Source organism: Clostridium sp. BIOML-A1, from assembly GCF_009874105.1.
GTDB lineage: Bacteria > Bacillota > Clostridia > Lachnospirales > Lachnospiraceae > Coprococcus.
Genome location: NZ_WWTL01000007.1, coordinates 115,344 through 163,895, shown reverse-complemented (window position 1 = coordinate 163,895; position 48,552 = coordinate 115,344). Strand labels below are relative to the sequence as shown.

Annotated in this window: 42 protein-coding genes and 1 other annotated feature (1 of these 43 cut by a window edge); all 42 genes read left to right on the top strand. The window is 41.0% G+C overall.

The features are described 5' to 3' along the window. Nucleotides 1-210: 210 nt before the first annotated feature. Entirely contained in the window at nucleotides 211-447 is a 237-nt protein-coding gene (locus GT641_RS07585) for a hypothetical protein (RefSeq protein WP_161117212.1), read from the top strand. 143 nt (nucleotides 448-590) lie between these two features. Beyond that, on the top strand, nucleotides 591-3,020 hold the full coding sequence (locus GT641_RS07580) for an ABC transporter permease (protein ID WP_161117211.1): 2,430 nt from the start codon (nucleotides 591-593) through the stop codon (nucleotides 3,018-3,020). A gap of 62 nt (nucleotides 3,021-3,082) precedes the next feature. Then, nucleotides 3,083-5,545 (top strand): ABC transporter permease, encoded by a 2,463-nt coding sequence (locus GT641_RS07575; RefSeq protein WP_161117210.1) that lies wholly within the window; start codon nucleotides 3,083-3,085, stop codon nucleotides 5,543-5,545. 147 nt (nucleotides 5,546-5,692) lie between these two features. Further along, nucleotides 5,693-6,370, top strand: coding sequence for an ABC transporter ATP-binding protein (locus GT641_RS07570; protein WP_008402588.1), 678 nt, complete (start codon nucleotides 5,693-5,695; stop codon nucleotides 6,368-6,370). Between the two features lie 2 nt (nucleotides 6,371-6,372). Beyond that, on the top strand, nucleotides 6,373-7,293 hold the full coding sequence (locus GT641_RS07565) for a hypothetical protein (protein ID WP_243143714.1): 921 nt from the start codon (nucleotides 6,373-6,375) through the stop codon (nucleotides 7,291-7,293). After that, a complete protein-coding gene (locus GT641_RS07560; RefSeq protein WP_161117209.1) occupies nucleotides 7,294-8,577 on the top strand; it encodes an FtsX-like permease family protein in 1,284 nt (427 codons plus the stop codon). It begins immediately after the preceding gene. A 118-nt stretch (nucleotides 8,578-8,695) separates the two neighbouring features. Then, entirely contained in the window at nucleotides 8,696-8,929 is a 234-nt protein-coding gene (acpP, locus tag GT641_RS07555) for an acyl carrier protein (RefSeq protein WP_008402591.1), read from the top strand. A 333-nt stretch (nucleotides 8,930-9,262) separates the two neighbouring features. Further along, on the top strand, nucleotides 9,263-10,186 hold the full coding sequence (gene fabD / locus GT641_RS07550) for an ACP S-malonyltransferase (protein ID WP_008402593.1): 924 nt from the start codon (nucleotides 9,263-9,265) through the stop codon (nucleotides 10,184-10,186). Next, entirely contained in the window at nucleotides 10,179-10,919 is a 741-nt protein-coding gene (gene fabG, locus GT641_RS07545) for a 3-oxoacyl-[acyl-carrier-protein] reductase (protein ID WP_161117208.1), read from the top strand. The genes fabD and fabG overlap by 8 nt, the downstream gene beginning before the upstream one ends. A 238-nt stretch (nucleotides 10,920-11,157) precedes the next feature. Continuing rightward, nucleotides 11,158-11,448 (top strand): type II toxin-antitoxin system RelB/DinJ family antitoxin, encoded by a 291-nt coding sequence (locus GT641_RS07540; RefSeq protein ID WP_021944606.1) that lies wholly within the window; start codon nucleotides 11,158-11,160, stop codon nucleotides 11,446-11,448. Beyond that, complete coding sequence (locus GT641_RS07535; protein WP_161117207.1) at nucleotides 11,438-11,752, top strand: type II toxin-antitoxin system RelE/ParE family toxin; 315 nt, start codon at nucleotides 11,438-11,440, stop codon at nucleotides 11,750-11,752. The genes GT641_RS07540 and GT641_RS07535 overlap by 11 nt, the downstream gene beginning before the upstream one ends. Nucleotides 11,753-12,120: 368 nt before the next feature. Next, complete coding sequence (locus GT641_RS07530) at nucleotides 12,121-13,188, top strand: hypothetical protein (protein WP_161117206.1); 1,068 nt, start codon at nucleotides 12,121-12,123, stop codon at nucleotides 13,186-13,188. A gap of 35 nt (nucleotides 13,189-13,223) precedes the next feature. Continuing rightward, nucleotides 13,224-15,443 (top strand): ABC transporter substrate-binding protein, encoded by a 2,220-nt coding sequence (locus GT641_RS07525; RefSeq protein ID WP_161117205.1) that lies wholly within the window; start codon nucleotides 13,224-13,226, stop codon nucleotides 15,441-15,443. A 3-nt stretch (nucleotides 15,444-15,446) separates the two neighbouring features. Continuing rightward, nucleotides 15,447-17,342 (top strand): fibronectin type III domain-containing protein, encoded by a 1,896-nt coding sequence (locus tag GT641_RS07520; protein ID WP_161117204.1) that lies wholly within the window; start codon nucleotides 15,447-15,449, stop codon nucleotides 17,340-17,342. A gap of 75 nt (nucleotides 17,343-17,417) precedes the next feature. Then, nucleotides 17,418-18,266: a hypothetical protein gene (locus GT641_RS07515; RefSeq protein WP_161117203.1), complete on the top strand. Its 849-nt coding sequence runs from the start codon at nucleotides 17,418-17,420 to the stop codon at nucleotides 18,264-18,266. Between the two features lie 278 nt (nucleotides 18,267-18,544). Next, entirely contained in the window at nucleotides 18,545-19,555 is a 1,011-nt protein-coding gene (locus GT641_RS07510) for a MotA/TolQ/ExbB proton channel family protein (RefSeq protein ID WP_161117202.1), read from the top strand. Nucleotides 19,556-19,558: 3 nt separating this feature from the next. Further along, the gene (locus tag GT641_RS07505) at nucleotides 19,559-20,314 is read left to right on the top strand and encodes an OmpA family protein (RefSeq protein WP_161117201.1); all 756 of its coding nucleotides are present in this window, start codon (nucleotides 19,559-19,561) and stop codon (nucleotides 20,312-20,314) included. A 207-nt stretch (nucleotides 20,315-20,521) separates the two neighbouring features. Then, nucleotides 20,522-21,757: a beta-ketoacyl-ACP synthase II gene (gene fabF, locus GT641_RS07500; protein ID WP_117785714.1), complete on the top strand. Its 1,236-nt coding sequence runs from the start codon at nucleotides 20,522-20,524 to the stop codon at nucleotides 21,755-21,757. 172 nt (nucleotides 21,758-21,929) lie between these two features. Then, nucleotides 21,930-22,067: a sequence feature (ribosomal protein L10 leader region), on the top strand. A 55-nt stretch (nucleotides 22,068-22,122) separates the two neighbouring features. Beyond that, complete coding sequence (rplJ, locus tag GT641_RS07495; RefSeq protein WP_008402032.1) at nucleotides 22,123-22,611, top strand: 50S ribosomal protein L10; 489 nt, start codon at nucleotides 22,123-22,125, stop codon at nucleotides 22,609-22,611. A gap of 84 nt (nucleotides 22,612-22,695) precedes the next feature. Continuing rightward, nucleotides 22,696-23,061, top strand: a complete 366-nt coding sequence (gene rplL / locus GT641_RS07490; protein ID WP_021944598.1) for a 50S ribosomal protein L7/L12 — start codon at nucleotides 22,696-22,698, stop codon at nucleotides 23,059-23,061. A gap of 526 nt (nucleotides 23,062-23,587) precedes the next feature. Then, nucleotides 23,588-27,427: a DNA-directed RNA polymerase subunit beta gene (locus tag GT641_RS07485; RefSeq protein ID WP_044945749.1), complete on the top strand. Its 3,840-nt coding sequence runs from the start codon at nucleotides 23,588-23,590 to the stop codon at nucleotides 27,425-27,427. Nucleotides 27,428-27,444: 17 nt separating this feature from the next. Then, nucleotides 27,445-31,203 carry a DNA-directed RNA polymerase subunit beta' gene (gene rpoC, locus GT641_RS07480; RefSeq protein WP_117785715.1) on the top strand — a complete coding sequence of 1,253 codons (3,759 nt, stop codon included), beginning with the start codon at nucleotides 27,445-27,447 and terminating at the stop codon, nucleotides 31,201-31,203. Between the two features lie 111 nt (nucleotides 31,204-31,314). Continuing rightward, on the top strand, nucleotides 31,315-31,737 hold the full coding sequence (gene rpsL / locus GT641_RS07475; protein WP_044945751.1) for a 30S ribosomal protein S12: 423 nt from the start codon (nucleotides 31,315-31,317) through the stop codon (nucleotides 31,735-31,737). Between the two features lie 189 nt (nucleotides 31,738-31,926). Then, on the top strand, nucleotides 31,927-32,397 hold the full coding sequence (gene rpsG / locus GT641_RS07470) for a 30S ribosomal protein S7 (RefSeq protein WP_044945754.1): 471 nt from the start codon (nucleotides 31,927-31,929) through the stop codon (nucleotides 32,395-32,397). 39 nt (nucleotides 32,398-32,436) lie between these two features. Next, nucleotides 32,437-34,554, top strand: coding sequence for an elongation factor G (gene fusA, locus GT641_RS07465; protein ID WP_084770701.1), 2,118 nt, complete (start codon nucleotides 32,437-32,439; stop codon nucleotides 34,552-34,554). Between the two features lie 209 nt (nucleotides 34,555-34,763). Next, on the top strand, nucleotides 34,764-35,951 hold the full coding sequence (gene tuf, locus GT641_RS07460) for an elongation factor Tu (RefSeq protein WP_119962872.1): 1,188 nt from the start codon (nucleotides 34,764-34,766) through the stop codon (nucleotides 35,949-35,951). 688 nt (nucleotides 35,952-36,639) lie between these two features. Further along, entirely contained in the window at nucleotides 36,640-37,569 is a 930-nt protein-coding gene (locus GT641_RS07455; RefSeq protein ID WP_161117200.1) for a nucleoside 2-deoxyribosyltransferase, read from the top strand. Nucleotides 37,570-37,580: 11 nt separating this feature from the next. Next, nucleotides 37,581-38,378 carry a DUF3800 domain-containing protein gene (locus GT641_RS07450; RefSeq protein WP_161117199.1) on the top strand — a complete coding sequence of 266 codons (798 nt, stop codon included), beginning with the start codon at nucleotides 37,581-37,583 and terminating at the stop codon, nucleotides 38,376-38,378. 740 nt (nucleotides 38,379-39,118) lie between these two features. Continuing rightward, nucleotides 39,119-39,301, top strand: coding sequence for a hypothetical protein (locus GT641_RS07445; RefSeq protein WP_055271913.1), 183 nt, complete (start codon nucleotides 39,119-39,121; stop codon nucleotides 39,299-39,301). Nucleotides 39,302-39,499: 198 nt separating this feature from the next. Continuing rightward, complete coding sequence (locus GT641_RS07435; protein ID WP_243143713.1) at nucleotides 39,500-40,243, top strand: MATE family efflux transporter; 744 nt, start codon at nucleotides 39,500-39,502, stop codon at nucleotides 40,241-40,243. A 128-nt stretch (nucleotides 40,244-40,371) separates the two neighbouring features. Continuing rightward, nucleotides 40,372-40,500: a cysteine-rich KTR domain-containing protein gene (locus tag GT641_RS07430; protein ID WP_080786855.1), complete on the top strand. Its 129-nt coding sequence runs from the start codon at nucleotides 40,372-40,374 to the stop codon at nucleotides 40,498-40,500. A 245-nt stretch (nucleotides 40,501-40,745) separates the two neighbouring features. Next, nucleotides 40,746-41,054, top strand: coding sequence for a hypothetical protein (locus GT641_RS07420; RefSeq protein ID WP_044921757.1), 309 nt, complete (start codon nucleotides 40,746-40,748; stop codon nucleotides 41,052-41,054). A gap of 363 nt (nucleotides 41,055-41,417) precedes the next feature. Further along, entirely contained in the window at nucleotides 41,418-42,320 is a 903-nt protein-coding gene (locus GT641_RS07415; protein ID WP_192919816.1) for an NAD-dependent epimerase/dehydratase family protein, read from the top strand. A gap of 52 nt (nucleotides 42,321-42,372) precedes the next feature. Continuing rightward, nucleotides 42,373-43,203, top strand: coding sequence for an RNA methyltransferase (locus tag GT641_RS07410; RefSeq protein ID WP_161117196.1), 831 nt, complete (start codon nucleotides 42,373-42,375; stop codon nucleotides 43,201-43,203). A gap of 301 nt (nucleotides 43,204-43,504) precedes the next feature. Beyond that, entirely contained in the window at nucleotides 43,505-43,876 is a 372-nt protein-coding gene (locus GT641_RS07405; RefSeq protein WP_008402058.1) for a CidA/LrgA family protein, read from the top strand. Further along, nucleotides 43,869-44,561, top strand: a complete 693-nt coding sequence (locus tag GT641_RS07400) for an LrgB family protein (protein WP_161117195.1) — start codon at nucleotides 43,869-43,871, stop codon at nucleotides 44,559-44,561. Before GT641_RS07405 ends, GT641_RS07400 begins: the two co-directional genes overlap by 8 nt. A 159-nt stretch (nucleotides 44,562-44,720) precedes the next feature. After that, nucleotides 44,721-45,404: an FCD domain-containing protein gene (locus GT641_RS07395; RefSeq protein WP_161117194.1), complete on the top strand. Its 684-nt coding sequence runs from the start codon at nucleotides 44,721-44,723 to the stop codon at nucleotides 45,402-45,404. A gap of 38 nt (nucleotides 45,405-45,442) precedes the next feature. After that, a complete protein-coding gene (locus tag GT641_RS07390; protein WP_161117193.1) occupies nucleotides 45,443-46,015 on the top strand; it encodes a cytidylate kinase-like family protein in 573 nt (190 codons plus the stop codon). Beyond that, entirely contained in the window at nucleotides 46,016-46,660 is a 645-nt protein-coding gene (locus GT641_RS07385; protein WP_161117192.1) for a methylated-DNA--[protein]-cysteine S-methyltransferase, read from the top strand. It abuts the gene before it with no gap. 315 nt (nucleotides 46,661-46,975) lie between these two features. Then, on the top strand, nucleotides 46,976-47,476 hold the full coding sequence (locus GT641_RS07380; protein ID WP_161117191.1) for a DNA-deoxyinosine glycosylase: 501 nt from the start codon (nucleotides 46,976-46,978) through the stop codon (nucleotides 47,474-47,476). Nucleotides 47,477-47,647: 171 nt separating this feature from the next. Further along, entirely contained in the window at nucleotides 47,648-47,896 is a 249-nt protein-coding gene (locus GT641_RS07375; protein ID WP_161117190.1) for a hypothetical protein, read from the top strand. An 80-nt stretch (nucleotides 47,897-47,976) separates the two neighbouring features. After that, a protein-coding gene (locus GT641_RS07370; RefSeq protein ID WP_161117189.1) for a TetR-like C-terminal domain-containing protein crosses the window boundary here: on the top strand, nucleotides 47,977-48,552 show its 5' portion. It continues 6 nt past the right edge of the window; the window shows 576 of its 582 coding nt (coding positions 1-576); the start codon lies at nucleotides 47,977-47,979; its stop codon lies off the right edge, out of view.

Here is a 48,552-nt window from a genome sequence, read left to right as displayed (position 1 = left end):
ATAAAACCTGTAGTTATGCAGGCGGTTTTTAATAATAAAGAAAAGTTAAGTAAATGTTTTGACTGGGAAGGATGGAGCCATTCTGATGGTATGTGGGGAGCCATAAAACGATGGGTGAAAATACTGCAGGAAGATTACGAGACGTGTTCAGAGTATGATATGGAAGATGCCTGATGAATTGAAATGATATATTAGAAAACGGAGATATTTGTGAAAGTATTTGAATTAGAAGAAAAATTGAATAAACTAGGTATTCCTAAAGATACATATTCTATTTTAAAAGGGGGTTTGCCTAACGAAAGATTATGTATAGTAAAAGAAGAGAAATGGTGTGTATATTATAGTGAAAAAGGGAGAAGATCTGGTTTAAAGAAATTTCAAACAGAAACAGAAGCATGTGAATACTTTTTTGAAAAAATAAAACGCCTGAGATATGCTGGCAAATGAATTATTTGCTTGTTACCTCTTTCTTACAATATTGTAAGAAAAGAATACACAGATATTCACGGGAATGTAAGATAGAAGTGAGAAGATAGATACAACGAAAATGTATCTATCTTTTTTTCATATATATCACGGGGAGGTAATGAATGACAGATTATAAAAAACTCGCGTTTTATTATCTGAAAGCAGGTAAAAGGCAGTGTATCGTTACGATCGTTGGGGTGATGATCACGGTAGCTGTATTATATACGGCATTGAATTTTGGATATTCGTATGTGCTTCAGACACGGCAGGAAGTGAGAAAAGAAGCAGATTATGAGATCGTTTTTCTGTCTGATGATACAGAGAAATTAGCGCAGATCGCTGCAGATGACCAGATACTTCAGGCATATAACGGGGCGTATACAGGGGAAGAATATGCCAGTGATGAAGAAAAATTTGTAGAAGTAAATTATAAAAATGCTTTATATGTGAATGTCAGACATCCTTATAAGATGGAGTCGATCATGGAGAATATGAAAGCCGATTATGGGGTGGATGCAAGATTAAATAATGAACTGGCAGTGTTATATCTTCAGGATGAAGATGGACTGATCGGTGTTCTGCTGATCCTTGTTCTGCTGATAGCATATATCTTTGCGATCTTCGCTGTCGGAATGATCAGGAATACGGTTCAGATGTTTGTCCTGCAGCAGGTGAAGGACTATGGAATCCTGCGATGCATCGGAGCAACGAAAGGACAGTTGAACCGGATCATATACAGGATAGGGGCAGGCATGGAAGTGACAGGCATTGCAGTCGGTGTACTGCTCGGAACCATCATCAGTGTGATCCTTGGTTTTTTAAAGGATGTTGATGTCGGATTCCATATCGGACCGATTATTCCGATCCTGATCGCATATCTTGGAGATCTGTATTTTGTTATGCAGGAGTGCTCAAAGCTTGTGACGAAGACATCGCCGGTCAGTGCAGTACGTGGAGAGTACCGGATCAAAAAGGAAAAGATCAAGGTACGTGGAAATGGTCTGATGGGGCGGCTGTTCGGTGTTGAAGGAGCCTACGCAAGAAAAAGTGTACTGCGGAACAGCGGACGATTTGCAAAGACAGTAACAGCCATGATGCTCAGCATAACGGCGATCATTATATGCTTAAGTACCGGAAGTATGGTTCATGATACGAAAAAGAATATTAATGATATGTATGGCAGATATCTGGAAGAAAACCAATCCCCTGCCAGCATATTTAATGATGTGGAATGGATACAGAGTGAGGATTTGCCTTCTGTCGAGGAGATCAAAGAGAATTCTTTGCATTACTATGTAACAGAAACAAAAATGGTATACAGTGCCAGAGGAAATCTGGTAGATCCTGAAACCTATTATGGCAAGTTTAACAAAGATTATGCAGAACAGACGAGTTTGGGAAGTTACATCGAAGCAATGATGCAGAGATGGAGAGAACGGAATACAAAGGAATACAGCGAGAAAGATGATGTAGAATATGAAAAGGCTGTTGACAGTCTGAATAGTTCATTTATAAGCATTGAAGGTTGTGATCAGAATGATCTGGACTATCTGTCCGAGTTTATAGAGAGTGGAACTGCGGAGCTGGATGATGATGGTATTCTGGTCGTTGGCGGAGGAAGCGTAATGGATTATTCCGGAAGCTATGATGACGGAGTGACGTTGTATGATCTGGGAAAGCATTTTGATACATATGATCTGCAGGTAGGAGATATGATCCAGCTGGTTGATTACAGGGAATATGAGAAACGATATCAGGCGGCTTATGAAAAGATGATGGCAGACAGTATTCTGGTCAGTCCTGAGGTAGATACGGGAGATACCTATATCTCAGAAGAACGGGCAACCAAAGAGGGCAGATCAACCTGGCGTGAACAGTATGTGATCGCTGAGCGTATCCGTCAGGAACTTATTGAGGAAGGATATTATCGAACCTATACAGTTCAGGGAGTTCTGGATTTTGGAGATCAGCTGCTTCCGGACTGGGGAGATATCTATATGAAAAGAGATTCCTACTTTGACCTGACCGGATATGGCGAACAGGATGTGACAGGAGTAAAGTACGCGATCGATCTTGACAGTGTGCCGGTATCCTATTTTGAAACCGGAATAGGCGATATTACAGATGTACTGTACGGATATGCTTATGCCAGAAATATAGTTCGGTATGCATTGGCGTTTGCTGCTTTTATATTTGTGTTGAGTTCGGTGAACATTATTAATACCACAGCAGGAAATCTGCATATGAGGCGAAAAGAACTGGCGCAGCTCCGGGTGATCGGAATGTCCAGAAAGAGACTGATCTATACGGTCATGTTAGAGGGCACGATGGCGACGGTCCTGTCAAATGTTCTGGGATTCTTATTTGGTTCGATTTTTACGATATATATTTATACATATCTCAGTATGTTTTTATATATAAAACAAACCATTGCCTGGTGGGCATTTGGAGTCGGGCTGGTCGCCTCCACATTGGTGATCTTTGGAAGTATCTATGCATCCCTTAAGGATCTTCCGATTGATATTGTAGATGACCTGAAGCTTGAGGAATAAAAAATCGATAATGATGAAGAGAGGCCAAAATTATCGGGGTGAAATAAAAAGGAGAGGTGAAAATGACAGACTATAAGAAACTTGCAGTATATTACCTGAAAGCAAGCAAAAAACGATGTGTGATCACGATCATCGGTGTAATGATCACAGTAATCGTGTTGTATGCGGGACTGAACATTTTCTATTCTTATATGTTGCAGCAGCAAAAGGATGTAAGAAAGGAAGCGGACTATGAGATCGTGTTCCTGACGGATGATCAGGAAACCTTATCACAGATCGCGTCGGATGATCGTGTCACACAGGCATACACAGGAAAGTATGTGGTGAGTGAGTGGGAGATGATCGATGGAACGGATGGCAAATATGTAGAAAAGGTATATGACAATGCATTGTATGTAAATACCGGACATCCTTACAGGATGGCTAAGATCATGAACGAGATGATAGAAGATTATGGGGTGGATGCAGAACTCAACTGGGATCTGTCCACCTGGTATCTGCAGGATATGGAGGAAGGATTTGACGTTATATTGATCGTGGTTCTGTTAGTTGCATATATATTTGCAGTCTTTGCAGTCGGAGTTATCAGAAATACGATCCAGATGTTCACATTAGAGCAGGTAAAGGACTATGGAATCTTACGATGTATCGGAGCGACGAAAGGACAGTTAAGCGGCATCATCTATCGGATGGGAGCCATGCTTGAGATCGCCGGACTGCTTGCCGGCATTGTGATGGGCGGAATTGTCAGCATGATCCTTGGATTTATATTTAAGATAAGCGCAGGCTTCCATATCATTCCGATGATCCCTATCCTGATCACTTATCTGGGAGATATGTATTTCGTAATGCGTGAGAATGCCAAACTGGTAACGAAGATGACACCGGTCAGTGCGGTTCGTGGCGAATACAGGATCAAGAAAGAAAAGCTTCGTCGTCATGGCGGCGGTCTGATGGGAAAGATATTTGGAATCGAAGGTGCATATGCCAGAAAGAGTGTCCTTCGAAATAAAGGAAGATTTATAAAGACAGTCACAGCTATGGTATTCAGTATATCGGCGATCGTACTGATATGCAGCTGCTGGGGACAGATTCGGAAATATTGGAAGGAAACGGGTGAAAAATATGGGGAATATCAGATCAATCTGACATCGTATTCGTCAGCTTCAACGAGCCTGGAAGAAGCACAGAGCACCTTGCCATCTGCGGAGGTATTTCGGGATCTGTCGAAGAATAACAATGTGGTAGCGTCCAAAAAGGTATATGCCTGTGTGGGGGATCTTGTAAATACGGATTCTTATACAGGAAAGATCACAGATGAATTCCGGACAAAGGTCACGATGGGATATTATTACGATCTTTATATGGATAAGTTAAATGGAACAGGAGATACATCAGAGGATAAAGATCCGGAAGTTACCAAAAGTGTAGCGGAAAGTATAGTAAACAGCACAGATGTGATCGGATGTGACGATTCTGATCTGAATGACCTTGCAAGATATCTGAAAGCAGGAACGACAGAACTATCCGAGGACGGTATTCTGGTCGTTGAGGGAGGAAGCTTTAACAGTTGGGATCTGAAAGAGGCAGATGATACGAATGATACCTTATATGATAAAGCGTATCATTTTGATACTTATCATTTCGAACTGGGTGATACGGTTCAATTAGTTGATTTTGCTTTATATCAGAAAGAATGTCTGAAAGCAAAGGAGAAGATCGATCAGGAATTTGAAAAACAGCAGAAAAAAGCAGGTACGACAGAAGATAGCGACAGTGAATACGGCACAGTAAAAAACGCAGAAGAACGGACTTCCGTGCGGCAGGAATATGTGGAATATAAGAAGATTAAAGACCGGCTGATCGCGGAGGGTCATTATAAGACCTATAAGGTAGAAGGTATTCTGGATCTTGGAACGCAGGTATTTGAAGGGGATTCTGACCGACAGATCTATATGCGGCAAGGTGATTATTTTGATCTGACCGGGTACGGAGAAAATGATATTGCCGGTATGAAATATAAGATCGATATGGATCATATATCAGTTAGTGCTGTAACAGAATTGCTGTCCTATAACGAGGATTCATTATATGGAGAGGCTATGCAGATCTGTGTATACCTGAAAAGCTTTGTTCGGTATGCAGTCGCAGCAGTACTGTTTATCTTTGTATTAAGTTCGGTAAACATCGTGAATACGACAGCCGGAAATCTGCATCTGAGACGAAAAGAATTCGCACAGCTCCGGGTGATCGGAATGTCCAGAAAGCGTCTGTTAAAAACTGTTATGTTAGAGGGTGTTATGACGACGGTCGTTGCGAATGTATTCGGCTTTATTATAGGTGTTGGCATATCATATGGATTCTTTATCTATCTTAATATGGTGATCGAGGCAGGAAAGTCCATTGCCTGGTGGGCATTTGGAGTCGGACTTGTGGCATCCGGCCTGATCATCTGCGGAAGCATCTGGCTGGGGATCAGAGATCTTCCGGCAGCAATGGTAGAAGATTTGAAGCTTGAGGAGTAAGCATGAAATGTAAGCCTGATACAGCAGATGGAAAGTTGCAACGGAGTTGCTGTATGACAAGGTTAAAAAACAGAAATGCAATAAATATGTAGATAAAAATTATAGATAGAAAGATCTGCGGGGAATGCAGAGGAAAGAGGGTAAGCTATGGAAATCGTAAAAATGGAACATGTAACAAAGATATACGGAGAAGGAAATACCAGAGTATGGGCGCTTGATGATGTGAACCTGACAGTCAATAAGGGCGAGATCGTGGCGGTTGTCGGTGCATCCGGTTCCGGTAAATCCACCCTGCTTCATGTTATGGGTGGTGTGGATACTCCAAATGAGGGAAATGTCATTGTAGACGGAAAGGATATTACAAGACTGACCGATGAGGAGATGTCGGTCTTCCGTAGAAGAAAGATCGGATTTGTATTTCAGGCATATCACCTGATCCCGGTACTGACAGTAGAGGAAAATATCAAGATGCCGATCCTGCTCGATCACAGAAAACCGGATCGTGATTACATCGATCATATCATCGAGATGTTAGGCCTGAAGGACAGACGGAAGCATCTTCCAAACCAGTTATCCGGTGGACAACAGCAGCGTGCAGCGATCGCAAGAGCACTGGCAAATCGCCCGGCATTGATCCTTGCCGATGAGCCTACCGGAGCACTTGACTCCAAGAATGGAAATGAAGTTATCACCCTGCTTCAGGATTCTGTTAAGAAGCTGGATCAGACGCTGGTACTTATCACACATAACATCGATCTGGCGAGAGAGGCAGACCGTATCGTGAGGATCACGGATGGAAAGATATCAGAAGGAGAGGAGATGTAGAGATGAAACGAATACTTACAATCTGTATGGCATGTGTACTTGGATTCCTTGCTGTATTTGGATATAAGGATACGATGGCTTCTGTATCAGCAGCAGAGCCAAAGGTTATGGTAACTGATTATAAGATCAAAGAGAATGAAGTAGTGGCAGGTGGAACCTTTACACTTGAGGTTACGATCAAGAATACTGCAGATAAAAAGATCAGTAATCTGAAAATGGCAGTTGCTTCCGAAGGAGGCGAACTGATTCCGGCATCCGGAGCCGGAACCGGATATCTGGCAGGTCTGGAAGGCGGAGAGACTTATACATTTGAGTTCCCGATGCAGGCAGCAGCCAATCTGGAAGAAAAGGCTTATAAGCTGACAGTGACAGATGAGTATGAAGACCGCTATGGCAATCCATATACCGTGACAGATACGATCTATCTGCCGGTTACGATTAAACAGCGCGGTGAGATCACCGGTGTATATGCAGAATCAGATGTGACCCTCGGAGATTCTATCGAGATCATGGGAAGTGTCAGCAATCTGGGGGCATCTACTCTTTATAATGTAAAGGCAAAGATCGATACAAGATTTACATCTGAAGGTGATGTCTATATCGGGAATATCGAACCGGGTAAGAATGGCTCGATCGATATACTTGCAAACACAACGAAGACGACAGGCACCGGCGGTGAGATGGGTAAGCTTATCGTTACATATGAAGATAAATCGGGAAATGTAACAACGCTGGAAGAGAATTTCTCGATCAGCGTAAGTGCACCTGTCTATACAGATATTGAAAAGGTAAAGGATGTACAGAAGAAGGATTACAGTAAGATGATCATAGAGATTGTTGCCGCTGTGGTTGTTGCGGCACTCATTGTTATCTGGATCATTCGCAGAAGAAAGAGGAAGAAAGAGATATTGGAGGAGTTCTAAATGGGTTGGATCAGTCATTTATGTTTGATGAATATGAAAAGACGAAAAACCAGAACCTTTCTAACCATACTTGGAGTTGTGATCGGTGTGATCTCTGTTGTGACCCTGCTTGCAGTTGGTATCGGCGTACGACAGGAAATGATCAATACCATGGTGGATAGTGAAAGTATTTGTCGGATTCAGGTGACCGGAGCAACCGGCGGCAAGCACAAAGACCGGATGATCATGGATCAGACCGTGAAAACTTTTCAGGAGCTTGAATATGTCAGTTCCGTATATCCGACCTATGAGATGTATGTGACCATCACAAATGGAAAATATTCTTATGATGGTGCGATTACCGGTATTCCACAGTCGGAGCTTGCGAAGCTTAAGTATACAAAGACGTCAAAGCAGACAACATCGAGCGTGAAGCCGGTGCTTATCATGGGAAATAAGGTTACATCCTTATTCTATAATCCGGAAACGGAGCAGACCTATGATGTGACAGAGAAGAAAAAAGCAGAGACATGGATCGGAAAAAAAGTGGATCTATCCTTTTGGGACTTGCAGGAGATGACACCGGTGAAGATAGAAGTCGGAGCGGTTATTGACAGTGGAGAAGATACATATAACAGAGACTCACAGAGCATTTACTGCGATCTGGATGTGTTAAAGAGCTTTTTAGGCAGAGTATCCAGTGGGGGGACGTTGCCAGGACAGCCGCTTGATGCAAATGGAAATCCGTACAAGGATTTTGTATATTCCGGAGCGGTTGTGACTGTTGATAATATCGATCATGTCGATTCTACCGTGAAGAAGCTTCAGGATATGGGGTATACGACGGAAAATGAGAAAGAGTATTTGGATACGATACAGAAATATCTGAAGATGGTACAGCTTTTACTGGGTGGTATCGGAGCAATCGCACTGATCGTAGCCGTGATCGGAATCAGCAATACCATGACAACATCGGTATTTGACCGGATCAATGAAATCGGCGTATTAAAGGTTCTCGGATGCGATCCGGATGAGCTGCAGCTCCTGTTCCTTACAGAAGCAGGAATCATCGGAGCAGCAGGCGGCATCATAGGAGTGCTTTTATCGTATGGGTTTAAGGGTATCGTAGATAAGATTGCTATTAAAATGTTCGATCTGGCAAAGGGAACGCAGATTGCAATGATCCCATGGGAGCTTGCAGTCGGAGCCGTTGTCGGAGCGATTCTGCTTGCGATATGTGCCGGATATTTTCCTGCGAGATTTGCATCGAAACTGCAGCCGTTAGATGCTGTCAGAAACAGATAGAAAAAAAGGAAAAAAACGGAACAGTATTTTGTTGACTTTACTGTATCCATGCGTTATATTATAATCGTCCGCGGGGCAGTGAGATAAACATTTACTATATTTAGGAGGAATTATTAATATGTTCGATAAGGTAAAAGCTATTTTCGAAGAGCAGTTAGGAGTATCACAGGATGAGATGCAGCTCGATACTAACTTCAAAGATGATTTAGGAGTAGATTCATTAGATTTATATGAGATAGTAATGAAGATGGAAGATGAATTCGACGTTGAGATCCCAGCTGAGGAGCTTGAAGACGTTGCTACATTCGAAGACGTACTTAACTATCTTAAGAGCAAAGGTGTAGAAGAATAATTCACATCAGAAGCAGACAAGAGGCAGCGAAGATGTCTACATACCAGATTTGCCCGGCGCAGGTTGGTGGATGACAGACTGGCTGCTTCTTTTAGTATACAGGGATGGGCAATTGTGATGTTTAGATATTGTGTGATGTCCAACCATCTTGACTTTCCCAACCAGAGGACGCTTCCGCTCGTTTCGTCCTGCAGCGGTACTAAGATGCCGCTTGCAGCGCCATCCAAGGACCGGCGGACTCAAATGCCTCTGTGTTGGCAAATCAAATGGTTGAACATCATCTACTCTTTGAACATCGCAATTGCCGATAAATAGAATAGACAGGTGAGAAAAATGGGTAAAACAGCAGTTATTTTCCCTGGCCAGGGTGCTCAGTATGTAGGCATGGCTAAGGATTTTTATGACAATTTTGAAGACAGTAAGGCAGTGATCGATACAGCAGACAGTGTGCTTGACATTGATCTGAAGAAGATCTGCTTTGAGGAAAATGAAGATATCAACAAGACAGAATATACACAGCCTGCTATGGTAGCAGCAGAACTTGCTATCTATGAGCATGTAAAGAATGCAGGTTTGAAGGCAGATGTATTCGCAGGTCTGTCACTTGGTGAGTACAGCGCACTTACAGCTTGTGGAGCTATGAAGCTTCCGGATGCGATCCGTACCGTAAGACAGCGTGGTATCCTGATGCAGAATGAAGTTCCGCTTGGTCAGGGTGCTATGGCAGCCGTTATCGCTACAGATGCAGAAGTGATCGCAAAGGTCTGTGAGGAGACTCCGGGCAATGTTCAGATCGCAAATTATAACTGCCCCGGACAGATCGTTATTTCTGGTGAGACAGAAGCCCTTGACAAAGCATGTGAAGCCCTTCAGGCAGCAGGAGCCAAGAGAGTGATCAAGTTAAATGTCAGCGGCCCATTCCATTCCAAGATGCTGGAACCGGCCGGTGAAAAGTTATATGCATACTTAAGAGATGTAGAGATCGCAGACGATTTCCTTCCATATGTATGTAATGCTGATGCATGTTATGTAACAGATGCTTCAGAGGTTAAGACTTTACTGATGCGTCAGGTATATTCATCTGTCAGATGGCAGCAGAGTATCGAAGCTATGATCGCAGACGGCGTAGATACATTTGTAGAGGTTGGACCTGGAAAGACTCTGTCCGGCTTTATGAGAAAGATCAACAAGGAAATGAAATGCATCAACATCGCAACGGTTGATGATCTGAAGAAATTGGAGGAACTGAATGCTTAAGGATAAGGTAGCAGTCGTAACAGGTGCCGGACGTGGTATCGGCAGAGCCATTGCAAAGACATTTGCAGGATATGGCGCAAAGGTAGTTGTCAATTATAATGGCTCAGAGGAGCGTGCAAACAGTCTCGTAGCAGAGATCAAGGAAACTGGCGGAGAAGCAGTTGCTTATAAGGCAAATGTAGCTGATTTTGCAGAAGCAGAGGGACTTATCAAGTTCGCACTGGAGCAGTATGGCAGAGTTGATATCCTCGTAAACAATGCCGGTATTACAAAAGATAATATCATGCTCGGTATGAAGGAAGAAGATTTCGATCAGGTTATCAATATCAACCTGAAGGGTGCATTTAACTGTATCAAGCATGTGTACAGACCGATGATGAAGCAGAAGTACGGCAGGATCATCAACATGTCATCCGTAGTCGGCATTGAGGGAAATGCAGGACAGATCAACTATGCTGCATCCAAAGCCGGAATCATCGGCATGACGAAGTCTGTAGCAAAGGAGCTTGGCAGCCGTGGCGTAACAGCAAATGCGATCGCGCCGGGATTCATCAAGACAGATATGACAGACGCAATGTCAGATAAGATGAAGGATGCGATGCTTGACCACATCACAGTTAAGAGACTGGGTGAGGTATCAGATATCGCTGAGACAGCAGCATTCCTTGCATCCGACAAGGCATCTTACATTACAGGACAGGTTATCCGTGTAGACGGTGGCATGAGCCTGTAAGATAGAATAGAATATAGCTTAAAGAATATAAATGCCAGATACAAAGTATATATTTGTATCTGGCATTGTTTTGTTATAGCATTTTTATTTTTCAAAATTTATCTTGCTTTTGTAATGAAATTATCATTAATATTGTTTTTTTATATTCGATATTGTAATATAAACGTATAAAAGCAATACAATATATTGACATATTAATACAAACACAATACAACAACAAGAATAAAGGAGGCACTATATGGCAAGTACAATTCAGGTTAGAGTAGACGATGAATTAAAAAGAAAATCAGATAGTTTGTTCAAGGATTTGGGAACAGATACTACGACGGCGATAAGAATCTTTTTGACACAGGCAGTAGCTGCAAATGGATTTCCATTTGAGATTAAAAGAAGTAACAACATATATCAAAGTATGTCCGAAGAAGATGTACTGAAAAGACTGGAAGATGCGAGAAAACACGCAGAGCAGGGAGCATGTATAGATGCAGATGCATTTGTGGCGGATATGAGGACAAAATATGGCATATAAGGTTTTTATGACGATTGATGCAGCAGAGGAGTTGAAGAAGATTATTCAATATTTGATTGAAAAAAAGAGAAATCCGCAGGCTGCGACAAGTTTATTAAATGACTTTGAGAATACGAAAAAGAAGTTAGAAGATGTTGCCGGAAGTTTACAATTATGTCGAAATAAAAAGTTGCGGGATTTAGGATATAGAAGAATTAATTTTGCAGGACATAAATATTTTATGTTGTATAGGATAGTTGATAATCTGGTTTATATAGATGGTATTTTCCATGATCTTCAAGACTACGAAAATAAGATATACTGAGAGCAAAATTAATTGCTTACAAGGATATTGATTTTGCGAAATATTGATAAATAAAAGATCCAGATATGGCAGAAATGCTGTATCTGGATTTTTTTTAATTCTTTAAAACTTTTTCTGCCGATGCCCTGTCTATGATAGTAGATGTTCCTATTATGAGAAAAGGGACATGCAGATAGTTATAGAAGGGAGAGAGTAAAATGAAGCAAAATATATAAAAAATGAGAAATATTTTGTGAACTATTGACAGCCGTTTTTTTTTTTATAATATTTGTGCATTTTTACAGACATCAATGAGGTTTACATAAGTATAAGGAAAAGCAATGTAACCGATAGAAGGCATAGAGTATAAGAGAAAAGGAGAGAGAAGGATGAAAATGAATAAGATGAAAGAATGCATCATGTGTCTTGTATTAGCCGCGATGCTGGGTATCGGCGGGATCATACCTACGGCACCGGTATTAAAGACGGAGGCAGCATCATTATCAGCGGCGGATGATTCCCAGACAGTGATAGGATGTCATAGATTGCATGATACATCTTATGCTGCGGTACAGGTAGGCAATAAGATTTATTATTCAAGTGACAGAATGGGTTATATCTTTTGCTATGATGTCAAGAAAAAGACAAACAAGAAGTTAGCAAAGCTGCCAAAGCAGGTAAGAAATAAGAATACATATTATTCTTATAAGAATTATGCCAATATCAGCAACATGTTTTACTATAAAGGATATCTTTATTGTGGTTTAATGGATGGTCTTATGTGTTATGGCATTATTCGCGTAAATGTGAAAAACGGAAAGGTGAAAAAATTATTTTTTGAGTGTTCATCAAGCAGTGTTTTGCCGGAGCCGGGTTTTGAGTTTTCCATTTATAAGAATAAGATATATTATGCATATTCAAATGGCACTTCAAACTATAATTATTATTTTGCATCTATGAATCTGGATGGCTCTCATAAAAAAGTAATCAGTCAAAAAGCGCTTACGAAAGTGTGTCGAAATGTAAAGGACAGCCGCATGATTGTTTATAGAGATGCGGTGTATGTCTATAACAACTTTGATGTTTTCTACAAAATAAACAAAAAAGGGAAAAAGACAAAGATCAAGAATCTGCCGAAAACATATATGAAGGTTAAGGTCAGCACATCCGGCTGCGTAATTGACGGTGAGAAAGCACAGTATAAGGGATATGAATATGACTCAATGGGATCTTTTGGCCTGTTAAACAAAAAGAATATTGCGACAGGAGAAGAAAAGGCCATTAATTCCAGCTCAAGCGAGAGAAGAAGCTATATTGTGCTTGGAGACTATATTCTGTTAAGAAAGAATAAAGCAAAGAAGAAACTGGGTGAATGTAAAATCACCCTTCAGCTTCTTAATAATAAAGGTAAGAAGATCAAAGATCTGTATAGCTACAATGTAAATTATAATGAGTAATATATCACAATTTTAAAAGCAAAGGAGAGATGATTATGAAAAAAATGAAGAAACTACTGGCGCTTATGTGCATCGCTATAGCTGCACTCATATGGCTGCCGGGACTAAAGTTTCCGGTAGAGGCGGGAGGTATTGATTACGAGGAGATGGTGTTGGTAGAATCCGGAGAAGATGTCACCTTATCAATAAATCTCAGTAAGTTAAATCTACCGGCAGGTTTTGAGGTGGGTAGTTGTAACTGGATTACAGATGGTGAAACTGTCAGTGCAGATGGTGGAACTGTCAGTGCAGATGGATTGTCATATACATTGAGAAATGTTACAAAATCCCAGTTTGTTTATGTATCTATATCCGACAAGAATAGTAGAGATGGAAAATTTTGTGAATTTTATATTTATGTAAATTCTTCAAATATAACAGCTAAAGCAGTTGGCAATAATACGGTGATAGCGAACTCAGGAGAGAAAGTAACACTAAAGGTATCCGCAAGCAGTAATCAGGGGAAGCTTACATATACATGGTATAAAGGACAGTCATACGGGGGAGATGTAGGACAGTTAGGGCATAAAGCATCTTATACCTGTACAGCACCGGTAAACAAAACAAAAAAGCTGAAGACTGAGGATTATCACTGTGTGATTTCTGATGAAATGGGTAATTCAAGCACAGTTTCCTTTACTGTATATGTAAACAGTACAGCCAAAGAGAGCAAATTAAAGACAAATAAGGTCTATATTCTGACATGGGATAGTCAGGTGGAACAGGCGATAAAGGCGGTTAATAAGAAATATCCGTCTTATACAAAGAATATCGAAGTGATCAAATATGAAGTTGGCGGAGGATCAGCTGAATATTATGCATTAGTACAGCAGAAGCTTGCAAACAATCCCGAAGCTACGTTTATTGTTTTGATGGATTCAGCAAAGCTGGATGTACTTTTATCTACAGGAGTATTTACAGATTTGGACAAGCTTGGACTTACAGATGCTTACAGCCAGTCTTATCCATATACCAGAAAAGCAGGAACCTATAAGGGCAAGCTTGTAGCGATGACACCGGAAGCAACACCGGGAGCATTTATGTTTGATCCGGATATTGCACAGAAGGTTCTTGGAACTTCAGATCCTGAAAAGGTTCAGAAGATGATCGGAACAGCTGATGGCTATCTGTCTGTTGCTGCAAAGATGAAAGAGGCCGGTTACTATATGACCTCCGGAGCATCAAAATATACAATGAGTGGTTGTGAGGGTATTCTCAATAACATGATAGGGGATACATCGTATTCTTACGAGGATAATAGCAAGGTATTTATGTTATCTGAAGCAGATAAGAAGACTGTGGAAAAGATCGCGAAGGCGACCCGTAGAAATGGATATGATACAGGAAGCTCGATGTGGAGCAGTGCTTGGGTGGCTGATATGACATCCGGTAAGGTATTTGGCTGGTTCTCTGGCACCTGGGGACAGTATAGCATTACATTTGACAAGCCGATGGCTGCCTGCCAGGGACCATTTGCCTATAACTGGGGTGGTACATACTACGCAATTAAGAGTGGCAGGCAGGATGAAGCAGCAGTGCAGTTCCTAAAAGCCTTATGTTGCGATCCTTCTGTAATGAGTTCTCTGGGCGACCTTCCAAATAATACCGTTGCAGCTCAGAAGGTGATCAGTAAGGGTAAGAATCCTGCAGCTATGAAAAATAATCAGAATATTTATAAAGTATTCGATAAGATGGCAAGAAGCATTAATGGTGGTTCTTATAAGATCTCAAAACCAAAGGTATCCCTTACAAGTAATGGCATTGTAAAGGGATCTGACGGAAAATATTACTATGTAAAGAAAGGTCTGATCCAGTCAGGCAGAAGCGGATTCATCAAAGTTGGCAAGAAGACCTATTACATCAAGAAGGGTGTAGTGCAGAATAAGAAGACCGGATTCGTGAAGAAAGGCAAGAAGTACTACTATGTAAAGAAGGGTGTCTGCAGTACAAAGAATGAATTCGTAAAGGTTGGTAAGAAGACCTATTATCTGAATAAGGGCGCAAAGAACACCAAGACCGGATTTGTAAAAGTCGGTAAGGCAACTTATTATGTTAAAAAAGGTCTGAAGACAGACAAGACAGCATTCATCAAAAATGGTAAGAAAGAATGTTATGTCAAGAATGGTGTATGGAAGAAATCTTACACTGGAAATGTCACCTATAGAAAGCATGTTTACTATGTGAAGAAGGGTGTAAAAGTAAAAAAGGTGAGATAATACATGAAGAATAGATTGAAGCAGATCATTGTCTGGTGCATGGTGGCAGCATTGCTATGCGTGAATTGCTCATTTACATCAGAAGCGAAAACAGGCAGTAAGGTTACAGTTCCAAAGACATCTATTACGTCAGTAAGATCCAGATCAGCGGGACAGGTGACAGTAAGATTTAAGAAATCAAAAAAGGCGGGCAGCTATCAGATTCAGATCAGTACAGACAAGAAGTTTAAGAAAAACGTAAAAAGCCAGAAAGTCAGTGCTAAGAAAACAACGGTAACGTTTAAGAAGCTGAAGCAGGGCAAAAAATATTATGTCAGAGTGCGTGTGTACCGGACTGTAAAGAAGAAAAAATATCACAGCGCATGGAGTAAAGTGAAGTCTGTTAAAGTGAAAAAGAAGACGACAAAGAAGGACTCCGGTCAGAAGAATACTGGTGATAGCAATAAGTCTGAGAACACCACAGATGTAACGGATGCCACTGAGAACGCAGGCACCACCAAGGATACAGACATCACTGGAAACACAGGTGCAACTAAGGATACAGATACCATCGGGAACTCAGGCACTACCGGGGACACGAATTCCGGCGGACAGGAGTCCGAGGATCAAAAAAAAGAGTGGGATGGCACGGCAGAGCTGGAAAAAATGGAATATGAACTGGGAGATGAAATAAAGGTTCATTATTCCAAACAGCCGGAATGTGCAGGAGAAATAAAGGAATATTATACTTATGGTAATCGGGGAGAATATATCGATTATACAGAAAGATATACCAAAAAGAATGAGGATGGAAATGTGGTATGTACGAGTGTCGGACATACCAGCCTGTGTATTATATTCCCTGAGACAGAACATTATAAAGAGACATGGATTGCTTTGGGAAAAGTGAGAATATACAATAATGAAGATCCACTTGGAGGATTTAATCTGTCCGGTTATAAGTACGGGGAAACCATGAAGAAAGAGGTTGGAAATACAACCGTAACGAATGGTACAGGTTCTTTTTGCGAATGGTTTGCATGTGAAGGTAATGCTGCGTGGTTAGAGGAGCATATAACCTATAAGGTATCGGATGCTACGCCGAAAGAATACAGTAATCTTATGGAATGGGCAGGCTGGAATACTTCAGAACCGGAAATAAAAGTAGAAACCTATAATCTGAAAGGAGTATATGGAGAGACAACATCTATTACAACTCCGACCACAAGTGGAAAAGTACAATTTTCCGGCAAAGCAATGTCACAGTGTAAGCTTACTGTAACAGCTGGTGCAGGTGTGCGCGTGTGCAGACTGGATGCTTACAAGGATGGCGTTTTATATGACACTATGTATGTTGCTCCGAAGCCATATGATGAAGATGGAAATCTTCTTGATGCAGAATTGTATACAAAGGTTCGGAGAAATGTAGAGGCAAAGCTGTGGACAGATGATATGTCGAATTATGATAAGCTGAAAACTCTTGCAGATTATATTTCAACGACAGCGCATTATCCGGGATATCAATGTACTCAAAAAGATGTAAATCCGACTCTGTGGGATGGATTCTCAGTCGATGGTATGGCGCTTTATTATAATATGTTCGATATGCCGGTCTTAAACCGTGCGATGGCATTGCGTGGCGGTATCATAACCTGTGTGGCTATAGATATTGTCTGTGCTGCGGCAGAGGAGGATCTGGGGCTGAATTATCTGTATGATAAAGCGACAGATACTGTTGCAGAAGGTGAGGGTGTATGGCTTACGATCGGAGATGCCAGTACCAATCCAAGCGCAGGAGCACATGAGTCTCTGGCATACAAGGATGCCGATGGCAATATCGTATATATCGATGCGCAGGGAAGAAAGGCAAGAAATTCATGCGAAGAACACGGCTGTCTGGATAAGGTCATCAGAGACTAGATCCGTGCCGGACGTGAAGAAGCGAAGAATATAGAGGCAAATATTTAATCAAATAATTAAGGAGATGGATGAAATATGAAACAATTTTTCAAATCACATGCAATTTTATTCAGTATGCTTGCAGTTCTGATCGGATGCTTAATTTATCCGAATCAGGCAGATGCAAAGACATATCAGACGCAGGATAACTATATTGGCAGTGGCGGATGTTCCGTTGTGATCAGCAATAATAAGGTATACTATTCGATCACAGAGACCGGAAGGATCTTCTGCTACGATATCAAAACGAAGAAGACAAAAACCATTGCCAAGGCAAGTGGAAAAGGATTTGGCAGCTTAAGGAAAAAGGGAAATTATCTCTATGCAGTTTATGACAATTATGGCGGTTCTGATGGATCAGATGAGTATATCGTACGTGTGTCCATTAAGACCGGTAAAAAAACAAAGCTTGCAAGAGGCCGTAATTTTGTATTTGCCGGCAAAAAGATCTACTATACAAAGACTCAGCATATCAAGACCGGTGATGTAGAATATGATAAGACGATCGGTACATATTCCATGTCACTTACCGGAAAGAATAAAAAGAAAGCAAAGTCTGTCGTATTGAATACAGAGCGTGATGGAAGAACTCCGATCAAGACCTCCAAGGGTTCTCTGACCTCCCGGGGCAAGACGATAGGTAGTTTATATTTCCCACAGGCGATAGATTACAAGACCTCAAAAGGCAAGAAAACCGAGATTTATAATGTGCTGAAAGATAAGAATGCGACCAGTACTTCAACGGTTTCTTATTATACGTTGCAGGGCGACTACATCGTGTATAAGAAATATGATAAAAAGGGATATTCCAAACTGGTTCTTGTGAAAAAGAACGGAAAAGGAGCAAAGGTTATATATTCAGCACCTTCTGTAAGCGGCTGGTAAAATGAAAATACAGGCGTTACAGCCGGTCGGTGTCAGGTGAGGGTCAGAACTTATAGCGTCAGATAGACAGTTAGAGCTTATGGCATCAGATGGACGATGTTGTATTTAGCATACGGCATCAGATACAGATAATAGAATTTATTTGTATCTGGTGCCGTTTTTTTACGCATTGTGATGGTAAAAAATGCGGATTAATGCTACAATAAAACGAATGGGGAAACGCTTTGGCAGATACGAATGAAAAGGCTGAATGAGATCATACGAGAGGAAACGAAAAAATGAACAAACGAAACCGGTTAAAAACCATTCGGCCGCAGAATGAACGTGCGGCAAGAGCATTCCGTAAGAAGCAGAACATGAAGGTAGAGCTGAATAAAAAGTGGCTGCCTGTTGTCTATGTGGTGATGCTCGGTATCTGTATTTTACTGAATGTGACAAATGATAGTCTGGATCCGGCAAATGTGCTGATCAGTGTCTGTATGTTTGGAATCGTGGGAGCGATATTTGTCTATGCATATAAGCATTTGAAGCATATCGACCAGATGGGGGAAGATTTTCGTATAGCCATCAGCTATATCAAGGGCGACTATGCAAAAGAAAAGAAGCTTCTTTGGGATCTGTATCGTACCGAGACCCGGTATGGTATCTTTAATGAGGAACATCTGAGAAATTCCTATGTAGATTATGTGGAAGAAATGAAACGTCTGGAGCAGGATGAGGAAGGAAAATATGCCTGCGATATCGAAGATTTTATCAATTACCAGCTGATCGATGATGCGGTTGAAAAGGGTCGTCTGAGTCTGGTTCCGGGAGCCATGACAGGGCTGGGTATTCTTGGTACCTTTATCGGTCTGTCAATCGGCCTTCAGGCATTTAATACAGGTTCAGCAGAGGAGATCACGAACAGTATCGGACCTCTGATGGATGGTATCAAGGTTGCGTTCCATACCTCTATCTATGGAATGATCTTTTCCCTGACATTTAATCTGATCTTTAAGACGGTGCTGGAACAGGCATATCACAAACTGGATGAATTTGTAGCAGAGTTCAAACGGTATGTGCGTCCGGATGCGACTTACGATAACGGTAATCTGGAACTTGATTTCCAGAAGAAACAGTTGGAAGCAACGATAGCAACACAGAAGGCAATCGAAGAAACACTTGCATATCTGAAGTCCATGCATGAAGATATCGAAGATATCCGTATCCTGACGAAAGATCAGAATGACATCTTCCGGGGCAGACTGAACCGCCCGAGGGCGATCGGGCAGAGCAGCAGGGAGGGATAAGGCATGAGTAAGAAACGAAGAAGACCGGAGGAAGAAGAAACCTCTTACTGGCTGTCGTATTCCGATATGATGGCGGCACTCCTTCTGATCTTTATTCTGATCATTTCTTTTACACTGATGCAGTCAAAGAGCCAGTATGAGAGTAAACAGGCGGAGCTTGATAAACAGCAGGAGATCATCAAAGAGCAGGAACAGCTCTTAAAAGACCAGCAGGAGGAGCTTGACCGTATCGCAGGCATCCGAAGTGATCTGGTGGCGGCACTCCGTGATGAGTTCGCAGACAGTTCGTTAAATGTCAAGGTAGACGAGAAAACGGGTGCGATCACCTTTGATGCAAGCGTTTTGTTTGATGTAGCAGACAGTGATCTGAAGGAAGAAGGAAAGACATTCTTGAAAGAATTTCTTCCCAAATACTGTAAAGTGCTGCTGGATGAAAAATATCGTGATTATGTATCGGAGATTATTATAGAAGGTCATACAGATACGAATGGATCTTATATTTATAATCTTGAACTTTCCCAGCATAGAGCCTTTTCTGTTGCAAAGTATTGCCTGACTGAGAGTAACGGGATCATAAGCTCCACGGATGTTGAACTGCTTCGAAGTGTGCTGACGGCAAATGGAAAGTCCTACAGCAATCCGATTTATAAGGAGGATGGATCTGTCGATCTGGAAGCATCCAGACGAGTAGAGATTCTGTTCCGGCTTCAGGATGAAGAAATGATCGCTGAGATGATGGATATTCTGAAAGAGAAATAGATATTTTGAAAGAGAAACAGACCAACACTTGCGGTTTTAAAAACGAGATGGTACAATGAGCATTGCGATGGGATGTGTTTGTACATACCAGCATAATGCGAAACCAACATTGAACCGGCAGGTGAAATGGTACAATGAGCATTACGGCGGTACATATTTATATGATATGTACTAAATGGATAGATTGTCTTTTGAAAGGAAAACGAGATGAAAAGAGTAGTTGTAACAGGAATGGGCGCTGTAACCCCGATCGGAAATAACGTAGAAGAATTCTGGGATGGCATTAAGAAGAATAAAGTAGGTATTGGCGAGATTACAAAATTTGATGTATCCGAATATAAATGCAAAATGGGTGCTGAAGTAAAAGATTTTGATCCGAAACAATATATGGATCCAAAGGCAGCCAGAAGAATGGAGCCGTTCTGCCAGTATGCAGTTGCAGCTACAGGCGAAGCAATCAAGAATGCCGGTATTGATCTTGAGAAAGAAGATCTGACAAGATTCGGAACCTGTATCGGTAACGGACTTGGCGGTGTAGCTACGATCGAAAAGGAACATGCCAAGGTTATGAATGGTAAGGCAAACCGTGTCAGTGTAATGATGGTTCCTATGATGATCTCGAATATGGCAGCCGGAAATGTAGCGATCGCATATGGCTTAAAGGGAAAATGTACAGATGTTGTAACAGCATGTGCGACAGGGACAAACAGCATTGGCGAGGCATATCGTTATATTCAGGTCGGAGATGCAGATGTGATGGTAGCCGGAGGCGCTGAATCACCGATCTGTGAGACAAATGTTTCAGGATTTATCTCCATGACAGCACTTTCAAGTGCAACGGAAGCAGATCGTGCGTCGATTCCGTTTGACAAAGACAGATGTGGATTCGTTATCGGTGAAGGAGCTGGAGTCGTAGTTCTGGAATCTCTGGAGCATGCGCAGGCAAGAGGAGCAAAGATCCTTGCCGAGGTTGTCGGATATGGTTCCACCTGTGATGCATTTCACATTACATCCCCTGCCGAAGATGGAGAGGGTGCAGCAAGAGCCATGACACTTGCGATCAACGAGGCTGGCATTACACCGGCAGATGTTGATTATATCAATGCACACGGAACAAGTACCCACCACAATGATCTTTATGAGACAAGAGCTATCAAGAAAGCATTTGGTGAGGATGCATATAATGTAAATATCAATTCTACAAAATCCATGATCGGTCATTTATTTGGCGCGGCCGGAGCAGTTGAATTTATTACATGCGTAAAATCTATCGAAGATGGATACATTCACCCAACAGTAGGTCTTCGTGAGACAGAAGGCGAGATCGACCTGAATTATACAAAGGGTGAGGGCGTTCATAAGGACATTACATATGCACTGAGCAATTCTCTTGGATTTGGCGGACACAATGCAAGTATCCTTGTAAAGAAATGGGAAGAATAAGATCCAGACAAAAACAGATATAAAAGAATTACACATCATAAATAATGTGAGCAAAAGTATTTGCACGAAAAAGTGTAAATTTACATGGAAAAGTGAAAATTTACATCAAAAAGTGAAAATTTACATCAAAAAGTGAAAAAACGTATTGACATATTCCTTGTGTTATGGTAAAGTATCTCCCGATGAACTGCCGAAGACAGTAGGTGCCGGATGGCATAAGTTGAAAAACACCTACCGAGGAATATATCGTTAATATTATTTTAACTATATGCTCTCTGTCTTATCGACAGAGAGCTTTTCTTATTTTAGCAGAAGATGCTTTCTGTTAACTATGTGCAGTCATTAGTAAAACAAGGAGGCGCATTATGGCAAAGGTAGAGATTAAGAAGCCAGTAGTTGAAGAAATCAAAGCTAACTTAGATGGTGCTCAGACAGCAGTTGTAGTTGACTACCGTGGACTTACAGTTGAGCAGGACACACAGCTTCGTAAGCAGTTAAGAGAAGCTGGGGTTGTTTATAAGGTATACAAGAACACCATGATCAACTTCGCTATTGAAGGCACAGAGTTCGAGGGACTGAAGCCATGTCTCGAAGGACCTACCGGATTAGCTATCTGTAAGACAGATGCTACAGCAGCAGCCAGAATCTTGGCTAACTTCGCAAAGACTGCTCCGGCACTTGAGCTTAAGGGTGGCGTTGTAGAAGGTACATTCTACGATGCAGCAGGTATCGCAGTTATTGCAAACATTCCTTCAAGAGAAGTACTTATTTCCAAATTCCTTGGAAGTATCCAGTCACCTATTGCAAACTTCGCTCGTGTTATCAAGCAGATTGCAGAACAGAAGGAAGCTTAATTATTTGTGCATACAGGCACATCGGCTTCTATTTAATAGAAGCAGCAATTATTAAACTATATTATATTAATGGAGGAAATAATAATGACAACTCAGGAAATTATTGAAGTAATCAAAGGTTTATCAGTATTAGAATTAAATGACTTAGTTAAAGCATGTGAGGAAGAATTCGGCGTATCAGCAGCAGCAGGTGTTGTTGTAGCAGCAGCAGGCGGAGACGCTCCAGCAGCAGAAGAGAAGGATTCATTCGATATCGAACTTACAGAAGTTGGTCCTAACAAGGTTAAGGTTATCAAGGTTGTTCGTGAGATTACAGGTCTTGGCTTAAAGGAAGCTAAGGACGCTGTTGATGGCGCTCCAAAGGTTATCAAAGAGGGAGCTTCAAAGGACGAGGCTGAGGAAGCTAAGACTAAGTTAGAGGCTGAAGGCGCTAAGGTTACATTAAAGTAATTTTATTCCTTGTATTTATGAATATCTTTCGACCTGGCGGGAGAATTACCTGCCAGGTCGTTTTTGTCAAAGTTCCGGCGAACTGATCATTTTTATCAATAAGAGCAGTTGAGACCGAATAAGTGATTTTAAGATTCTGAACACAGATACAAATATCTATACAATGATGAAAAATTACTTGCTTATAAGGGGTGATTTTTTGAATGCATAGAGTGAGAATGCACTCATGGTATAGCCGAATTTATGTATCTGTTCTATAAAATAAAATGCTGTTGCATATTGTTTTTAGAAAATGCAAACAGGCGCATAAATATGGATAAATGTTCATATACAATTCTTTTATAAAAAATTCCAAATATTTCTTGACATATACCTTGAAAATGTGATACAGTGTAGGATGTCTATACTATGGGTTGGTTTGCGTTCAAACCAGACATATAATGACACGGCTAATATATTTCGGTTAAATGTAAGCATTTCAACAGAATATACGCTTAAAAATAAATTCCAAGGGGTGAATGTGTCGATGGAAAAAAACAGAATTAGTCCTGTTCAATCTGGTAAAGGTATCCGAATGAGTTATTCCAGACAGAAAGATGTACTGGAGATGCCTAACTTTATCGAAGTTCAGAAAAACTCATACCAGTGGTTCCTTACCGATGGTCTGAAGGAGGCATTTAAAGATATCTCTCCTATTACTGACTATACAGGACAGCTTAGTCTTGAGTTTGTAGATTTCCAGTTATGTAGAGATGATGTGAAGTACTCAATCGAAGAGTGCAAGGAAAGAGATGCAACATATGCTGCACCGCTTAAAGTAAAAGTAAGACTCCATGCAAATGACGCAAAGGAAATGTCAGAACATGAGATTTTCATGGGTGATCTTCCTCTTATGACCGAGACAGGTACATTTGTGATCAACGGTGCAGAGCGAGTTATCGTAAGCCAGTTGGTGCGTTCACCTGGTATCTACTATGATATTGCACATGATAAGATTGGTAAGAAGCTGTACTCCTGTACAGTTATCCCAAACCGTGGTGCATGGTTAGAGTACGAAACAGATTCGAATGATGTTTTCTATGTTCGTGTAGATAGAACCAGAAAGGTGCCTATCACAGTACTTATCCGTTCACTGGGAATCGGAACAAATGCAGAGATTATCGATCTGTTTGGCGAAGAACCAAAGATTTTAGCAAGTATTGAAAAGGATCCTTCTGAGACATATCAGGATGGTCTTCTTGAGCTGTACAAAAAAATAAGACCGGGTGAGCCTCTTGCAGTAGAAAGTGCAGAGAACCTGATCAATGCAATGTTCTTTGATCCAAGACGTTATGATCTTGCAAAGGTTGGACGTTATAAGTTCAATAAGAAGCTGGCATTCCAGAACAGAATCACAGGTCAGATACTTGCAGAGGATGCGATCGATCCGGCAACCGGTGAAGTGATCGCAGAAGCAGGCACGACACTTACAAGAGCACAGGCAAAGGATATCCAGGATGCTGCTGTACCATATGTTATGATCCAGACAGAAGAACGTAACGTAAAGGTGCTTTCAAATATGGTAGTAGATCTGTCCAAGTATGTTGGATTTGATCCTGCTGAAGTAGGTATCCATGAGGGTGTATACTATCCTGTCCTTGAAACCCTTTTAAATGAATATTCAGACGAAGAAGAATTAAAGGCAGCTATCGCAAGAGATGCATCTGACCTTGTTCCAAAGCATATAACAAAAGAAGACATTATCGCTTCAATTAACTACAACATTCACCTTGAATATGGTATTGGAACAAAGGATGATATCGATCACCTTGGTAACAGACGTATCCGTGCAGTCGGAGAACTTCTTCAGAATCAGTATAGAATCGGTCTTTCCAGACTGGAAAGAGTTGTAAGAGAGAGAATGACGACTCAGGACGTAGAGACGATCACTCCACAGTCTCTGATCAACATCAAGCCTGTAACAGCAGCAGTTAAGGAATTCTTCGGAAGTTCCCAGTTGTCACAGTTCATGGATCAGAACAACCCATTGTCTGAGCTGACTCATAAGAGAAGATTATCAGCCCTTGGTCCCGGTGGTCTGTCACGAGACAGAGCAGGATTCGAGGTTCGAGATGTACACTATACTCATTATGGTAGAATGTGTCCTATCGAGACTCCTGAAGGTCCTAACATCGGTCTGATCAACTCTCTGGCTACTTATGCAAGAATCAATGAGTATGGTTTTGTAGAAGCACCATACAGAAAACTGGATAAATCAGATCCTGCAAACCCTGTAGTTACAGATGAGGTTATTTATCTGACGGCAGATGAAGAAGATAATTACAGAGTTGCACAGGCAAATGAACCTCTGGATGCAGATGGTCATTTCGTAAATAACAACGTATCAGGAAGATACAGAGAGGATACAACAGAGTTCCCGAAATCAAGAGTTGATCTGATGGACGTTTCTCCTAAGATGGTATTCTCAGTTGCTACATCCATGATTCCTTTCCTTGAGAACGATGATGCAAACCGTGCTCTGATGGGATCAAACATGCAGCGTCAGGCAGTTCCGCTTATGCTTACCGAATCAGCCGTTGTAGGTACTGGTATGGAAGCAAAGGCAGCCGTTGACTCAGGTGTATGTATCGTTGCAAAGAGAGATGGTGTAGTTGAATATTCCACAAGTAAGGAAATCTGTATTAAGGCAGATGAAGATGGAACAAAGGATATCTACCATGTTATCAAGTTCGCACGAAGCAATCAGGGTAACTGTATGAACCAGAGACCTATCGTATTCAAGGGCGAGCATGTTAAGGCTGGAGAGGTTATCGCAGACGGACCATCTACTTCAGGTGGAGAGATCGCACTTGGAAAGAACCCTCTGATCGGTTTCATGACCTGGGAAGGTTACAACTACGAGGATGCTGTTCTTTTAAGTGAAAGACTTGTAAAAGATGATGTATATACATCTATTCATATTGAGGAGTACGAATGCGAAGCAAGAGATACCAAGCTCGGACCGGAAGAGATCACAAGAGATCTTGCGGGATTGTCCAATGATGCATTAAAGGATCTGGATGAGAATGGTATTATCCGTATCGGTGCTGAGGTTCGTGCCGGAGATATCCTTGTCGGTAAGGTTACTCCTAAGGGAGAGACAGAGCTGACAGCAGAGGAAAGACTCCTTCGTGCCATCTTTGGTGAGAAGGCAAGAGAAGTAAGAGATACTTCCCTTAAGGTTCCTCATGGAGCATTTGGTGTCATCATGGATACCAAGATCTTCACAAGAGAAAACGGTGATGAACTTTCACCGGGTGTTAATAAATCAGTCAGAGTATACATTGCTCAGAAGAGAAAGATCCAGGTAGGAGATAAGATGGCCGGTCGTCATGGTAACAAGGGTGTAATTTCCCGTGTACTTCCGGTAGAAGATATGCCATTCCTTCCAAATGGTCGTCCGCTCGATATCGTGTTGAACCCACTGGGCGTTCCTTCACGTATGAATATCGGACAGGTTCTTGAAATCCATCTTGGTCTTGCTTCACAGGTTCTCGGATTCAAGGTTTCAACTCCTGTGTTTGATGGTGCAGACGAGTTTGATATCATGGATACTCTTGAGATGGCGAATGATTATGCAAATACCGAGTGGGAAGATTTCTATGAGAAATATAAAGACTCTGTTTCGGAAGAAGTAATGAATTACCTCTATGAGAACAGAGACCACAGAGAAGAATGGAAGGGCGTTCCGATCGACAGAACCGGTAAGGTACAGCTTCGTGACGGTAGAACCGGTGAAGAATTTGACAGCCCTGTAACAATCGGTTACATGCATTATCTTAAGCTCCACCATCTGGTTGATGATAAGATCCATGCACGTTCAACCGGTCCGTACTCATTAGTTACACAGCAGCCTCTGGGTGGTAAAGCTCAGTTCGGTGGACAGCGTTTCGGTGAGATGGAAGTTTGGGCACTGGAAGCATACGGTGCATCATATACATTACAGGAAATCCTGACTGTTAAGTCGGATGATGTAATCGGACGTGTTAAGACATATGAAGCGATCATTAAGGGTGAGAATATTCCTACACCTGGTATCCCTGAGTCATTCAAGGTACTGCTGAAGGAATTCCAGTCACTTGGTCTCGATGTCAGAGTTGTAAAAGACGATATGACAGAGGTTGATCTCGGTGAGACGATCGAAGCGTATGACGAGAATGTTAAGAGCATGATCGATGATGATAAACGGGAAGCTGATGGACGTGAATTTGAAGAAGCGGGCTTCAGCGGAACAGATGAAAATGATGAGCTGACATCATTATCAGACGGAGAATATCTGGATGATTACAATGACGACTATGATGGCAACTCGGATGATGAATTTTAGAAAGGAGATTTTGTAAGATGCCAGAATTTAACATGGAAACTCCAGAACAGGAACAGGCTTTAAGCTTTGACGCAATTAGAATCGGACTTGCATCTCCTGAAAAAATCAGAGAATGGTCACATGGTGAGGTTAAGAAACCTGAGACTATCAACTACAGAACATTAAAACCGGAAAAAGATGGTTTGTTCTGCGAGAGAATATTTGGACCTAGCAAGGACTGGGAATGTCATTGCGGTAAGTATAAGAAGATCAGATATAAAGGTATTATCTGTGATCGATGCGGTGTAGAGGTTACAAAGGCCAGCGTTCGTAGAGAGCGTATGGGTCATATCGAGCTTGCAGCACCGGTATCCCATATCTGGTATTTCAAAGGTATTCCTAGCCGTATGGGACTGATCCTTGATATTTCTCCAAGAGTACTTGAAAAGGTATTATACTTTGCATCTTATATCGTTCTTGATCCAAAGGACACACCGCTTACTTATAAGCAAGTTCTGACAGAGCAGGAATACAGAAAGGCTGAAGAGGACTTCGGATACGGCTCCTTCCGTGCAGGAATGGGTGCTGAGTCCATTCAGGAGCTCTTAAGAGCAATCGATCTGGATAAAGAAAGCGAAGAATTAAAGGCTGAGCTTAAGAATTCAAGCGGACAGAAGAGAGCCAGAATCATCAAGAGACTGGAAGTTGTTGAAGCATTCCGTAATTCTGAGAATAAGCCGGAGTGGATGATCATGGATGTTATTCCGGTTATCCCACCGGATATCAGACCTATGGTTCAGTTGGATGGCGGCAGATTTGCTACATCTGACCTGAATGACTTATATAGAAGAATTATCAACAGAAATAACCGCTTAAGAAGACTTCTTGATCTGAACGCTCCTGACATCATTGTCAGAAACGAGAAGAGAATGCTTCAGGAAGCTGTTGATGCGTTAATTGATAATGGTAGAAGAGGCCGTCCTGTAACAGGTCCGGGTAACAGAGCATTAAAGTCTCTGTCCGATATGTTAAAGGGTAAGCAGGGACGTTTCCGTCAGAACCTTCTTGGTAAGCGTGTTGACTATTCAGGACGTTCCGTTATCGTAGTAGGACCGGAACTTAAGATCTATCAGTGTGGTCTTCCAAAGGAAATGGCTATCGAATTATTCAAGCCATTTGTTATGAAAGAACTGACAGCCAGCGGCAGAGCGAATAACATTAAAGCTGCTAAGAAGATGGTAGAAAAGCTTGAGCCGGAAGTTTGGGATGTACTTGAGGATGTAATCAAAGAGCATCCGGTTATGTTAAACCGTGCTCCTACACTTCACAGACTGGGTATCCAGGCATTTGAGCCTATCCTTGTAGAAGGTAAGGCAATCAAGCTTCATCCACTGGTATGTACAGCGTTCAATGCCGATTTCGATGGTGACCAGATGGCTGTTCACCTTCCGCTTACAGTTGAGGCACAGGCAGAATGTAGATTCCTGCTCCTGTCCCCGAATAACCTTCTGAAGCCTTCAGATGGTGCTCCGGTTGCCGTTCCTTCACAGGATATGGTCCTTGGTATCTACTATCTGACAATGGAGAAGGATGGCGATATCGGAGAAGGCAAGTTCTTCAAGTCAAAGAACGAAGCACTGCTTGCATATGAGAACAAGGAGATCACTCTCCACTCTAAGATAAAAGTAAGAAGAACTGTTACGACAGAAGACGGAACAGAGGTTACAGGTATCATCGATACTACACTCGGTCGTTTGCTGTTCAACGAGATCATTCCTCAGGATCTTGGATATGTTGACAGAACAAATCCTGACAATATCCTGAAACTTGAGATTGATTTCCATGTTGGTAAGAAACAGTTAAAGCCGATCCTTGACAAATGTATCAATACACATGGCGCAACCAAGACTGCTGAAGTTCTGGATGACGTAAAGGCAATCGGTTACAAGTATTCAACCAGAGGTGCTATTTCAGTATCTATTTCAGATATGAAGGTGCCGGACGAGAAGAAGCAGATCCTTGCAGATGCTCAGACTCAGGTTGACAAGATCACAAAGATGTTCAGACGTGGTCTTATGACAGAGGAGGAGAGATACCTCGCTGTTGTTAAGGTTTGGGAAGAAGCCGATAAGGTTCTGACAAAAGCCCTTCTGGACGGACTTGATAAATATAACAACATCTTCATGATGGCAGATTCCGGTGCCCGTGGATCTAACCAGCAGATCAAACAGCTGGCTGGTATGCGTGGTCTGATGGCAGATACAACCGGTCGTACGATCGAACTTCCGATTAAGTCAAACTTCCGTGAAGGTCTTGACGTTCTGGAGTATTTCATTTCAGCGCATGGTGCTCGTAAGGGTCTGTCCGATACAGCGCTTCGTACAGCCGATTCAGGATACCTGACCAGACGTTTGGTTGACGTATCACAGGATCTGATCATTCGTGAGACAGATTGTTGTGCAGGAAAAGCAATTCCTGGTATGGAAGTAGAAGCTTTCATGGAGGGAAAAGAAGTAATCGAATCCTTCCAGGAGAGAATTACAGGTCGTTACCTTGCAGAATCTGTATACGATAAAGATGGTAACCTTTTAGTTAAGGCAAACCACATGGTATCACCAAAGAGAGCTGCTCTGATCGTAAATCAGGGTGTAGATTCAAACGGTGTTCCGTTCCTTGATCCGGATACAGGTGTTACAAGACAGGATGCAAAGCTTAAGATCAGAACGATCCTGACATGTAAGTCACACCTTGGTGTATGTGCAAAATGTTATGGTGCCAACATGGCAACCGGACAGCCGGTACAGGTTGGTGAAGCTGCCGGAATTATCGCAGCTCAGTCAATCGGTGAGCCTGGTACACAGCTTACCATGAGAACATTCCATACTGGTGGTGTTGCCGGTGATGATATTACACAGGGTCTTCCTAGAGTAGAAGAGTTGTTCGAAGCAAGAAAGCCAAAGGGACTTGCGATCATCGCAGAGTTTGGCGGTAAGGTTCAGCTTCGTGATAATAAGAAGAAGAGAGAAGTCGTTATCACAAATGACGAGACAGGCGAATCAAAGGCATACTTAATTCCTTATGGTTCCCGTATCAAGGTTCTGGACGATCAGGTTCTGGAAGCCGGTGATGAATTAACAGAAGGTTCTGTTAATCCACATGATATCTTAAAGATCAAAGGTATCCGTGCAGTTCAGGATTACATGCTTCGTGAAGTACAGCGAGTATACAGACTTCAGGGTGTTGATATCAATGATAAGCATATCGAGATCATTGTTCGTCAGATGTTAAAGAAGATCAGGATCGAGGATAACGGAGATTCATCCTACCTTCCGGGAACACTGGTTGACGTTCTTGATTTTGAAGATACAAATGAGCAGCTCATCGCAGAAGGCAAACAGCCGGCAGAAGGCTCACAGGTAATGCTTGGTATTACAAAGGCATCACTTGCTACAGATTCCTTCATGTCAGCAGCGTCCTTCCAGGAGACAACAAAGGTTCTTACAGATGCAGCTATTAAGAGTAAGGTAGATCCGCTTAATGGTCTGAAAGAGAACGTTATTATCGGTAAGCTGATCCCAGCAGGTACAGGTATGAAGCGCTATCGTTCTGTAAAGCTTGATACAGAGATGGATGAGATCAACTTCTTTGATGATGATGAAGAGATCGACTTCGGAGATGATCTGGAAAGCACAGAGTTAGAAGATGCAGTTGATACCGATGCAGATGCAGAGGATGAGGCGGAAGAAAATGCTTCAGACTTGGAATCTGTAGAGGCAGAGACATCTGATAACGAATAAATAAATTTGAAAAGTGCTTGACACGAATAATTTCAATATATATAATGGTAAGGCATGCGTGAGAACGTATGCCTTATATTATTTTTTATTTTGAAAGTAGGAGGTGAAAACATGCCAACATTTAACCAGTTAGTTAGAAAGGGAAGACAGACAGTAGAGAAGAAGTCAACTGCACCAGCTCTTCAGAGAAGTTTCAACTCATTAAAGAAGAAGCCAACTGAGACAAGCTCTCCACAGAAGAGAGGAGTTTGTACAGCAGTTAAGACAGCTACTCCTAAGAAGCCTAACTCAGCTCTGAGAAAGATCGCCAGAGTTCGTTTATCAAACGGTATCGAAGTTACAAGTTATATTCCAGGTGAAGGTCACAACCTTCAGGAGCATAGCGTAGTTCTTATCCGTGGTGGTAGAGTAAAGGACTTACCTGGTACAAGATACCATATCATCAGAGGTACTCTTGATACAGCAGGTGTTGCAAAGAGACGTCAGGCTCGTTCTAAGTACGGTGCTAAGCGTCCAAAAGATGCTAAGAAGTAATTAAAACCGTATTATTGGAAACATTCCAAAAAAATGTGCTGGTTAGGCCATGTTTTTGCTATGAGATAAGGTGTTGATGCATAAAAATGCAGAAAACATCAGATAGATAGAAGAGATGGAAATAACAGCACGAACACATTTTATAATGTGAGTACCGAAGAATTAATAAATATTAAGGAGGGAAGAACCGTGCCACGTAAAGGACATATCGCAAAGAGAGACGTATTAGCGGATCCAATTTACAATAACAAGGTGGTTACCAAGCTTATCAACAACGTAATGTTAGATGGTAAGAAGGGTGTTGCCCAGAAGATTGTTTACGGTGCATTCGACCGTATCGCAACTGAAACTGGTAAGGACGCTATCGAGGTATTTGAAGAGGCTATGAACAACATCATGCCATTACTCGAGGTTAAGGCAAGACGTATCGGTGGTGCAACATATCAGGTACCTATCGATGTAAGACCAGATAGAAGACAGGCTCTTGGACTTCGTTGGTTAACAACATTTTCACGTGCCAGAAGTGAAAAGACCATGGAAGAAAGACTTGCAAGAGAAATCATGGATGCAGCTAATAACACAGGTGCATCTGTAAAGAGAAAAGAAGATATGCACAAGATGGCAGAAGCAAACAAGGCGTTTGCTCACTACAGATTCTAATCTGTGCTGTCTACAGAATAATAAAAGGAGGACAATCCGTTGGCTGGAAGAGAATATCCATTGGACAGAACAAGAAACATTGGTATTATGGCTCATATCGATGCTGGTAAGACAACTCTTACAGAGAGAATCTTATACTATACCGGTGTTAACTATAAAATCGGTGATACTCATGATGGTACAGCTACTATGGACTGGATGGAGCAGGAGCAGGAAAGAGGTATTACAATCACTTCCGCTGCTACAACCTGTCACTGGACATTAGAGGATCATCACAAACCAAAGGCTGGTGCTTTAGAGCACAGAATCAACATCATTGATACTCCAGGTCACGTAGACTTTACTGTAGAAGTAGAGCGTTCACTTCGTGTACTTGATGGCGCCGTTGGTGTATTCGATGCAAAGGCTGGTGTAGAGCCTCAGTCAGAAAACGTATGGCGTCAGGCTGACACATACAACGTTCCACGTATGGCATTCATCAACAAGATGGATAAAATGGGTGCTGACTTTTTCTACTCAGTTCAGACAATTATTGATCGTCTGGGCAAGAATGCAATTCCAGTTCAGATTCCTATCGGTAAAGAATCCGATTTCATCGGTCTGATCGACTTATTTGAGATGGATGCATACTATTATAAAGATGATAAGGGTGAAGACATCGAGATCACAACGATCCCTGATGACTTAAAAGAGCTTGCTGACAAATGGCATGAGAACCTTGTAGAGAAGATCTGCGAGTTAGATGATGACTTAATGATGATGTACCTTGAGGGTGAAGAGCCTTCAATCGACGAAATGAAGAAAGTTCTTCGTAGAGCAACTATTGCTTGTGAAGCAGTTCCGGTATTCCTTGGTTCCGCATACAAGAATAAGGGTGTTCAGAAGATGCTTGATGGTGTTATTGAATATATGCCAGCTCCTACAGATATCCCTGATATCACAGGTGTAGATCCTGAAGGAAATGATGTAGTTCGTCATTCATCAGATGAAGAACCATTTGCTGCATTGGCATTCAAGATCATGACAGACCCATTCGTTGGTAAGTTAGCATTCTTCAGAGTATATTCAGGTACATTGAACTCAGGTTCATATGTATTAAATGCAACAAAAGACAAGAAAGAGCGTGTAGGACGTATCGTACAGATGCATGCAAATGCTCGTAAGGAAATTGATAAGGTTTACGCTGGTGATATCGCAGCTGCTGTTGGTTTCAAAGTAACAACAACTGGTGATACAATCTGTGATGAGCAGCATCCGGTTATCCTTGAGTCAATGGAATTCCCAGAGCCAGTTATCGAGCTTGCTATCGAGCCTAAGACAAAGAATGATCAGGGTAAGATGGGCGAGGCTCTTGCAAAGCTTGCTGAAGAAGATCCTACATTCAGAGCACATACAGATAAAGAAACAGGACAGACAATCATCGCTGGTATGGGTGAGCTTCACCTTGAGGTTATTGTTGACCGTCTGCTTCGTGAGTTCAAGGTTGAGGCTAACGTAGGTGCACCTCAGGTTGCTTACAAAGAGACATTTACCAAGGCTGTTGACGTTGATAGCAAATATGCTAAGCAGTCAGGTGGTCGTGGTCAGTATGGTCACTGTAAAGTTAAGTTCGAGCCAATGGATCCAAACGGCGAAGAGACATTCAAGTTCGAATCCACAGTTGTTGGTGGTGCTATTCCTAAGGAATATATCCCAGCAGTCGGTGAAGGTATCGAAGAAGCTGCTAAGGCTGGTATTCTTGGTGGATACCCAGTACTTGGTGTTCATGCAAATGTATACGATGGTTCATACCATGAAGTCGATTCATCAGAAATGGCATTCCACATCGCTGGTTCTATGGCTTTCAAGGATGCTATGGCTAAGGCAAATCCAGTTCTTCTGGAGCCTATCATGAAGGTTGAAGTTACAATGCCTGAGGAATACTTAGGTGATGTAATCGGAAGCTTAAATGCTAAGAGAGGTCAGATCGAAGGTATGGATGATATCGGCGGTGGTAAGATCGTCAGAGCATTCGTTCCACTTGCAGAGATGTTCGGTTACTCAACAGAGCTTCGTTCATCTACACAGGGACGTGGTAACTACTCAATGTTCTTTGAGAGATACGCTCAGTGTCCAAAGAGTGTTCAGGAGAAGGTTATTGCAGAAAAGTCAAAATAATAGTTTGACAACTCAGAAGGGCATTTTGCCGTGCCTTTCGACTTAAAAGAGTAAAATAAATTATATCAGCAGGTAAAAAGGTTGAAAATCCTTGTGCCTGCTGGTATAAAGAGATAAAAAAAGGTTGAAAATCTTTTATATATTCTATATAATGAGTTTTAGCCAAGCATAGCCCTTAGGGGTACGAAATTTAAGGAGGATATTAAAAAATGGCAAAGGAAAAGTTTAATAGAAGTAAGCCACATTGTAACATTGGTACAATCGGTCACGTTGACCATGGTAAAACAACATTAACAGCAGCTATCACAAAAGTTCTTTCAGAGAGAGTAGCTGGTAACGCAGCTGTTGATTTCGCTAACATTGATAAGGCTCCAGAAGAGAGAGAAAGAGGTATCACTATCTCTACAGCTCACGTTGAGTACGAGACAGAGAAGAGACATTATGCTCACGTTGACTGTCCAGGACATGCTGACTACGTTAAGAACATGATCACTGGTGCAGCTCAGATGGATGGTGCTATCCTTGTTGTTGCTGCTACTGATGGTGTTATGGCTCAGACAAAGGAGCACATCTTACTTTCACGTCAGGTTGGTGTACCTTACATCGTTGTATTCTTAAATAAGTGCGATATGGTTGATGATGACGAGCTTATCGAACTTGTAGAGATGGAAGTTACAGAACAGCTTGAAGAGTACGGATTCAATGATTGCCCAATCGTTAAGGGTTCAGCTCTTAAGGCTCTTGAAGATCCAATGGGACCTTGGGGAGATAAGATTATGGAACTTATGGATACAATAGATTCATACATTCCAGATCCTCAGAGAGATACAGATAAGCCATTCATCATGCCTGTAGAGGATGTATTCACAATCACAGGTCGTGGTACAGTTGCTACCGGTAGAGTAGAAGCTGGTGTTATCCACTTAAATGATGAAGTTGAAATCGTTGGTATTAAGCCAGAAATCCAGAAGACAACTGTAACAGGTATCGAGATGTTCAGAAAGCTCCTTGATGAAGGACAGGCTGGTGATAACATCGGTGCTCTTCTTCGTGGTATCAAGAGAGAAGATATCGTAAGAGGTCAGGTTCTTTGTAAGCCAGGTTCAATCACATGTCATACAAAGTTCACAGCTCAGGTTTACGTTCTTACTAAGGACGAGGGTGGTCGTCATACACCATTCTTCAACAACTACCGTCCACAGTTCTACTTCAGAACAACTGACGTAACAGGTGTTTGTAACCTTCCAGCAGGTACAGAGATGTGCATGCCTGGTGATAACGTAGAAATGACAATCGAACTGATTCACCCAATCGCTATGAGCCAGGGTCTTACTTTCGCTATTCGTGAGGGTGGTAGAACTGTAGGTTCAGGAAGAGTTGCTTCTATCATCGAGTAATCGCTGATAAACCGCATAAATAAAGGATTTTCAGACCTTCGAGGGTTCGCCCTCGGAGGTCTTTTTTTCTGCTTGAAAATGGGTTTTGACCCTATTTTGACCCTATTTTAGAGCAAAAAATGAGCTCTGACCCTACAAATGGAACCTATAGGACAAAATGTGTTAATAAAAATAAGGCTCAATTAAAAAAATACTGAAAGCAGAGTATGCGATGAACTTTAAAATGATACAAAACCATGAAGAGGCAGTTTTATTTTGTTTCTGATATTAGAGTTAAAACAAAATATGAAAAGACTTATGGGCATAATAGAGGAAGGTTTTTAAACTACGAGAAAAAGGGATATCTAAAAAAGGTTGTTTAATAAAATAAAAGGTAGAATTTCGTTGAAAACTTTACTATCATGAGTAAGATATGAAGATATATAGTAGGTGAAGGATGCATTGCTTTTATCATTGAGTAATCATTGGTTTTGTTTAGTGTTTATATTGAAAATGGGTGTTGCCTCTGTTGAACAAAAAGTAGAATTTTACTAAAAAACAAAGTTTTTTAGTAATTTGGACTGCAAATAACAAGAAAAAGAAAAAGATAGGCAAGAAAAACGATGTAGTAGCAAAAAACACAAGAAAAAACAAAAAACTTGACAAGCTTGTGCGTGAGATATATTATGTTCATGAAGGAGATGATAAAATGACCAAAAGTGCTATGATAAAAGAAATGATAATGCAATTATTATCAGATGGGAGTCCTCATTCTGTTTCAGAGATGAAAGATTATTTGTCGGAAAAAGATATGGAAGACTATTCAGAAGGTCAGTTTGCCGGTTCTGTCGATAATTTGTTAAAAAATAAAAAAATAGAAAAGGTTGACAGAGGCACATACAGGATTGTAAGCGAGGAAATGATTTCGGCGAAAGAAAGAAACGGGGTATTTATGAAAAAATGTTTTGTTGTTTCTCCAATAGGAGATGCAGGTACAGATATTAGAAAAAATGCTGATCAATTGTATCAACATATAATTAAGCCGGTATGCGAAAAATGTGGTTTTGTTGCACAAAGAGTGGACGATTTTAATACATCTAATTCGATTACACAAGAGATATTGGATGCATTAAATGATTATGATTTGGTTATTGCGGATTTAACAGGACACAATCCAAATGTATTTTTTGAAATTGGATATAGAACTAAAAGTCAGAAACCGATAATACACTTAAAACGCAAAGATGAAACAATTCCCTTTGATGTATCATCTATTCGGACATTTGAATATGATTTGACCGATTTGGATATGGTAACTGCAACAAAAGATAGATTAGAACAGGTAATAAAGAACTTTAAGTATGATGAGGTTAAAGAATCTAAACGGGGAAATAACAATTTTGAAAATAATATGATCGTTGCTTCTTTAAATGATATTCAATATAAAATAGATGTTTTAACAGAGGAAATCAAAAAGAAAGAGAATGATACTATAAAAACTGTAATTGAAACCTTTAATGCCCAGAAGCCAGCGCCGGAGTCTCCTGAAACAGAAATGATGAAGATACTAATGCCGGAGTTGATAAAAAATCCTAATGCTGCTGATGCTTTGTTAAGGTTAAGTGAGAAATTGAAGTAGGGAGAACATCAGTGATAAAGAGATATACGTTGTTTTTAGATGAAAGTGAAACACATAAGTATAATGGGATGCCGCATAGTGATAGTGACTATCATTTTTGCATGGCAGGAGTCATTGTTGCAGAAGATGATTATACACAGTTGAAAAGTAGTGTTAACCAGTTAAAACGTAATGTGTGGCCAGAATTAAGTAATCCTGAAAGTGTGATTTTACATCAAATGCGATTGATAGAGGCAGAGAAGGGGCGTTTGGATGCAATGAAGTATCCGGAATATGCCAAGTTTAATCGCTGCTCAGAACGAAAAAAATTTTATAATGAACTTAAAAAGATTTTTGTAGATAATAAGTTAACAATAGTTGGAAGTAGTATTAATGAAGATAATTTAAAACAATACTATTGGGTTACAGGGAAAAATAAGCAAGACCAATATTTAGTGGCAATGCAATTATTGTTAGAAAACTATTGCCATTTTTTGTGCACAAATAACGCAATGGGAAATATTATATATGAGCATAGAGAATTAATAGGAAATGAAAAACTTAGAGATAAGTATTATCATATGAAACTCATGGGATCTATGTATATGACTAAGGAAGCAGCAGAGAAACGGCTTTTAGGAATTGATTTTATTGATAAGTCAGATAATGAAGCGGGGCTTCAAATAGCTGATTTTGTACCAAACTCATTTGCTAGAGATCATGCAGGGATTAATCAATCCAAACCAAATATTTTCGGTACGCTTCGTTATAATTTATATGATGGCAATATGGGAAATAGAGAAAGGTTCGGAATAAAATATATGCCATAAAAATAAAAATATTATATTGACAAGCATGGTTACATATAATAGAATACACATAGGGATTGGGAGATGCCAACTACGTTTTGTGTTCGCACAAGAGACAATCGTTGGATTAGCCAAAAGCTAAGTATGGAGAAAAATACAATCGGCAACGAACCCTATATCAAAAAAGCTACCGTAATAGGTAGCTTTTTTGTGTTAATAGACATAACTTTAAAAAACTCAGTGAATAAATATATTCACTGGAGTATTTGGGTTCTATGCCCTATAGGGATTTACAGATAGGATATTAAGGGTACATGGGATAAAATATTTTGACATACAGTAGATGCGTGTTAATTTGAATACAGAAAAATGTGCTACTGATAGACGGTTAGCCCAAGAAAATTAGTTTGACAAAAATGCCGCTTAGTTTTCCAGACGTGGGCGGTTATTTTTGTGGTTTATTACTATCTTTACCGAATGTGTATCCGGCACAAAAGCAGGTGATGCCGAAGCCCACTACTGCAATGAAAAACGTCGAAAAATAAAAATTTATAAAAATTTTATAATTATTTTTTCTGCTCATAAATGAGCAGATTTTTTTTTGAGATAAGAAAAATCTACTCGTTTATGAGGAGATTTACAGCCTTTTGTGATCGTTTGACTGTGTATAGAGGAGAAGGTATTATATATACAGAGAGGAAAAAACATACACCAAACGGCATAAATGCCCCAACATAAATTTAAGGAAAGGATGTGATGGCATGGAGAAAATATATTATTCTGCTGATGATTTGATAGGCTTACTTGGGATCAGTCGCTCTAAAGCATATCAGATGATAAGAAGCCTGAATGCAGAGCTTGAAGCAAATAATTACATCACCATTCCCGGAAAAGTGTCACGAGCTTATTTTAATGAGCGATGGTACGGTATGAGTTGTGCATAAGTTCTGAGCAAAGGTGTTAGCCTAGCTAACACCTTTGTTTGTTGAAAGGGGTTGATTTAATGGGTGTGTATAAGGACGACAAGACCGCAAGTTGGTTTTGTAAGTTCTATTTCAAAGACTGGCAAGGTGACAGACACCAGACTACTAAGCGGGGGTTTAAGACAAAAAGGGATGCTTTACGCTGGCAGGCTGATTTCATTGCAAAAGAAAATAGAAGCATGCATATTTCATTTCCAAACAATCCATTTTGAAAAAGAGTCGTTTTTATTGGACATCAAAGAAAGTATGAAAATTTGCAGCATGGGAATCAGCAGCAGCTCAAACCAGATTGCAGTTACCGTGATTCAAATCATTCAGTACAATTCGTTGACTTATTACGGCGCATTAACAAAATATGGAACAGATATTCCCTTAGCTGCTTGCGGAATCGTTATGAAAACAAATGCCATAATCCTTGCGATTGTTGTAGGAATCTCGCAGGGAACACAGCCGATTATCGGCTTCAACTATGGGGCAAGGCAATACCATCGTGTACGGGAGGCTTACCTGCTTGCGGTAAAATGGAACCTTGTTGTTTCCACAATTGCTTTCATCGCATTTCAATTTTTCCCGCAATCTATCATTTCGCTATTCGGAGATGGGAACGAGCTGTATTTTGAATTTGCTGTTTTGTTCATGCGTACCTATCTTTTCATGGTGTTGGTAAATGGTGTGCAGTTGCTTTCTTCCAGTTTTTTTACCGCAATAGGAAAATCGTTAAAAGGTGCTCTGTTGGCATTAACAAGGCAGACCTTTGTGTTGATTCCGCTTACCCTGCTGCTCCCGCTTCGTTTCGGAATTATGGGAGTATTGCTTGCGGGACCTGTTGCTGATTTTTCAGCGTTTATGCTATCTGTTGTACTGGTGGGTATAGAATTAAAAAAACAAAAAAATGACATGTAAACAACAGCTCTATGTGAAAACATTCTTTTTCCGCCGTTAAGTAATCAAGAAGCAAAAACTTAAAAACCGTTGCGATAAATTTTATAAATTTAGTAGGATAATATTTAGAAGTAAGGATTGAGAAAAATATGGAAACTATAAAATGGGTTCTATGTCCTATCTGTGGAAATAAAACCCGAACGATAATGCAAGAAGATACCGAATTAAAGAACTTTCCACTCTACTGTCCGAAGTGTAAACAGCAAACACTTAACTGATCTTGCAAAACGGAGAAAAACAGTAATTATAGCAACACATAATGCTAATATTGCAGTTGGCACACTTCCGTATATTAGTATACTAAGAACTCATGAGAATGGAGTATATAAAACGTATATTGGTAATCCTTTTTATGATGAACTTAGAAATATAAATGATGAAACAGACACTAAAAACTGGACTCAAGAAAGTATGCATACTCTTGAGGGCGGTAAAAATGCATTTTATGATAGGAAGGATATTTATGAATCAGGAAAGTAAAGTGATTAATGTACATTTGGAGAAAAGAGAAAATAAAGATTATTTAGTATTTGGCTTTGAAGAAGTTGCAGAAGTATGTCTTAATGATGATGAGAGTCAAAATAATTTGAAAAGTATATTTGTAAAGTTACTTACGGAGATTACAAAGTATCCAATTGAATTACAGTTTTTGGAAAAACCAGAATATAAAACAGGATTATATATAGATGTGTGTAAAGAATATATAAAAGATTTAAATAAAGAGATTACGAATGTAAGAAAAAATATGCCAGAAAAACTAAAAATACAGTGATAACACCATGATAACAAAAATTCCGGAAAACCACACGGACACAACGGAAAATCCGGATTTTTCCACACAAATCACATAAAAAATCACTATTCGTATACCGCAATACACCGGTCTGATATCGTGAAGGCGGACGTACAGTAGGTTCAGGACGTGTTGCTACAATCATCGAGTAATCTACGCGTAAGTAACGAGAAGATTAGATAAATAAAAAATATCCGGAGAGTGTTTACACTCTTCCGGGTATTTTTTTGTTTATCGATTAGCAGCAATATTGACAATGAAATTACCGGTATGTTACTTTGTAGATGCAAACAATTGGGTGGGCTTATAAGCAAGCCCTGTGCAGCAGAAAAGGAGATATCAATGAAAAAAATCTTGATTACCGGTGGAACCACATTTGTCAGTAAGTATGCAGCAAAGTATTTTGTAGAGCATGGATATGATGTCTATGTAGTGAACCGTAATTCAAAACCGCAGGTTAAGGGCGTGACGCTGATTGAAAGCGACAGGCATAATTTAGGGGATAAGCTGAAGAATCTGCATTTTGATGTTGTTGCCGACATAACCGCTTATGATGCACAAGACATAATTGATTTACATAATTCGCTGGACTCTTTTGATCAATATATAATGATTAGTTCCAGTGCGGTATATCCGGAGTATGGTGTACAGCCATTTCCTGAGAATTCTGAAAGAGCAGTAAATAAATTCTGGGGAAAATATGGAACAGATAAGATCAAAGCAGAAAATGCACTGTTGGAGAGAGTCCCGGATGGTTATATTTTAAGACCGCCATATTTATATGGTTCTATGGACAACGTCTATCGGGAGGCGTTTGTATTTGACTGTGCAATGGCAGACAGAAAATTTTATTTGCCGGAAGCCGGTGAGATGAAATTACAGTTTTTCCATGTGGAAGATTTGTGCAGGCTGATGGAAGTAATAATTACAAAGTGCCCAACGGATCATATTTTGAATGTCGGAAATGAAAAGGCAATATCGATAAGAGACTGGGTTATCAAATGTTATGCCTGCTTTGATAAAGTGCCGGAATTCGTATCTGTACCGGAAACAGTAGAGCAGAGAAATTATTTCTGCTTTTATAATTATGAATATTGTCTTGATGTGACCCGGCAGAAGAAGATATATCCGGAGACAATGCCAATGAATGCCGGGTTACAGGAGGCTGCAAATTGGTATATAGAGCATGAAGGTGAGGTAAACAAGAAGCCATATTGGGAGTATATTGATACCAATTTGGTATAAAGGTAATTGACATAATAAGATGACAAGCGTGTGTATCGGGAAGGAAATTACGATGAAAATAATAGAAGTAACGGATCTGAATCGTCCGGAACTGGCGGTTTATGCGGAGCTTTCGGAACGGCAGCTTGCAACAATTTATGAACCGGAGGAAGGATTGTTTATTACCGAGAGTCCGAAGGTGATCGAGCGGGCATTAGATGGTGGATATGAACCGGTGTCTTTTCTGGCAGAAAAGGGACAGCTTGCAGAGGCTGAGGAGATTCTGGATCGGATGGAGGATGTCCCAATCTATGTTGCACCGGATGAGATATTGACAAAGCTTACCGGTTACCATCTGACAAGGGGGCTCTGGTGCACGATGCGCCGCAGGACATTGCCAACGATAGAGGAGGTATGTCAGGGAGCGAAGCGGATCGCTATTTTGGAAGAAGTGGTCAATCCGACAAATGTGGGAGCATTGTTCCGCTGTGCCGCAGCACTTGGTATGGATGCAGTGATATTGACCGGTGGCTGCAGTGATCCTCTTTACAGACGTGCAAGTCGTGTGAGTATGGGAACAGTATTCCAGATTCCGTGGACAATGTTGTCAAAGAAGGATGGTGTCTGGCCGGAGCAGGCAATGAAGACATTGAAAGAAATGGGCTTTAGGACGGCGGCAATGGCACTTCGAGAAGATAGTGTAGGAATTGATGATCCGCAGTTAAATAGTGAGGAAAAGCTGGCAATTGTGCTCGGTACAGAGGGCGATGGGCTGGCCGGAGATACGATAGCTGACTGCGATTATACGGTTATGATTCCGATGGCACATGGTGTAGATTCACTTAACGTAGCGGCGGCAGGAGCGGTAGCTTTCTGGCAGCTGGGACATCAGCGGCAGGAGTAGTATCCGTTTGTAAAGATTGTGCGTCGACGACAGGAAAGGGTGGTCTTCTGGCAGTTGAGATACCGCTGACAGGAATAAATAGTATTCATCTGGAAAGTTATAGCATCAGTCGCAGAAAGGAGCAGCCCGCAAGAAAACATGCTGGGAATATATTGATGCCGATTTGGTAAAATAATAAATTGACAAATAATAAGATGGCAGTATAATGGTTGGTAGCACTGAATTGGTGCTACCAATTTCTTTTGTATGAAAAAGTATAGTTCAAACGAAAAAGGATAAAAAATGTAGAGAGGATATTTGAATGAAGTATATTAGACAGTTTTTAATCATTCTTGCAATTTCATTTATCGGGGAACTGCTCAAATATGTATTACCTTTGCCGATTCCTGCCAGTATTTATGGAATGGCGATTTTATTTGTATGCCTGATGACTGGATGGATCAAGTTAGAAGCAGTGAAAGAGACAGGGAAATTTTTAATTGAGATCATGCCATTGATGTTCATTCCTGCCGGTGTTGGTCTGATGGTTAGCTGGGGAACGCTGAAGCCGGTGCTGATTCCGGTATGTGTGATCACGGTCGTTACGATCATTACGGTTATGGCGATGACAGGCAGACTGTCACAGTGGATCATCAGAAAGGATAGGAAGAAAGAGGAACAAGAGGATGCATGATTTTTTTGAAAACTCCCTGTTTGCAGGAGTTACACTTAGCCTGATCTCATATTTGATCGGGTCAATATTAAAGAAGAAATTCAAACTGGGAATATTTAATCCGTTGCTGATCTCGATTGTAGTTACCATTCTGGTACTGGTTGTGAGCAAGGTAGATTATGATACTTATAATGAAGGCGCCCAATATTTAAGCTGGCTGTTGACCCCTGCAACTGTATGCCTGGCGATCCCACTCTATGAACAGTGGGAACTGCTGAAGCATAACTGTAAGGCGGTTATGGCAGGTCTTGTTGCCGGTGTGGTGACAAGTCTTTGTACGGTGTTTGTATTGTCAAAGATCATGGGACTTACACATGAGGAGTATGTAACGATGCTTCCGAAGTCTATCACGACTGCGATCGGTATGGGTGTTTCAGAAGAACTGGGTGGATATGTAACGATTACGGTTGCGGTTATTATCGTAACGGGTGTTCTTGGAAATATATTTGGTGAATTAGTGTGCAAGATTTTTCGAATCACCGAACCGATATCAAAGGGCTTGGCATTTGGATCTGCATCTCATGCGATCGGAACGGCAAAGGCGATCGAGATCGGTGAAGTGGAAGGTGCAATGAGCAGTCTGGCGATTGCGGTTTCCGGTATTCTTACGGTTGTGCTTTCGTCGTTATTTGCGCATTTTATGTAAATATATATGCTGCTTATAAAATGCAAGGATTTATTTCGAATTTACAGATCGGATATAGAAATAATGAAGTTAGTTGATAATCTCATAGGCGGGTATCCGCTGGTAGCAGATATCAAAATATAGAAATAACGAAATTTATTGATAGTCAGGGAGACGAGTATGGAAAAACAACATGTTACATCAGAATATGAAAAAGCAATTCAATATATTTACAGCCTGATGCAGGACGGAACCTTGCAGAACGGAAGCAAGCTTCCAACCGAACGTACGATAGCGGAAACGTTAGGAATCGGAAGAAATTCGACCAGGGAGGCACTCAGTATCCTGCATGGTATGGGAATGATCGAACGCGTACAGGGATCGGGAAATTATATATCAAAAAATGCCGGAGAGTCGATCCGTCAGATGCTTATGATGATGCTGGCACTTGGCAGTATCACGAAATCCGAGGTCTGTGAGTTCCGTTGTACAATGGAAAAGTCTGTATGCAGTATGCTGATCGAGAAAGGAATACCATTTGAGTGTCAGGTGCTTCTGGAGGATAATCTGGCAAGGATGGAGCAGGCGGATGGTTCCGAACTGGTTAGCGTGGATAAGGAATTTCATGAATTGTTGATCCGGGCAACAGAGAATGAACTATTTTCGATGATCATGGAGGCGGTTATGATCGTTTATCGGGAATGGATCGATCTGGTGCTGCGCCGTGTGAATACAAAAGAAAAGGCAAACTTGCATAATTATCACAAGCAGATCTATAATAGTGTATTAGAACGTGATGAAGCAGCCATGAAAGCGGCGGTAGATGGGCATTATCATCTGATCAGCCAGATGCTTGCATTGTAGGTGAGTAGAGGTAATATATAAGAAGGAGGTAAGAGAGTATGATCGTAACACTTGGAAGACAATGTGGATGTGCCGGAGATGAAGTTGGGAAAAAATTATCGGAGCTGTTAGGGATTCCCTTTTATACGAAGCCTGAGCTGATCGCGCTTGCAAAAGAAAAGAAAATTTATGAAAAGTATCCAATGTATTTTGGTGAGCAGCCGATAAATGCGATGATCAGTTCGGTTGCGGATGATTTCTGTCCGAAGAATCAGTATGATACACCGAAACGGGCATTGTCAGCAATGTTTGGAGGACAGAGTTTTATCATTATAGGACGTGCTTCGAATTATGCCTACCGGGATGATAAGGATGCTGTCCGGGTGTTTCTGTGCGGAGATAAGAAGCAGCGGGCGCATCATATCGCGGGAAAGCATAAGATCTCGGAGCGAAAGGCTATAGCGCTTGTTGAAAAGACAGATGAGAAACGGCGTGGTTATCACAGATATTATACTGGAGAAGAATGGGGCTATGCAGAAAATTATGATCTGTGTATAGACGCGGTACGACTGGGTGTTGATAAGACGGCGGAATTGATCGCAGACTATGTAAAGCATGTCGGAGGAAGATAAATGACAACGAGAGAAGAAGCGCTGGCATATGGACTGTCTTTTCCTGATACATATCAGCAGGCGCCGTTTCATGATCCGAACTGGCAACTGGTGCGTGTGAAAGGAAGCAAGAAGGTATTCCTGTGGACATATGAGAGAGACGGATATATTAATCTGAATGTAAAGGTCGATCCGGAATGGCGGGATTTCTGGCGGAGCGCATTTGACGCGGTGATACCGGGCTGGCATCAGAATAAGGAGCACTGGAATACGATCATTCTGGATGGAAGTATTCCGGATCAGGATGTGAAACGGATGATCGCAGAGAGTTATGATCTGGTGACAGCCAGTCCATCAAAGAGAATCTATGAGGCGGTGAAAAAGATTCCTGCCGGAAAGGTTGCAACCTATGGTCAGATCGCGGAGCTTGCCGGGGATAAGAAGATGGCGCGTGCAGTGGGAAACGCGCTTCATAAGAATCCGGATCCGGAGCACATTCCCTGCTTTCGTGTGGTAAATGCAAAGGGTGAATTATCCGGAGCATTTGCATTCGGCGGAAAGAATGTACAGGCAGATCGATTGATGGCAGATGGAGTTACAGTTGTCGATGGACGGGTGGATATGGAGAGATTTGGAATAAAGATCTTAGATGGAGAAATCATATAAAAATATAAAGTGAAAAATGATTTATATGCAGGAAATGATCGTTCAAATACAAAGGTTATTTGAAACAGAAAACAAGTCATTTTTGCAAGACTACTGTACAGGCAAGGGGGAGGCAGTATATAATATATCCGTAATTCCAACATGGGGATTTAAATGAGGTTTGGGATACATATATAACCAGAGACTTGTCGGGGGCGATAGTCTCTGGTTTTTTTGTTTGGGATGCATATTTTACGGAGTGGAAGTTAATTATTTTGTAATTCCGTTTGAATGTGTAAGATTTGTAGGCAATTCTTTATTTGAAAGGAAATAAAAATGTCAGAATATCAGTATGTAGAGCATGAATTTGCTCCGGTATATAATGAAGAATCACAGGTGCTGGTTCTTGGCAGTCTGCCATCGGTGAAATCCAGAGAGCAGGGCTTCTACTACGGACATCCGAGAAACCGTTTTTGGAAGGTTGTGGCAGCTGTACTTGGTGTACCGGAACCCTTGACGATAGAAGAGAAAAAACGGATGCTGCTTGCCGGTCATGTGGCGGTCTATGATGTGATCCGGGCTTGTGAGATCATCGGTTCCAGTGACAGCAGTATCCGAAATGTTGTTCCTGCAGATATTAAAAGCATTGTAGCACATACACCGATCCGGGCAGTTTTTACAAATGGTAAGACTGCCGGCAGATTATACAAAAAATATCAGGCGGAACATATCGCTCTTCCGATGATCGAGCTGCCTTCGACAAGTCCGGCAAATGCAGCGTTCTCGTTGGAACAACTGGAAGAAATATGGAAATCGGAGATTGGTAAATATTTGTAAAAGTATTTTACAATAGTAACGCTGACATAAAAAAAGAATAATATTTTACATTAATTATACACAACTTTACAGATTCATCAGATGATTTTACCTGCGTATGATAGCGGGCGTTTTTTCTAATTGATAAACTTATATCATAAAAAGTAATGATGAACGAAAGAGAGAAAGAAAATGAATGAAAATGTGATCGAACAGCCGGTTGCAGCTATGTATATGGTATCCAAAGAATTGAATCGTCTGGCAGGTTTTACGACAGAAATGTTGTTTAGTCTTAAATCAACAATTATGAGTAATCGATCCGAAGAAAGTCAACAGAAGTTTACAGGGAAGCTTCAATATGAAACAGTTCCTTCTGCAGGGCTTTTCTCACATCCTGAATTATGTAGATTGTTTTTTCTCATGCCATTAGTTTATTTTTAATTTTACAAAATTCTGGTGGGTGTGGTATAGTAAGGATAACTTTTTTTCTGATGAACAATAGACGTGGAGGTTACAAGAAAATGTCTCAGATAACGAAACGTGCGTTGGAAGCATCACTGAAGAAGCTTCTTACAAAGAAACCGCTTGATAAGATAACGATAACGGATATCACGGAAGACTGCGGCATCAACCGAATGACATTTTACTATCATTTTAAAGATATCTATGATCTGGTAGAGTGGGTGTGTGTAGAGGATGCAACGAGGATACTGGGTGAGAATAAAACCTATGATACCTGGCAGGAAGGCTTCCTTCGTATCTTTGAAGCGGTGAGCGAGAATAAGACATTTATGATGAATGCATATCATTCGATCAGCAGAGATCAGGTAGAAAAATATCTGTACAGTCTGACGTATGATCTGATGATCAAGGTCATCGAAGATAAGGCGAAGAATATGCAGGTGCGGGATGAAGATAAGAAGTTCATTGCTGATTTTTACAAATGCTCTTTTGTCGGTGTGTTGCTTGAATGGATTGAGAATGGCATGAAGCGGGATCCGCATGTGATCGTGGATAAGATGGGACTGGTGATGCATGATAATATTACCAGAGCACTGGAAGCATTTCGGACGGATGCCTTTCACAAAAAAACAGAG

Coding starts and splice junctions, on each gene's coding strand:
- GT641_RS07580 (WP_161117211.1), top strand. CDS start 591: ATGACAGATTATAAAAAACTCGCGTTTTATTATCTGAAAGCAGGTAAA.
- GT641_RS07575 (WP_161117210.1), top strand. CDS start 3,083: ATGACAGACTATAAGAAACTTGCAGTATATTACCTGAAAGCAAGCAAA.
- GT641_RS07570 (WP_008402588.1), top strand. CDS start 5,693: ATGGAAATCGTAAAAATGGAACATGTAACAAAGATATACGGAGAAGGA.
- GT641_RS07565 (WP_243143714.1), top strand. CDS start 6,373: ATGAAACGAATACTTACAATCTGTATGGCATGTGTACTTGGATTCCTT.
- GT641_RS07560 (WP_161117209.1), top strand. CDS start 7,294: ATGGGTTGGATCAGTCATTTATGTTTGATGAATATGAAAAGACGAAAA.
- acpP (WP_008402591.1), top strand. CDS start 8,696: ATGTTCGATAAGGTAAAAGCTATTTTCGAAGAGCAGTTAGGAGTATCA.
- fabD (WP_008402593.1), top strand. CDS start 9,263: ATGGGTAAAACAGCAGTTATTTTCCCTGGCCAGGGTGCTCAGTATGTA.
- fabG (WP_161117208.1), top strand. CDS start 10,179: ATGCTTAAGGATAAGGTAGCAGTCGTAACAGGTGCCGGACGTGGTATC.
- GT641_RS07540 (WP_021944606.1), top strand. CDS start 11,158: ATGGCAAGTACAATTCAGGTTAGAGTAGACGATGAATTAAAAAGAAAA.
- GT641_RS07535 (WP_161117207.1), top strand. CDS start 11,438: ATGGCATATAAGGTTTTTATGACGATTGATGCAGCAGAGGAGTTGAAG.
- GT641_RS07530 (WP_161117206.1), top strand. CDS start 12,121: ATGAAAATGAATAAGATGAAAGAATGCATCATGTGTCTTGTATTAGCC.
- GT641_RS07525 (WP_161117205.1), top strand. CDS start 13,224: ATGAAAAAAATGAAGAAACTACTGGCGCTTATGTGCATCGCTATAGCT.
- GT641_RS07520 (WP_161117204.1), top strand. CDS start 15,447: ATGAAGAATAGATTGAAGCAGATCATTGTCTGGTGCATGGTGGCAGCA.
- GT641_RS07515 (WP_161117203.1), top strand. CDS start 17,418: ATGAAACAATTTTTCAAATCACATGCAATTTTATTCAGTATGCTTGCA.
- GT641_RS07510 (WP_161117202.1), top strand. CDS start 18,545: ATGAACAAACGAAACCGGTTAAAAACCATTCGGCCGCAGAATGAACGT.
- GT641_RS07505 (WP_161117201.1), top strand. CDS start 19,559: ATGAGTAAGAAACGAAGAAGACCGGAGGAAGAAGAAACCTCTTACTGG.
- fabF (WP_117785714.1), top strand. CDS start 20,522: ATGAAAAGAGTAGTTGTAACAGGAATGGGCGCTGTAACCCCGATCGGA.
- rplJ (WP_008402032.1), top strand. CDS start 22,123: ATGGCAAAGGTAGAGATTAAGAAGCCAGTAGTTGAAGAAATCAAAGCT.
- rplL (WP_021944598.1), top strand. CDS start 22,696: ATGACAACTCAGGAAATTATTGAAGTAATCAAAGGTTTATCAGTATTA.
- GT641_RS07485 (WP_044945749.1), top strand. CDS start 23,588: ATGGAAAAAAACAGAATTAGTCCTGTTCAATCTGGTAAAGGTATCCGA.
- rpoC (WP_117785715.1), top strand. CDS start 27,445: ATGCCAGAATTTAACATGGAAACTCCAGAACAGGAACAGGCTTTAAGC.
- rpsL (WP_044945751.1), top strand. CDS start 31,315: ATGCCAACATTTAACCAGTTAGTTAGAAAGGGAAGACAGACAGTAGAG.
- tuf (WP_119962872.1), top strand. CDS start 34,764: ATGGCAAAGGAAAAGTTTAATAGAAGTAAGCCACATTGTAACATTGGT.
- GT641_RS07455 (WP_161117200.1), top strand. CDS start 36,640: ATGACCAAAAGTGCTATGATAAAAGAAATGATAATGCAATTATTATCA.
- GT641_RS07445 (WP_055271913.1), top strand. CDS start 39,119: ATGGAGAAAATATATTATTCTGCTGATGATTTGATAGGCTTACTTGGG.
- GT641_RS07430 (WP_080786855.1), top strand. CDS start 40,372: ATGGAAACTATAAAATGGGTTCTATGTCCTATCTGTGGAAATAAAACC.
- GT641_RS07420 (WP_044921757.1), top strand. CDS start 40,746: ATGAATCAGGAAAGTAAAGTGATTAATGTACATTTGGAGAAAAGAGAA.
- GT641_RS07415 (WP_192919816.1), top strand. CDS start 41,418: ATGAAAAAAATCTTGATTACCGGTGGAACCACATTTGTCAGTAAGTAT.
- GT641_RS07410 (WP_161117196.1), top strand. CDS start 42,373: ATGAAAATAATAGAAGTAACGGATCTGAATCGTCCGGAACTGGCGGTT.
- GT641_RS07405 (WP_008402058.1), top strand. CDS start 43,505: ATGAAGTATATTAGACAGTTTTTAATCATTCTTGCAATTTCATTTATC.
- GT641_RS07400 (WP_161117195.1), top strand. CDS start 43,869: ATGCATGATTTTTTTGAAAACTCCCTGTTTGCAGGAGTTACACTTAGC.
- GT641_RS07395 (WP_161117194.1), top strand. CDS start 44,721: ATGGAAAAACAACATGTTACATCAGAATATGAAAAAGCAATTCAATAT.
- GT641_RS07390 (WP_161117193.1), top strand. CDS start 45,443: ATGATCGTAACACTTGGAAGACAATGTGGATGTGCCGGAGATGAAGTT.
- GT641_RS07385 (WP_161117192.1), top strand. CDS start 46,016: ATGACAACGAGAGAAGAAGCGCTGGCATATGGACTGTCTTTTCCTGAT.
- GT641_RS07380 (WP_161117191.1), top strand. CDS start 46,976: ATGTCAGAATATCAGTATGTAGAGCATGAATTTGCTCCGGTATATAAT.
- GT641_RS07375 (WP_161117190.1), top strand. CDS start 47,648: ATGAATGAAAATGTGATCGAACAGCCGGTTGCAGCTATGTATATGGTA.